This window comes from Vibrio sp. 1159 (genome assembly GCF_033340395.1).
Taxonomy (GTDB): domain Bacteria; phylum Pseudomonadota; class Gammaproteobacteria; order Enterobacterales; family Vibrionaceae; genus Vibrio; species Vibrio alginolyticus.
In genome coordinates this window covers 1-57,200 of record NZ_JAWOWL010000022.1, presented here as the reverse complement: position 1 = coordinate 57,200, position 57,200 = coordinate 1, and the positions used below count along the sequence as shown (strand labels likewise).

Here is a 57,200-nt window from a genome sequence, read left to right as displayed (position 1 = left end):
GGTGCGCTTGGCGTGCCCCATCGACGTCATTTTGTTTCCAACGCGCTTGGCTTAAACAAAACCAGAGTCCTGCCGAGTCAGGATGAAGGTCGGATTTTAATAAGTGCTCGCACACCTCAATCGCCCGGGTATATCGACCACTTTGTAAACATGCCACAGCAAGTGTTTGCATCGCCTCTTTGTGCTGCGGTTCTATTTCTAGAACCGCATCGAGAATAGAAATGGCATGCTCTGGCTTTTGGTATTGAACTTGTAGCGCAGCGTGAACAAGTAAGAGTTCAATGTCTTTGGATCTCAACATGTTGGTTAGACCTGAATAAGGAGATTGAGCGCCATAGTGAGGTAACGCTGATCAAGTTGTGTACTTTGTAGCGTTTCGGATGCTTTGATAAAAGAAACGGAGCCTGAGTCATGTGCAAGAACTTGCAGCTGAGCTAACGTTTCATCGAACTGTTGGCGGTACTTTTCTGGACGCAACAACTCTGAGTGCAGCAGCTTGGGCTTAGTTAACGCGATGAGATATTGGTCTGAAGGCCTGAGATCATAGAGCTTCTCTAAATGTGTAGCGACCGCCTGACCATCAGGAAGCAATTGAAATCGCTCTGGGAAATCGGCCTTAACTTCACTATGAGTAACATGCGTAAAGGCTTCGATGCCTACGTTTAAAGTGCTGACTCGAGTCATGAGCCTGCCACATCGTTATGTAGACGAGCCAAAAGCGTAAACGCTTGCTCTAAGGTCGGAAGTGTTACTTCTTCTCCTTTTAGCCTTGCTGAAAAAACCAGAGTTTGTTCATCTAACAAGCCGGTTTTAATTTCGAAAGGCCAGCCTTGATCGGCATGACACAAACACAGTGCACTTTGAATAATGTCACTGGTTTGATGCCAAGATAACGCTCGAGACAACATCAAGAATAACTGCTCACCCTGTCGCTCAATATGCAGCGTACCACTTTGCTCAAAATCCAGCTGCACCCGTCCAGCTGATGAGAAATCGACGGCATCGAGCCCCATTCCTCGGCAAAATTCATCGACGGATGCATCAATCCAACTCATCTTCCCACGCTTCCTCTTCTTCTATATCAATGGCTTCGTCTAGCGCCTTTTGTACCGCTTGGATTAAATTCTGTCGTTGTTCTTCATCGGCGAATACGTCAATTGGGATTGCGCGAACTAACTTATGGAACTCTCGAAAAAAATCGATTTTTTGTTCTACCGCCGTCAATTCCATTGCGTTGGCGACTTTCCATATCTCATCACTGCTTACCCATCGCTGCTCTACCAACGCAATCACATCAGCCATCAAATTAGAAACTTGATAAGCCATAATTCGTCCTTTCCGGTTTAAACATTTGGAACAGCTGACTCACACGATCTTGCAACGTATTTAGAGTTTTGAGTTTTTGCATATCGGACATCAACCACTTCAACTTAACCGAATCGATACTGCTACCTTGAACACTAAGATCTGCACTCATGCCTTGCAGCATAAAGTCAACAGCGGTCGATACCTCCTGCTCACCAAAGCGCGCCACAACATCTTGATAAGCCGCGCCGAGCCCTTGATAACTATGAACGGTATCGCGGTAGAAGCCGCGCAGCTGATGCAAAGAGCTAAACTCTTGCTCTTGGCTATATTCATCAGCAAAATTTGAGACACGGATTTCCGTATCAATTTGAGACCATGTATCTGGGTTTTGCTCGATTCTTAGAAGTGCTTGGTCAATCAGCGCTAGTAGGTGTTTACTTTCTGGACTCGCACTCAAAAACTTTTTAACGGCTTTTAGCGCGAGGTATTGATGGCTTTTCTCCTCGGAAAACCCATTCAAGTAGGCTTGTAATTGCGCGATGGTCGAGATATTTCCTCCCGCCATTTTTGTAGCCAAATCTTTGATCTTTTGATTCTTTTCAAGATCAGGGACTTTTCTTAAATAGTCCGAAACGAGTTCATGTGCTTCATTAACTCGAACACCACTGTCTTTCACTTTGCGCTTAGTCAGATCTTTCTCTGCTTTTTCGGAACCGAGTGAAGTGAGTTCTTCCATCGCATCAAAAAGTGATTGTGTGGCATTGTGAACACGGACGGTTTCACCGCGATAATTGCCTTTTTGTGAAACGTCGGGGCGAGACGATTCCAACCCGTTTTGGATAGACGCATCAAACTTTGGATTTGTTGCGATATGATTGTTGATAATACTCATTCACTTGCACTCCTTCCGCACAATACAGGCGAATTATAGGAAGTGCGCTTTTTTGAAGCTGTCAAAATCAGACGTGTTTTTTTAGTGCGCTTTCAGTTTTCTAAAAACTCCCGACTGATATTCACTATAAATTGATTCTTATACTTTCTATTCTCTCAGCATCAATCATTGCGCATATTTTTACCTTGAACGATTTCTCATACATCACTGATATCCAACAATCTGCGATTAAACACACGCGTTTGATCCAAATTCGCGGGCGCGTTACACAAGTCACCGGCACCATTATCAAAGCTGTCGTCCCTGGCGTTCGTGTAGGTGAACTGTGTGAGTTGCGTAATCCCGATCAAACTCTGTCTTTGTTAGCGGAAGTGGTTGGCTTCCAGCAGCATCACGCTTTGCTCACCCCGTTAGGAAATATGTTTGGGATTTCCTCAAATACAGAAGTAAGCCCAATGGGCAAAATGCACGAAGTGGGTGTTGGCGACCACCTGTTAGGTACAACGCTTGACGGGCTTGGACGTCCTTTCGATGGTACGCAAAGTCAGGAACCAAGTGCTTGGTATCCTGTTTATCGCGATGCGCCACCACCAATGCAACGTAAACTAATTGAAAAGCCAATCTCTCTTGGCGTTCGATCCATTGATGGGCTACTGACCTGTGGTGAAGGTCAGCGCATGGGTATTTTTGCAGCGGCTGGCGGGGGTAAAAGTACCCTACTGGCAAAACTGATTCGCTCCGCAGAAGTTGACGTGACCGTTCTCGCCTTAATTGGTGAACGCGGACGCGAAGTGCGCGAGTTTATTGAGCATGACCTAGGCGAAGAAGGAATGGCCAAATCGGTTTTAGTGGTCGCTACCTCTGATCGCCCAGCAATGGAGCGTGCCAAAGCCGCTTTTGTTGCCACTTCTATCGCAGAATATTTTCGTGATCAAGGTAAACGCGTGCTACTGCTGATGGATTCTGTAACGCGTTTCGCCCGCGCACAGAGGGAGATTGGACTAGCCGCAGGCGAGCCACCAACACGACGTGGCTATCCGCCTTCCGTTTTTGCCGCTTTGCCAAAGCTGATGGAACGAGCTGGACAATCAGACAAAGGATCAATTACAGCACTGTACACCGTGTTGGTGGAAGGTGACGACATGACGGAGCCTGTCGCGGATGAAACTCGCTCAATTTTAGACGGGCACATCATTCTCTCGCGCAAACTTGCGGCAATGAACCATTATCCCGCCATTGATGTACTTCGCTCAGCAAGCCGAGTGATGAATCAAATCGTTGAATCCGATCATCAGGCGTCTGCTGCTCATATTCGCGAAATGTTAGCTAAGTATGAAGAAGTTGAACTGCTAATCAAAATTGGCGAATACCAACATGGCGCAGATAGCCGAGCGGATATGGCCATTGCACAAAGTGATGATATACGCGCCTTTTTACGCCAAGGCACTCATGAACCAAGCGATCTTGATGGCGCTATCGCTCAACTTAAAGGGATGGCGAAACAATGATAGAACGCTTATTAGAAATCAAAAAAATTCGCGCTGACCGTGCGGATAAAGCCGTCAAGCGTCAAGAATACCGAGTGTCAAACGCCGCAGCACAGGTTCAAAAGGCCGAACGTTCTGTCGCGGACTATCACGTTTGGCGCCAGGAAGAAGAAGAGCGACGTTTTGCTAAAGCAAAACAACAAACGCTCGTCCTTAAAGAGCTGGAAACATTAAGACAAGAAATCGCGTTGTTAAGAGAGAGAGAAGCCGAACTTAAACAACGTGTGGCCGAGTCAAAAAAAGCGCTTGAAATCGAACGCTCGGCACTTAAAGAAAAGCAAAAAGAGGCGCGACAAGCCCATAAAACCAAAGAAAAATTCGTTCAGTTGCAGCAACAAGAAGTCGCGGAAAAATCGCGAGAAAGGCAATACCAAGAAGAACTCGAACAGGAAGAGTTTCGCACTGTCGACATTATCTAAAGGTTCACTATGCGCATTACCCCAACAACTGAAACATCGAATACGCTGCACAAATCAACGCCGGAACAAGCGCCTCTCGAGAAGGAGGCCGAGCTTCAATCACAATTCGAGCATGCAATGACGAAGAAGCCTAGCAAGGGAAAGGAGTCTATCGTTGGGAATCCCCAAAAAAATCATACTGGCGAAGAAGACATACCGCTAAGGCATAAGACATCTCAAGGTCTAGATAAGAAACTTAACCTATCGAACCAAGAAGCCAACGCTGACAAAAACATCTCCACTTTAAAAGGTCAAAGTGACGTCGTCAGTAAGAGAGATATAGAGAAATCGCAAGACGACGCAGCAAATAGCGAAGAAATAATTAGCAAAAACAATAAATTGCTTAAACATGATGGAAAAAGCGATGGCGACACAGTTCTAAGCTCCCCTTCTACCGAGCGTGTTGATCCTCACTTTCAAGCTCATTTGAAAGATGATAAACCGACGCCGATGGATAAACATACCTCGCCGGAGTATCTCTCTACGCTTGAATCTGGCTTGCTCCCCCAAAATGCGACAGCGACAGAGCTCGCTCAAGATGGGATTAACATTGTTGGCTTAACGAAAAGGCAAACTGAAAAAACGCACAATAAGCGTGCAACTCCGCCGCTACAGAATACAGGCAAACGATCAGACCAAACTGGTGGCCTGCCTGAAACCAAGCCTCTTGAAAAAATCGTGACGAAAAGCGCACTAGTCGCCGTTAAAACGGATGAAGAAAAAGTGCCTTCTCAACCCCTTGCAAGTGCGGTAACACAAGGCGATGTCATCCTAAAAAGTGTTGCTTCGCAGGCTCAACCAAGCCCAACGCGAGACGTAAACCAATTACTCCAGCAATTGGTGGATAAAATCTATGTTGCTCTGCCAACCGCATCGGACAACAAAGAGGTTCGGCTGTTTCTAAGTGAAGGACAATTAAAAGGTGGCGAAATCCACATCAAGTTGGACGCTCAAGGGTATAGCGTGACGATTCGACAAGAGCATGCCCTTTCCATTATTAGCCAGCAAGCTAGACAAGATCTTGCTGAACGGCTAAACCGATTCGGTGGTGAGCAGCCACTTCGCTTAGCGATCAGCGAACAAACTCAACAGCTCGATCAACAACAACATGAACAACAACACTCACGCCAACAACGCAGCGTGTATGAAGAATGGCAAGCGGAGAATGACCTATGACACCGTTAATAATACCCAAAGTGGATGCAGAAAGTATCGCGCTCAGCAATCAACTTTGTGCAAAACAGTGCCACTTCCAAGGGACTGATGGTCAGAGCGTATCGATTACTGTTGCTCAAATCCCTTCATTTGAAGGGTTCCGTTTAACCACGTTGATTGGAGGGCAAACCCTACAAGTAGACTTTTCTCGTGCGCAGCTCCAACATTGGCTGAAATCGACCTTAAATGCTACTGCGTTTGAGTCCCTGCCTAACTCCCTCCAGTTAGCACTTTTGAGCTCACAGATAGAACCGCATAGTGAGGCAATCAAAGCGCTATTTGGTCAGTTACCCATTCTTAGTCAACTACAGCCGTTAGAGGCGAGCCAGGCCCAAGAGCATACTTTAATGTTAACCCTCAATAAGCCTAACGGCTCTCTTTGTTTGTGGGTTAGCGAAGGATCAGACGTGTTGTTGGATGCGCTACCAAACAGCGCTGCTCTACAAGCTCGACACCTCGCTTTACCTGTGTGGTTAAGTCTTGGAAGGACCCATTTGACGTTAAGCGAATTTAATTCGCTCGAGCTGGGAGATGTCATCTTTTTTGACGATGGTTACATCGCCAAGCAACAAGCCATTTTTCAAGTATCTAACCAGAATCTCTGGCGCTGCCAACTGGATGACCAAACTCTTCACATTATGGAAAAAGAAACCAATATGAATGACGTAAACACTTCAGAAATGTTAACCGACCACCAGCAACTGCCTGTGGAACTCACGTTTGATATCGGCCATCAAACCATCACGCTAGAGCAGCTTAACCAGCTTCAGCCAGGGTACGTATTCGAGCTAAACCAGCCTGTATCTAAGCCGGTAACATTGCGTGCCAACGGCAAAATCATTGGTGAGTGTGAACTGGTTAATGTTAACGAACATTTAGGTGTGCGCGTACTGGAGCTGTTCGGTGGCACGCAGGAGCCAGCATGATCCAGTTACCCGACGAGCTCAATCTCATTGTCAGCTTAGCACTGCTGGCACTGATCCCATTTATCGCCATGATGGCGACGTCGTTTGTGAAACTGGCCGTTGTATTCTCACTGCTGCGTAACGCTCTCGGTGTACAGCAAATTCCGCCGAATATGGCGCTTTACGGATTGGCCATCATTCTGTCAATTTTCATCATGGCTCCCGTCGGGTTTGAAACCTACGACTACGTAAAGCAGCATGATATCTCCCTTGAAGATTCTGCAAGTGTAGAAGGCCTCATTGAAAGCGGTTTACAGCCTTATCGAGAATTTTTGAAAAAGCATATTCGGGAAACCGAAGCCATATTCTTCACTGATGCTGCACGCACATTGTGGCCACAGAAGTACGTAGACCGTTTAGAGTCGGACAGTTTATTGCTCTTACTGCCCGCATTTACCGTCAGCGAGCTTACTCGCGCTTTTGAAATTGGCTTTCTGTTGTACTTACCGTTCATCGCTATTGACCTAATTGTGTCGAATATCCTACTCGCAATGGGGATGATGATGGTATCGCCAATGACGATTTCCCTCCCCTTCAAATTGTTGCTTTTTGTCTTGCTTGACGGCTGGACAAAGCTCACCCACGGCTTAGTGTTGAGTTACGGTTAATCACGGAGAAAGTATGCATTCTGCTGAAATCATTCATTTCACGACTCAAGCATTAACCCTAGTGTTGTACTTGTCATTACCGCCGATTTTAGTCGCAGCATTGGTTGGTACATTGGTGTCGCTTATTCAGGCGTTAACTCAGGTCCAAGAACAAACGTTAGGCTTTGTGGTCAAGCTTATCGCGGTCATTATTACACTGTTCGTCACAACGCAATGGCTAGGGGCAGAGCTCCACGCCTTCGCCTCGCTTGCTATGGATAAAATTCCTCAAATACGATGAGTTATCACGACTTACACCAGGTTTTATTTTTGTACAGTCTGACGTTACCTCGGTTAATGGCATGCTTCATCTTTTTGCCTATTTTGAGCAAGCAAATGCTAGGCGGCACCATGGTGAGAAATGGTGTGCTTTGCTCACTCGCGCTGTTTATATTTCCGATGATTAATCAGCAAAGCTTGCCCGCAGAAACCGACGGCATTTGGCTGATAGTGATTTTGGGTAAGGAGGTATTAATTGGGCTATTGATAGGGTTTGTTGCTGCTATCCCCTTTTGGGCGATAGAAGCGGCCGGTTTTCTGGTCGACAACCAACGTGGTGCTGCCATGGCAAGTATGTTTAACCCAACGCTAGGCTCACAATCCACACCAACAGCCGTGTTGCTGACCCAAACGTTGATTACCCTGTTCTTCTCTGGCGGGGGCTTTGTCACTTTTATCTATGCGTTATTCAAAAGCTATACATCTTGGCCGATCGTGGACTTTTTCCCAACCGTTAGCGACGCATGGGTTAGCTTCTTCTACGCGCAATTTGAACAGCTTATGTGGCTTGGTGTGTTGATGTCCGCTCCACTAGTGTTGGCAATGTTTCTTGCTGAGTTTGGTCTGGCGCTTATCAGTCGTTTTGCACCGCAATTGAATGTTTTTTTCCTTGCCATGCCAATAAAAAGTGCCATCGCGAGTGTTTTACTGATCGTGTATCTCGGAATAATGATGGATCACTTTGAAGTACAGTTTTACGGCATTACCCGATTCGCAGAACAACTCAATACCATTTGGCAATAACGCTTAGGATTCTTTATGAGTGCAGAAAAAACTGAGCAACCCACCGCAAAAAAGTTACGCGATGCTCGACAGAAAGGTCAGGTTGCCAAAAGCCAAGAAATCGTATCGTCTGCATTAATTTTGGCGCTCATAATTGTACTGTTTGCGTTCGCCGATTATTACATGTCGCACATCTCAGCGCTTATTCTCCTACCAAGTAAGCTTGCTTATCAGGGTTTCCAAGATGCGCTAGTCGATGTCGCTATCGCCATCGCAAAAGAAATTGCCTATCTACTCGCTCCGATTATTCTGGTTGCTGCACTCGTCGCCATCTTTTCCAATATGGGGCAGTTCGGGTTCCTATTTAGTGGTGAATCCGTTAAACCCGACATCAAAAAGATCAATCCCGTCGAAGGGGCCAAACGCATTTTTTCCCTCAAGAGTGTGATTGAGTTTATCAAGTCGATCCTTAAAGTCTCTCTTCTTTCCTGCATTATCTGGGTGACATTACGCGGTAACATCAACGCTTTAATGCAAATTCCAACTTGTGGGCTAGAATGTGTCCCGACCATTACTGGCGTCATGATTAAACAATTAATGATTATCTCTTCGGTAGGCTTCATCGTCATCGCTGCCGCAGATTTTGCGTACCAGAAGTTTGATCACACGAAAAAGCTCAAAATGAGCAAGGACGAAGTGAAGCGCGAATACAAAGAGATGGAAGGCAGTCCAGAAATAAAAAGCAAACGTCGCCAGTTGCACCAAGAGCTACAAGCCTCCAATCAACGCGAAAACGTTAAACGTTCTAATGTATTAGTTACAAACCCAACACATATCGCGGTTGGCCTTTATTACAAGAAAGGCGAAACGCCCCTGCCCGTCATCACTTTGATGGAAACCGATGCGGTAGCCAAACGTATGGTCGCAATCGCTAGAGAGGAAGGCGTGCCTGTGATGCAAAAAGTCCCTCTTGCTCGTGCACTATACGCCGACGGCAACGTCGACCAGTACATCCCAAGCGATCTTATTGAAGCAACTGCGGAAGTGCTTCGTTGGTTGGCCTCGTTAGAGTCCGAGGCGGACTAACAAACCACATCCCATTCAAGATCGGGGCTTACAACTGCCCAGCTTTCAACCTCGATACTTTCAACGCTATAATGCGGTATTCTTTAACTGTATGTTGTTTTTATGAAATCTAACTTAAGCATTCGCTCCTACACGAAACGTATGAGCCGACATACTCATAGTGATTATCATCAACTGGTGCTTCCTCTCCAGGGCAACATACATATTGATATGGATAGTTATGTCGGAAAGGTGGCGGTTGGCGACTGCATAGTCATCCCCAAAAGTTGTGCCCACGGTTTTAATGCCGAAGAGTCATCACGCTTTATTGTTGCGGATATGACCACTTTGCCCACTCATTTGATGGATAATAGTGTGGCTGTGTTTTCGATTAGCCCGCCTCTACTGAGCTTTATCCAGTTTGTCGAAAAGCAACTTGAGTATCAGGTTAATGATGAAATTGAAAACTCAATGGTTGCAACCTTCTATCTGTTGCTGGAGCAGCAAAAGCGGTCTCGCTCCGTGGATTCGCGTATTCGAGATGTACAGGTTTTGATCGCCGAGCAGCTTGATCAGCCACTCACCATTGCCTCGTTAGCGAATGCCGCTTGCTTGAGTCCGACGCAATTTAAAAAGCTTTTTAAAGAGCAATTAAAAGTAAGCGTCCATAAGTACATTACACTACAACGTATGGAAAAAGCCAAAGCACTACTGACTCATACAGACCTTCCAGTTCAGTTGATAGCTGAACGAGTTGGCTATAGTGACCTTTCCGCGTTTAGTCGACGGTTTTCAATGCATTTTGGTATGTCTCCTAGAGAGTTTTCCCGGTAGTCACTAAAATAGTCCTCTGGAACAAGTATTCCGTCTTTTCAGCACAAAAATCTCTATCGCTTTCTTTTATTCTTTCTACCCTAAAACAGCCATTCACTAGGTAGAAATTACAGTGTTAAAAAAACATTTCACCGACTATCAATTAGGAACTTTATCCATACTTTTTGCTTCAACCCTGTGGGGAACGACGGGCACCGCTGCCAGCTTGGCACCGGATGTCAGTGCTCTCGCCATTGGCGCATTTTCTATGGGTATTGGTGGATTTATGCAAGCATGTCTGTCTGCGAAGTCACTGAAGAGAGATTTTCGAAAAGTCGTACATAAGAAGAAAACGTTACTGGTTAGTATTATCGCCTTAGCCACCTACCCACTGGCTTTTTATTCATCAATGCGATTCGCCGGTGTGGCTATTGGTACGGTTGTTTCTATCTCCACTGCACCTTTCTTTTCTGCTTTGTTAGAGTGTCTCTTTAGCCGAAATCAGACCATAACCAAGCGCTGGATGATGAGTTTCGCAATCGGGGTCATTGGCATTACCTTGTTGTTGGCTTCTGAGTCATCCGCAAATAGCTTATTTGATCATGATATGAAGCATTGGGGTGTATTACTTGGCCTATTGGCAGGTTTGACGTACGCCATTTACTCATGGGGAGTAAAGGCTATGATTGACCACGGCATTGAATCGCAAACGGCCATGGGAAGTGTTTTTGGTATTGGTGGAGTTTTGCTTCTACCAACACTTTTTATCACGGGTGATAATCTATTTGCATCGTCAACTAATACGACGGTCATGCTCTACATGGCCTTGATTCCAATGGGGTTAGGTTACGTCGCTTTTGGGTTTGGGCTACGGTTTGTTACAGCCAGTGGAGCTAGTATACTCACGCTATTTGAACCTGTTATCGCAGCAGCACTAGCAGTTGCGATTGTTGGGGAAGAAATTTCTCTCATTGGTTGGGTTGGTATAACGTTGACACTTGTGTGTTTGTTTCTTCAGTCGAAAAATTAAATTCAATGGCGATGAGCCAGCCCCAAAAAGTAACGCTGACGGTAGATAAAGTAAGGAGCAGCACCTACTCCCTACTTTACCATTTGAAATTACACCCAGCCTTCTGCCAAGTACATCAATCGCAATTGACTTGGTGAGCCTAGTTTTTCTAGCGCATCTAATTGGACGTCACTCAGGTTTGGGCATTTATCAAGATAAACCCGTCCGTTTGCTGCATCTAGGGGGAGCTTGTAGGTGAGCTTTTCGTTGATTTTACTTGCTTCCCCTTTATCAATCGCTCGAACAGCTGGCATGAGCCAATCCCAATCTTCTCCTAACAGTTTTTTAAATGCCCCGTTAGCAATAGACTCGGTTTTACTTGGTGCATCCTCTGGGCTTAGCTTCAAGATAGAGTCTACGTCAGGGACCAAGTGCTCACTTGGCTCTGAACCCAACATCTTTTTCAGTGTTAATCGAGCGGCTTCCATCTCTTGTGCCTCTTTAGGCGCTTGAGGAGAAGTCATTGCAGTATCCTCCTTAGGGCCAAGGTACGCCATTAATGCGCGGACAGAAGCCGGATCTTGCATACTGAAGGTAAAGTCTCCTTTTGCATTGGAAACTTCAAGTCTAGGTAAAACACCAGACATTTCGCCTTGCATAAGTTGCTCTTTTACTTCCGTATTTAACCCGTATGCCCCAGCTTGGTTCGCCACAAAGCCACCGCCGGTCATGATAGCAGTCGTTGCCGCAGAACCGATTGCCTCTTTTGCTATCGGTGTGACGCCCACCGTTGCTACAGAGCTAACACCGAACGTGCCCAGGCTCCCCGTCGCCATACCTAACGTAGCTCCAATGCCACCTTCAGCCGACAGTATCGCATGACCTTGAGCCAAGGTTTGCTGCATCGGCATAGAAAGACGTTGATCTCGCCCTGGCAGCTGTGAAATTTGTTCTAACTGATGATGGTAAGCCTCAGCATCACCATTTACGGCCGCTTTGTGCAGCTCTCGACCTGTAGAAATCAATAAGCCAACGCCAGGTAATGCCAAGTTAATAACGGCGTTCACACCAGAACCTTTTAGCTTTTCTTTGCCCATCTGTAACAGTTCAGCAGCGAAGCCATCCATTTTTCCTGGATACTGGGCTTCTAAACTCACCTGCATACGCGGATCTTTGCTGATCGCATCAAACGTATTTTTAAGCTGCTGGTACGTATCGCTGCTCACTTTTATTTCATCCAATAGGCTGACAACTTCTAAGACTTTACGCTCAGTAAGTGGCTCACCGCGATAGCCTGAAGGACTCACTAGGGAGTAAGCCAACAGCGCAACCTCAGGTTTTTCTTGCTTAAGTAGCGCCTGCTTTAAATCAAGGTGAGTTTTGATGTTTTCTTGGAAAAACTTAGTGTATTTGCTTCTCAATACGCCTTCGTGAATAGAAGCAAACTTATGACCTTTGTGGAATGTGGAAGGTTCTTTTACTTCACCTCTTTTACTGATCACTCGGTCATCTTTTTGCGCAGCAACTGCACGAAACTGTTCTAGATCAGGTACTGGGCTTTGGCTGATTTTTTGTGTTGTATTAACCATTTTTCTCTCCTACACACGAAGTGATTGAACATGAGCTTGTTCATGATTAGAGGTGGTTGGAATCGCTTGTTCCAACATTGCGAAACGCGCTTGCCACAGCTCGGCCTGTTCAATAACTTCGTGAAACCAAGCGGTAAGGTTCGTCGTATTTAGATGCTCAACGGGTTTACGTCCTGCTAAGACAAGCTGTCGACCGTTTGGAGCCAAAGCAAGTGCGAGGCTGCCACTACCAATTCCTTGATAGTTAGCATGAGCAAGAAGCTCTAAACCTTTTAGTCGTTGTTCACCGGATTTTTCTAACCCTCCGAACGTTACAGACAACATCAAATCATCCGTATCTGTCGCGATGAAATACAACATGTAGCGATCATCGACCAGTAGCTGACAACGTTCATTTTCTTCAAAATTCAGTTCGGGCAACTCATTGAGTTGGCAAAACTCCAAGAGCAGTTGTTGAATCGTGTTCATAACTTTTTCCTTTTGTTTCAATAACTCTATTGAACAACGATTGCAGATTGAACGATGTCGGTAATGGCTTTATTTTTGTCACTTTTTCGCCTTCATTGTGAGGTTTTCCGCAGAAACCTCGCTCTAAAAACGAGTTGCCAGAGTAATAAAAAAGAGCAGCTCAGAGCTGCTCTTTCAATAAAGGTTAGATGCTTAGCATGGTGTATTTGCTCACTTCTTTTGCAGAGTGACTAACCCAGTTTATGGCTATCAAAAATGACTTCTGTTGGCGGGAACATATTCGAAACAGGTGGTCGTTGTGCATCTCCAAACATTGGTGCACCGAATGCAGATGTCGCCCACGGGTCAACAATTTTCACATCCTTACTCCACGTTGATGGATCTTTTATGTCGCTCCCCTCTTGTCGACCAACCAGTACATAAAGGTGTGTACCTGAATGACCCTTTTTAAACGCAACCACTTCTACTTTGGGTTCACTTTCAGGTGTTCCTGACATGCCTTGAATCATCTCAGCGGCGGCAGCAAAGGCAAATGTAGTACAGCAGCCGGCTTTCGCGGTTTGTACTGCCTTAGCAATGTTCTGTAGAGTGCTTAATTGCGGTGCGGTTCCTCTTTGTGCTGCAGCTTGAACTCCGTTTGCGGACATCGTCGCTCTGTGATCTTGCATGATTCGCACTTGATCCGCGTGAAGCTCTTTTAGTCGTGGCTTTCCTTTTGTTTCATAAAACTGTGACCCCTTAACACCGAACGTATTTAAGTCCGTACAGGCAAAATCACCAAGCTTTTGAAGGTTGGCTTTATGTTCGTTGATAAGCGCGACACTCGATGAGGCTTTATTGGTTTTGGAAGAAGAGGCTGCAGTTTGTGCCGTTGGCCAATTTGAGCTAGGGCCAGACGACAATCTCTCAAGATTTTTCAGGCTCCCAAGCGTTAACTTGTTCTCACCGTTCAACACATTTTTCAGCATGAGCTTCGCAACATCTTTAGGAATACCCTGCTTAGTAAGCAGGTTCACTACAATATCTTTCGCTTTATTCTGGTGGCTAATACGCGCGCTGATACTTTTATTTTTTGGTGCACCCTCTTTAACAAAAATATCTTTGCCGTTGTGTGCTCGAACCTCTTTGTCGTCAGCCTGATTTTGTGTCGCCAAATGTGACGTTAACTGACTCAACGAGTGCATGTGCGATGTATTAATATTGACCATGTGTGATGCCTTAAACTTGAATAAATGCGTGTACGTCTGTTTGGCTAAAATCTACAACCGTGTTGTTTTGAAATAACTGTCCCCAAGTATCAACTAATTCGTTCAACTGAATGATTAAGTTAGCAATGTTGGTGAGTTCACTTCCAGCCGCGATAGCAACTTGAAGAACAACGTCTTTGCGTGTTGGATTCACACAAAACTGCACACCACCTGTTTCTCGATACAAGAAGTTGTATTCAAGTAAAACTTGAAGTTTATCTAGCGTAATATCATCTTGTTCTATAAGCAGGTTTTTGGAAATCAATAACTCGCCTTTTTCCTCTACGAGCAGAACATCGACACTGTTGTTTTCAGCAAAATGCAGTGACCACATTTGATCGTCATACGCTGTCACGCGCTCAAGGTTCAGCACTTCTCCTAGCTCAGAGAGAAGCATATTAATCTTTCCTGTATCCATGTTGTGTCCTGTCTAATTTATTATAACTAAGTGACATCGATATATTTATTTCAGCGAAGCCACTTGGGTATAACGGCTCATTTAAATAAGCGAATAAGGATAAAAGAGATTTTATGGCGAGATAGAAACCGACACTTTATTTCAACGTCTCATTTTTATTGCTATTAGCCGTTTTATTGAGAAGAAAAATTAAGGTTAAGCTGGAAAATAAAAGAGCGGCAATCGCCGCTCCAAAAATTAAATAGAAGTAGAAAATCACTTAATACCGTGAAGGCTATTTTCTGCATCCATAGCTAAAGGATTGAACGAGTCGTTACGAAGTTCTGCTATCGCGTATAGCATGCGCCCCATGCGACCATTTCCATCGGTAAAGCCATGGTACCCGATAACTCCGGCGAACAAATGTTTACCTAAGTCTTTATCTTCTACAGGGTTCTCTTTCAAAAAGCCTTCAATGTGCTGCTTTAACATGCCCTCACCGCCAATACTTGACGGCAAAGTGCCACCCGAAATATTTGGCCCTCGGTAATCACGCTCAACATTAGGCACCAATCGAGCGTGTAGCTCTTTTAGGTTTTCCATATTCAATAAATCTTTACCATTAGACGCGTATTCTTTCAGTAAAGACGTAATATTTTCGGCATCGTTTCCTTTAGAGTTAGAAGCATTAATGATCCACGCCGCAGCTCTTTCAACATTATTGGTTACGCCACTTTTGTTAAACGCACCCTCCGCCAGTCCTTCAGCGTATACACCTTGGCTTAGATCGGTGCTTGCTAGACCTTCGATATGACGTTGCGCCGATTTAAGATGCATCACCTCCATATCAAACACCGCTTGCATTTGATTAATGCTACCTGCCGGGTTTTTCTGCGCTGCAGATACACCACCGCCGTAGTCTTTTACTACACGTCCAGCAAGCGACTTCGCTGCACTTTCGCCAATCAGTGATGTGAGGTTTTTACCAGAATCGGTTTCTAACATTGCCTCTGTCATCGCTCGCTCTGCTAACTGGTTTAGCTCAGCAGAGTTCGACTGAACTGATTTACTGTCTAACTTCGCAAAGGCATTTAAGACATCTGATGCGGTTTTTATGCTTCCATCTTTGAAGAACATTTGTCCATGCTCAACAGAAGAAGCAGCTTGTAAACGCTGAGCTTGTCCTTGCTCATTATCAAATACGGCTTTTGTAAGGGCTTTCGCTACCGATTGTGGGCTACCTTCGCGAAACAGTTTTCCTGTCGCTTCAAAAAATCGCGCTACTGCACCATTCGTAGGATTGGCGCGAGTAAATTCTTGGGTCGCTGCGTTGATTTGGTATTCTTTGCCACCAATACTCAGCTTACCTTGGTTAAGTATCTCGTTACGAGCTTGCGGCATGGCAGCCTGCAACGCGCTAACACTTCCAAAACTGATCATGTTTTAAACCCTTAATGTGGAAAAATGAGTGGTATTCGTTTCCGGTACTTCGGTTGTTTTATTGGTTACTTCTTGTGTATTCGCACTTTTTAACCACTCGATGAAATTCGCAAATGACTCATCGAAAAAAGATGCAGTTAGCAGTTGCTGAGGCAGGTGTATGAAACCGATATATCCGGTCTCTTCCTCCCAGCATACCGCTGGAGAGCCTTGCGTTAAGGCATCTTTCATATGTTGATGCAAAATATCAGCACTCGGTTTATCACCTGAAATTAGCCCGATAAGCGTCACACGATCTTCTTGTGCACGAATTGTGATTGCTGTGTTTTGCTCAACGAGTAGATGGCAACAATCATCCTCATCAAAAACCAACGGCTCCAATTGGCAGCGGCTGGCAAAATCTGTCAGTAAAGAAGTTATAAATCCATTAGCCATTCGACTAAATAATCCTATTTTTGTTGTTTTAGATGCGCTGCTTAGTTGCAAGACTTATCAACTAAGCAGCTTTCTTAGGTGTATTCTTAAGGATTTATGGCAGTGAATATTTTAGAAATGGTCGGATTTTTTTTGTTTAAAGGCATTAAAATGAAAAAACTCAGCAAGTGCTGAGTTTTTGAGGTTCATTCATGAATCGTAATTTTACGCTCGCTGAGCTGCTTCACCATGGCTTGCTTTAATGCATGCAGCTGTCCATCAATACTAGCGTCGATGATCCCAACTTCTGTTTCCAAAATGCAGCCTCCATTTTTCAAGCGCGCATCTGCTACCACGTCAACGTAACCGACTTCAGGGAAATCACTTAATACACCAGCCACCTTTTCTCTCACCTCAACAACCTGCTCTGGGTGGACATGTAAAATGACCTGCTTTTGGTTACTCACCAGTTGCAACGCTTCTCGAACTACACTCACCGTGGTATCGACATCATCGAAGGTATCGATGATCTTACGTACTGCTTCTAACACCACACCTGTCATTTTTTCTTCGACTTGCTGATAGTAGTCATTACAACGTGCTAAGGTTTCAACCATCGTTTGCGCATTTTCAATCTTGGCTTGTGCAAGGCCATCTTGATAACCACGTTGTTTTTCGGTTTCGTAGGCTTGTTGGGCATTAGCAATGATGCTTTCAGCTTTGGAGTTCGCGGCTTCAACTAAGTGTTGCGAATCCAGATAACTGGCATAATCTTTCGCTTTCAGCACCTTTAAGCCAGGTGCCAGCTGCAAATTGTCTGTTTTTATTTCAACAAATGAAACCATTGAGGAATAACCTGTTTTGCGATTTTTTTTGTGAGTCGATACGCCAGATCTCGTTGATCCGCTTCCAACCAGTTAGCTGTTTCTGCGTTTTCGCTAAGTTGCTTTTCCAATTTGAATTGCCAACGAAGAACAACATCTTCCGGTGAGTTAATCAAAATAAACCTCATCCAAAAATATCCCAGCGCCCTCATGCTTGCTTCAACAGACCTTTCATCCAGTAGTTCTGGTAACGAACGCTGCCAGCCTTGCGGCCAGCAGGATAACAGCATCGGCCCGTTTTGAATTAAGAACCGAGCGCCTTCCAAACCAAAAACGTTGTTCAGAACCTGTTTAGGATGTTTTAAGACAACGCTTCGCATCGCAACACAATGCAAAGCTCCACCCACCATCAATACGAGTTGATTCAACGCGTCTGTCGGGAGCAATGCCAAACTATGACAAGGTCTGTTAAAAGCCGTCTCAGGAACGGGAGATAACGCCCACTCATTGATACACCATTGGTTGAACATGGGGTTATCTCTCCAGCCTTCGATATTTAGTAACCAAGGCTGCTTTTGCTCTATCCAACTTCTATGGATGTACTGGCAAGGCGCATAGTTAAACTGGTGTTGTACCTGCGCGAGTGGTGTTTCTGGTTTAACCACGCTTCGTGTTCCTACGACACCATGTAAAAGTAGCGATATTCGAGCCGATGAGTGCCGCTACCAAGAACACCAAAATGGCGATAAGATTATTCGCCGTCTCTTTGGTGACCTGAACCGACAAAATGCTTTTAAATTGATTGTTTTGAGTAGCAACTCGAACCTCTGATGAGGGTACCATCACTACGCTGATTCGATCGTAGTTCAGCCCCTCAATGCTATTGTTCACTAATAATTTGATCTGCGGAACATATGAATCAAGCGCAATATCTGCTGCGTGTTTAATAAATACGGAGGCAGAAGCTGGAGTTGGGCGCTCTCCTGGACGCAGATCTTGATCTTCCAAAACAACATGAACACGTGCCACCAGCACGCCATCAATCTGAGATAAGGTTGACGAGAGCTCTTGAGATTTCGCGTATACCAAACGTGCTCGTTCTGCTAATGGTGACGAGATCAAATCGTCTTTGGGAAACACCTCTTTCAGTGTGGAAAACTGCTCTCTTGGATAACCTTTTCGCTTTAGCGCATCTACCGCGAAGGCGATTTGAGAACTGTCTACCATTAACTTGACGGTGTTGTCTTTGTCAGGTTCTTTTGTTGCAACGACACCTTCGGATAGTAAGATCGACAACATCTCATTACCCTCTTTCTGAGTAACGTTGGTGTATAGCTCGGTCTGACAACCTACCAGAAACAACGTGAGCATGATGAAAACTGCTCTCATTTTATTCATCATCACTATTGTGCCTTCAATAACGTTTCTACGTTTTGTGTGGTTTTACCCACGGTTTTCGCGATCAGCTCTTCTTGAAAAGTAATGCGTGTCAATGCCCACTGCATTTGCAGCAATTGCGCCGGATCATCACCCACCATCTTCATGTTGTCTTGCAGGTTACTTTTCGCGTTATCGATAGTGTTTTTCAACTCGCTGATGTTTTCTAGCAAACCGCCCTCCAGGCCATTATTTGCCTCGGGAACCGACATAGCTTGCTCAAAACGTTCGCTTAAACCGTCTTCGACTTGCGCATCCTGTAACTTATCAATGTTGGTTTGCATCACCTCGGTGTACTGCGTGTTTATCATATGTACTCCTAAGATAAATCTAACTTGTGACTGTGAGTCATGATGTTTTTCACCATCGCATTTTTTTGGATCATGAAGCTAAGTTCATCACGAACCATGTCCAGTGTTGATGCCATATCAGGTAACGACTTCAACTCTGCCCAGCAATGCCATAAGGCTTGTTCTTTCTGGGCACCCAGTGGAAAATGCTGCGCTAGCATTGCTTTTAGTGCTGTTTTATCAGCAGGTGGTTCGGCAATAAGCTGTCCCGAAAAATTCCCTAGTAACTCCTGCTTCAACACCTTTAACAAATCAGATTGTGGCTGCTCGTTGCCTTTTGCACTCTTCGCCTCATGAAAGGCGTACCACATTGCCTCTCGTTTAACTTGAGGGTCGGAAAACGCTTCATTTAACGATGATAAGACACTTTGTTTACTGACAACCTCTGCGTCTTTTAATGATTCGTACCACGCTTTAATCTCCGCCAGTTTCGCTTCTGTTTTCTCTAGCGTCTCTTTTGGAGAAACATGTGAAACTTGCTCTTGCTTGTCACTTCGCTCCATGAGTGCTTTCATCTTGTCTTCATCGCTCCGCTCATAATGGCGCGACTCCGACTGACGCAAAGATTGGTGTTGAAGACTTAGGTTGCTTGAATCAATGATCATCCAAGATTCCTAATGTCCTGAGAAAAGCTCGCAGCAAATGCTTGGCTTTCTTCGCTTCCTTGTGACGCAAGTTCTACCCAGTTTTCCGCTTTGCTCAGTAAACCGGCTTTGGCAGAAGCAAGAGCCGCTAAGCTGATCAGATCTGGATAGGCGTTACAAAGTGGTTCGAGTAATTGATGAGCCTCTTCATACAAGCCTTTATTCATGAGGCTCATTGCACGAATCATCGCAACGGTCTCTTCAGAACCTGAGCTTGCTTCAAGGCCATCTGCAATCGTGTTGGCTTCTTGATGACGATGCATACCTGTTGCCATCAGCGCGATTTCAGCCAGCAGTTGGCGCGTTTCTCGTTCCATGCTTTACACCTTCTGGAGAATCGACTGCATCACATCTTTAATCGCACGAGTCGTGGTCGCATTGATATTGTAAACAACAGACCATTTGTTGATCGCGTGCTGAAGCTCGGCAAGCTTTGATGGATCATCGGCATTGGTTTCTAGGTTCTTGATGGCTGCCGTCACTTCTGTGTTGGCATCTTTCGCTTGTTGTTCTAACTTAGCTTTAACATCATCAAGGTTTACACTGTTACTAGCATCGTAAAATGACATAAGACTTCCTCGTATTTTTTAGTTAGCTTCGTATGATTCAACGACCGCATGGGCGGCTGAGTAAGCTTCATACTGTTTGAGTAGCAATTGGTACTGCTGTGGTGAGCACCCTAAATCCAACTGACGTTTCACCACCGCTTGTGCTTCTAAGAGCTTGCTCTTAATCTTGTGCACTTCCGCACCGTTTGTGTCGTTATTTAAAATTTGTTCAAGATTTGTCATTGTTCGTCTCGCCTTCATATCCAAGTTCTATTGTTATCACCCGCCCGCCTTTAACCAACTCAATACCAGCAGGTGTAACACTGGATATTCGGTAGCCCTGAGGCGTTCTTGCACCGACCATATAGCGAACGTTATCGGTCAGAATCACATATGGAACCTGGCCAAAGTTAACGCTACGAAACGGGAAATCGATGTTAGTGCCTTTACTCACCTTAGGTATGGATTTCAAAACTAAGTACGGTTTCTCACCATATTGTTCCCGGAAGTCTCGGGTCACACCGTAAAATCGAGTCGTTTCGATATCATCAAGCTCACCACGAACTTCGATGCGATCACCGCTGGTGACCAACTGGACTTTCTTCAGTAGCTCCGCATCCGTTAATAACGCTTTTAGCGTATCCATGTAGGCACCCGCTCGCTGCAGTTCAACCTTCCACGCAACAAGACCAGGCACGTCTCGCTCCAAGATTTGTTCAACTTGGTTCCAGCGGCTGGCATCATCGATATAGCCCGTCAGCAGCAGTGTGCCGGTCTCATCGCCATTTTCGACTTTCACTTGGTGATAGCCGAGGTTGCGCAAAATAAATCGAACCCCGCGACGGATTTCTTCCATCGTTCTTAAGTCACTTTTGTAATTTATGCCCAATACATCAATTCGACCAAGCAGATCGAGTTTCTGTGTTCGGTCTTCAACATAGCCCTCTAAGACTGCTTGGCGTGCGGCGGCATTCCATTCCACGCGAACGTCGCTAAGTTTGAGCTCGCCTAAGATGTTACGTACCAAAACAATGGGTTCTGCTTCTGTAACAATTTCATTGTTGTTTCCGTTAGCTTGGCTGTACCACATACCGGCAAAAATGACACTCGGGACAAAACTACAAAGCAAAGCGATGAGCGTTGTTTTTTTCCAGCTAGAGCGTTGCACAGCAACCACAGGTGTATTCTGTTGGCTAGATTCGTCGCTGACGTTACTCACAATTAACGCATCTTCCGCGTATCCCAGAGCGAACTTCACAACGCCGACCGAGACAACAGCATGGCGTGACAACTCGATACCATCACCTGCAACAGCGATGTCTTCACTGTTAATATTTGCCTCTTCGCAGCCTCGTAAAATGACCGAGTCTTGCTGGCAAACGAGGGTGAAATGGTTCGCTTCGACCCCAGCATCAGACAGTACAAGATCAGCAATAAAGTCGTCACTGCCAAGCACGAGAGCACCTTCAGGTAAGGTGACTTCTACTCCGGTATGCACGCCTGATAAAATACGAATTTTCCATTGCTGCATCGCGGTTAAGACTCCTCTGAAGGGCGCACACACTCACTTTGTGAGTCATCACATTCCAATACTTTCACCCGCCAACCCTTTTGCCCTGTTGGTAATCGGCACTGCGTTAATTGAGACGACTTTTGCTGTGACAATAAGTCTTGTTGATAGCGCTCGGCTTGAACCCTCGATGTGCAGCTATATACTTCCACTACCGATTTAAATTCAGCGCTATTGTTGGAGATGTTGTTAAGCTTGCCGATACTTGGTCGCAAGTCATATTCGTTGCCAATCAACACACTATCGCCAATACCATCCACAACAATTCGAGGTTCTAAAATAAACATTCGTACTGTGCGGCGCTTAGTATTGGTATTACTTCTAAACAGCGCGCCTAAATATGGGATGTCTCCTAGCAATGGCACTTTACGTAACTGATGGCTCACTTCATCTCGGTACACACCACCGATAAGTAAGCTTTGCCCTTGTTTAACCGTCGCTAAGGTGCTGATTTCAGTTTTACGAACGGAAGGAAGATCATCGACGCCACCATCAGCGATCTTTGCACCGTCTTCGAGATGAAGGCTCAGGTTAATTTCAGGTCGTGCAGCAAATCTATCACCAACGATACGTGGGACAATTCTCAGTAACGTGCCATACGTGACCTCTTCCAGCGCTGCGGTTTCTTTACCAACCAGCTTGACGTAAAACGTGCTGCTGTTGTTCAGTACCGCTTCGACATTTTCCTGAGTTAACAATGTTGGTCTTGAAACCACTTGAGCACTGCCTTTGGATTCCAATAAACGAATTTGAGCCAGCAAGTAATTTAGGTTGGTTGAATCAAGCAAGGACTTAAAGTTCTGTCCACTGCCGAGCGTCACATCCCCCGAATTCACATCACCTGTTGTTTTGATATCGACAATGCGGTTGTTTCCGACAGACACTCCTGCTCGCCAATCCACGCCTAACTGACTTAAATCGTTGGCACTGATATCGACAATCGATAGCGCGACTTCAATTCTTGATTGCGGCTGGTCTAATTGCGCGACCAGTTTACGATAGAGCGGTAATCGTGCTTGAGTATCACGAACGATAATCGCATTAAGGCCCGGCTCTGCTTCAACTGTTGCGCCACCATGAACTGAGGCGGTTTTATTACTTTTTACAGGCTTATCTGAACTGGTAACTTCTTTGCTAGACGCACTCGTCACTTGAGTTTGAACACCAGACACGACCCGTTTTAACACCGATGCGATGCCAGGGACCGTAATTGTCTGATCTCGATATGCAATTTCTCTATCCGTTGCAGAAGCGTACTTCAAAGGAATTATCTCAACGAATAACTCGTCGGTTGAATTCGATTTCTGCAGCAAGCGCGTTTCCAATGCCTCCGCCGTTTGTACCACTAAGTCGACATAACGTGGAGGACCCGCAAGATAGACTAACCCTTTGCTCTCAGCAGCTCTCCAACCATAACGAGAATCCCAAACGCCGGTGGAAATTAACGTACTGCGTAGCTCTCTAGCCGTAAGTAATTCCAATTGAAGTAAACGTGAGCGAGTTTCTGTCGCCTTATAGACATGTAAGACGGCACCATCGAAATACCACATCAAGTTGTACACTTGCGATAAGTAATCGAGGAATTCCGCCGGATCTTCAGGGGTAAAACGCCCATTCACTCGATCGTTGACTTTGTCACTAACAGAAACCGAGACACGATAATTTGCACCGAAGTTATTCAACAACTCTTTTAATGAGTCGTTATCTGCATAGTAGCGGAACGGTTGTTCGGGCCAGTGTAAGTCTGTTGCTTGCGCGTATCCCAAAGGAACAACACTCACTGCGCATAACAATGCCTTTGTTGCAGCACGCCTAATGTTGGGAAAGATTTTTAGCATCATGGTAACCACACTGTATGGTTGATTGTGTGGTTCACGCGTGCTTGTTCCAGTAATGCAATGTAACGTTCGCATAGATTGACGTGCTTAGAAAGCAAAGCAGAGAACCGTTCCACCGAACAGTCCTCAACCCTTACTTTACTTTGCAAAATCAATTGCTGATCATCATTGGTTGTCAGTACGCCGCCATCCTCACGAATGGTTTTTAATGAGAGCTGCATGCAACGTTGTAACGCTTGTTCTTGTTGATAATCTAGATGCTCTTTAAACTGGAAGGGTAACGTCGCTTCCCATAAAATCCATGACGCATGTTGCTTGATGGTCAGTGATAACTGGTCAACCTCGATGTTGTAAGAACCATTTTCTGAGGCAATAAAATCCCCTACCTTTAGCGCTTCCGCTAAAGATTTCATCATCTTATCTAACATTTAACGCCCTATTTAGATCTGGCTGAGGTGATTGCAAGCCTGGCCGCACTGACCACTTTGAGTATCAAAATAGTAGTGATCGATATCACCAACAGTTTGCATGTTCTTGAACCATTGCCATACTTTCGCAACCGCATTTTGGTCGTTGTAAACCACATCGCATGCATCCCAAACTTCGTTCAGCTCGGGGGCCTCAAGTCGCACTTCCGAACACCAATTTTTCCACTCAGAAATAAATTGTTCGGTTGTAGAGGTGTACTCCGCGAACCCTTTCAGCTCGTCTAAAGACGGTTGCCACTTCTCAATTAACAAACGATGACATTCAATCACTTGCAACTGTTGTTCGCTTAACGTCCCAAGTTGCTTTTTAAGTTGATGCTGCTGGCTCTTAATAAGATCGAGTTGCTGTTGAACAAAGACGGCACTGGTGTCTTCCCCTGATAGCTTCGACCAATATTCCTTCTGAATATCGAGTTGATTGATAAGTTGTTCAACTTTAATCGAAGCATGAAGAGCACTTTGATCGACTTGTCGGTTAATCCACTCGTTGAGTGATAAATGGAAACAAAGCATCAACGTTTTTGGGACAGCCAAATTAAAGCGAAAGCCCAGACGAGAGTTGATGTAGTCCAGCCTTTGTTCGAACGTTGTGATTGTGCTGCTATCACTGAGCTGCGATCCAATCTCCAAAAATAAACGCATGGCAAACCGGTCTATCGAAGCACCAAGTTTTTGATACGTTTTAACTAACTGGCTAGCGCATAGGCTATCGACGACATTTCTATCCAACAAGCGTTGAAGTAAAGATAACTGCTCATAATTTATGACGCCTTCACTCAACAATTGTCGGTGATTGACGTGCACAACATTGAGATCCTGCGTAGGTTTCGAGGCGCTTTCATAACGAGCTCCTCTTTGTAAAACAGTCACTTTCCGCTGTGTCAATATGCTGTCTGGAAAAAGCGAACGGCGTCGCCAATGCTGCTTTTTCATTTATGTTCGTCTCCGCACCCCTTTCGAACAATCCAGAAAGAAAGAGATGTAATAATTTTTAATCGTTCGTTGTTACACGATACATAATAGAATTTACACTGGTGAGTGACTTTCAAAATTAGTCAGAAAATTTTAGTCCCAAGTCATTTCATTTCGCGATAGCCACTTGATCGTCTCCCGAACGTACGCGGCTTGGGGTCGTTCCAAAACGACGACGGTAACTCTGCGTAAAGTAAGACTGACTGGAAAACCCTGCCTCCATCGCCACATCTACGATGCTCATCTTGCTCGTCAACAGCAGTTTATGAGCATGCAGTAGTCGACGCTCACTGATCCAAGCTCTTGGAGAAATGCCATAGTGCTCATTAAAAAGCTCTTTAAAAGTGGTTAAGCTGGCACCAAACTCCTGCGCGTAGTCTGTCAACTTCCATTCTTTTAAGTAATGCTGTTCCATAAATCGACGTAACCGTTCCGACGTACGGTTTGTTTGTTGTGACAGCAACGCATACAGTGATTCTCCTCCTTTGCTGTGTAGCAAGAGAATGAGTAGTTCTTCGTATTTTAGGCACATAATGGCATCAGGGTACGCTTGTTGCTCAAGCGTCTGCATGCTAGAAAGCACTTGTTCAACGAGTATGTTCAAACCAAAAGTAAACAAACCAGAACAAACTTTGTCTACCTTAGGCAGCATCATCAAGAGATCACTGTGTTTTTGCAGCAACTGACTAACGAGTTCATTGTCGTAAGCAATAATCGACGCTTTGTATGCCCCATCTAGCGGAGAGTACTCTAACAAGTAATCCCCTTGAGATAGAAATACCCCATTTTCTGCAGCAACATCGATTGTGCAATCACCTGTTTGAACTCGAAGCTGACCATTGTGAACGACAACAATGTGAGACTGGTCTGAGTGAAATACTTCGTCAGATTTTTCATAGCAGGAAAAACTACGAATTTTTCGTGAACTCGAGTCGACCCTTTCTGAGTTTAGTTGGCCTGACACATCCATTTTCTACCCTTCATTATTTTGAGTTTCTCAGTGCAAATGTTGAGAAACTTTCAAAGCACTACTTTGATCGTTGTTATTTCTAAGTACTGCTGTATGAATTAAAGAAGCAAAGAAAAGAGCATAGAAGTTCTATCACTTACCATACCCCCCGAATAATTAGCAAATAACCCAAGCATTACCTTTACCTGAAGGTAAAGGTTTGACTTAGTAAATTTCTGCTGTCCGTCTTTATTATTTTTATCAGATAGCGTTTATCATTAGCCAAAACTTAAATATCATTTCGTTATTTAAGTTTGGTTGTTTTGTTATACATTAGAATACAATTAAATAGATTTCGGCACCGTTTCGAGAACAAAATTAAATTTCCAAAATCATAAAAATGTATATTTTATAGCCTAAAACGCCAAGCCAACGTGTTCAAGGAGCGAGATATAATCATAAAAAATACTGTTTTTGCAACAAGTATGAGTCTAAAAAACAACTGACCCGATGACTTCAAAGTCATGTAATTAATGTTTATAAAAGACAACAAATCTTTCACAACAGGAAAGATATAGTCTTTATTTTTATAAATTAGAAAATTCTAATAAAAATGTAGTGCTTAAAATTTTATCTGTTTATTTTTGGAACAAGAATCAAGTTTTCTTGTTTATTTCCCTCTAAAAATAAATAGTTCTTTTCTTTTTCCGCAACGAGCTCACCGTTTGAATAAAGCTTTCCAATAATCTTCATTTTTCCTTCACCAGCTTGAATTGGTGCAATTAAAAACGAATACTGCACAGGCAACTGAACGCCTTGGTAGCTCTGAGATACCGATTTAAGACATTGATTATCAATAACTTTACATATTTCCACTTCAAGAGAAGTAATCGAAGGTGGAAAGTAGCCGTCGACAGAAACCCAACCATAGACTGATGCCTGACTCTGTGTATCAAAGCCATCCCCCCCATTAACGGACACAGTCTGACTGCACCCACTCAGTATGAATAACCCAATAAAACCAGCCCATATAGAATTGTTCATTATGACCCCATAAACTTATTTTATATAATCTAGCTCATTTGAAATTCACACAATTCTTTATGTAAAAATATAAAAGATCAACTTATATTTATACTACAAGCGGACAATAAATCGCATTTTTTAACAACACGTAGTTAACATGGACTGTAATTTCAAAAGCAGTTTCTGCTCACTTTCATTCCTTCCTTAATTGAAGTTTATTAGAGAAAAATGATATTCATATATCTCATTGCCATTGAGATATGCATCTGAACACATTTACTTTTGCCTTTCTATTTCTCTCAACACATTTAAAAGCCAAAATATAATAACAACCGACTAATATTGATAAACATGAAGAGATACATCTAATATTTTCCTTGATAAAATTTCAAAAGGGACTATTCCTATGTCAGCACGCCAAACTATCGATGAGATTTTGCTAAAGTTTGCTCATCAAATAGGCTTGCCTGCACTGCATCTAACGGAAAATGAAGTAAGCTTAGCCTTTGATGATAATCTAAGGGTGCATATCATCTTTCATCCTGAATCGACAACTCTGCAGCTCGAAGCTGAGATTGTTGGCCTTCAAATTGTAAATTCCGATCTTTATCGTTCTTTTTTGGCCTTTAATTATCACTGGCCTGAGCACCAGTTATTTTTTAGTTTAGATAACCACCGACATGTCCTATGTTTAAACCGACTCATTAACATTAGGCGACTGGATTACGAATATTTTGAAACAGCTTTAGCAGAATTGCTGACGCACAGCGAGTCGTGGGAAGCGTTATTGTCTTCTCATGTAACCATTGATGAGGCACCACCGATGCCACAAACTTTAGACTTGAGAGTTTAGGTGTCTTTATGTCCAATGACATCCAATCCACATACACCAATTCATCGGTTCATGACGCTCAACAAGCGCAGCAAAGTGATGCAGTGCCGCAAGGAACGTTTCATGGCCGTAAAGTCACCCTACTCTCCTCATCAGAAAGCAGTCTGATGCGAACAAGCTCTAAAAGAGAGCTTGGTGAATGTTTAAATCAATTTGCCAGTCTCGAATCTTGCAATCGCGTTTTGGACTTTGATCCGCAACTCAACATTGACAAGCAAAACGCCGCCGTAGAAAAGCTTATGGAACGAAAAGTGGCGATAATTCAACGTTCCTGATATCACAATATAAGCAGGTTAAACATCTAAGTTAACCTTCAGCCGACAAGCTCACGCTAATAAAAAACCCCGAAGATTCGGGGTTTTGATTCATACTGCTTTTTCTTTATTAATTACTTAGTTTCACTAGAAGAAGCCTAACGGGTCGATGCTGTAGCTAATCAGCAAGTTCTTCGTGTTCTGGTAGTGATCCAGCATCATCTTGTGCGTTTCGCGCCCGATACCCGATTTTTTGTAACCACCGAACGCTGCGTGTGCAGGGTAAGCGTGGTAACAGTTAATCCAGATCCGGCCAGCTTCAATATTACGGCCCATACGATATGCAACGTTCGCATCACGTGTCCAAACACCTGCGCCTAAGCCATATTCAGTGTCGTTTGCGATTTCCAACGCTTCAGCCTCATCTTTGAATTTGGTGATAGCGATCACTGGGCCAAAGATTTCTTCTTGGAAGATTCGCATCTTGTTGTGGCCTTCCAACATGGTTGGCTGAATGTAGTACCCCTGGTTGATAGACTCTGGCTGTTCTGACACTCCCCCACCAAAGACCACTTTTGCGCCTTCTTCACGGCCGATTTCCAGGTAACTTAAAATCTTATCAAACTGTTCTTGAGAAGCCTGAGCACCAACTTGAGTATCGGTATCGAGCGGATTACCTTGTTTAATCAGCTGTGCACGTTCCGTCAGTTTCTCTACAAACTTGTCATAAATCGCTTCATGAACCAGTACGCGAGATGGACAAGTACAAACTTCACCTTGGTTGAAGAAACCAAGTAACGTACCTTCGATACACTTATCAAGATACTCATCTTCGTAATCGAAGATATCTGAGAAGTAGATGTTTGGAGATTTACCACCTAACTCAACTGTCGATGGGATCAAGTTGTCTGCTGCACATTTCAGAATGTGGTTGCCAACTTGCGTAGACCCGGTAAAAGCGAGTTTCGCAATGCGGTTGCTGGTTGCTAATGCTTGACCCGCTTCAGAACCATATCCGTTTACAACGTTGATGACACCAGGAGGAAGAAGGTCACCGATTTTTTCCATCAGAACCAGAATGGATGTTGGGGTTTGCTCTGCTGGCTTCAATACCACACAGCAGCCCGCCGCTAGTGCCGGTGCTAGTTTCCAAGCCGCCATCAACATTGGGAAGTTCCACGGAATAATTTGACCAACCACACCAATCGGTTCTGGGAAGTGGTAGCTTGCGGTGTGCTCATCCAGTTCTGCCGCACTGCCTTCTTGTGCGCGAATACAGCCAGCGAAGTAACGGAAGTGATCCACTACTAAAGGTAAATCTGCCGCCAAGGTTTCGCGAACTGGTTTGCCGTTTTCCCAAGTTTCTGCAACAGCAAGCTCTTCTAGATGCTGCTCAATACGGTCAGCAATTTTCAGCAAGATGTTCGAACGTTCTGTCACGCTGGTTTTGGCCCATTTTGCTCTGATGTTGTGCGCGGCATCCAGTGCTAAATTAATATCTTCCTCGCCAGAGCGAGCAACTTTACAATACGCTTGTCCGTTGATTGGTGAGATATTGTCAAAGTACTCACCACCCGTTGGTTTTACCCATTCCCCACCGATAAAGTTATCGTAATGCGATTTAAAGTTAACAATGGCATTTTCACTACCTGGCTGTGCATAGATCATAACTCTTCCTTTTGTTTCTCGTTCAATGTGTTATTGCAGTGTCGTATCGCACTGTTCACAAAGAGCATTACGCAAGTCACACGCCAACTACGCCACGCTTGTTGTTAATTAAATGTAAAACTATGATTACCAAGCGATAACAAACCAAGTGAGCGATGTTTGAGCGGATGTATGGTGTGAACACCAATGTTCAAGTGTTCCAAAATGGCACACCCTCACTGTGACAAAATGGTACAGTCATGGAACTTCAACATATTAGCGATAACAATTGGCTTTCAACTTCATGGGTCAGAAGTGAACAAGCGGGTTTAAAACAGCGTCGACGCCCTGAAGATATTCGAGTAACGCCAGCGACGCTCCAAGATAGGCGTCACCAACTCAATTTTTTGCTGGAGGCAGTCACTCAATTTGCGCTCCCTTTGTTTAATCAGCTATTTGCTCATAGCGACAGTCGCTTAATTTTGACGGATTCAGATGGTGTCATCATCGGCAGTTGGGGACAGCCTAGATTTCGTGAAAAGTTAACGGAAATCTCGCTAAGCTCTGGAGCATGCTGGCAAGAAAAGGTCAAAGGCACCAACGCGATTGGTACAGCTTTGGTTGAAGCAAAGCCCGTTTCTGTTATTGGTGATCAGCACTTTATCCAACACCATCGTTTTATTAGCTGTTCGGCTAATCCTATTTTCGATCATCTTGGTAACCTCATTGGCGTATTAGATATTACAAGCGAGCAAAAGAGACATGACTTCTCAACGCAAGTACTAGTACAAAACATGGTCCAGCAAGTGGAGAATCAACTACTTAACTTGATTCCACAAGGGCATATTCGTGTGGATTTAGCGTGCGAAAAAGGTTTACTGAATAGTGGTTGGCAAGGAATTATCATTGCAAATGAAGACGGACAAGTTTTGGCTCACAATCAAGTAGCCTCTCAACTTTTTGCGCAAAAAAGTATCATTGGGCAATCCTTAGACGACATTCTATCCACTCGGGGAAATGAGCACCCTTTCGTTTTCAAAACAAAACCGCTTACCGATAAAGATAGCAAGGTCAAGTCTCGTGCTGTAGCGGCGTCCAATGATCTTCATTATGGCGACTCCGCAGTTGAGCACTGTTGGCAGCAAGCCAATCGCGTCATCGATAAAGACATCAGTTTGTTGATTCTCGGAGAGACTGGTGTTGGCAAAAACGAGTTTGTGAAAGCGCTTCATAAAAACAGCCAGAGAAAAACGGGACCGTTGGTTTCCGTTAACTGCGGAGCGCTACCAAAAGATCTGGTTGAATCTGAATTATTTGGCTACGTAGCCGGTGCCTTTACTGGCGCAAACAGCAAAGGCTATCAGGGGAAAATTCGCCAAGCACACAAAGGGATTTTGTTTCTGGATGAAATCGCAGATTTACCCTTGGAAGCTCAAAGCCGCTTGCTCCATGTATTGCAAGATAAAACCGTGCTTCCCGTGGGTTCAAACCAAAGTATTCAAGTCGATACGCAAATCATTGCAGCCACGCATAAAGATCTGGAACATTTGGTCAGCGAAGGATTGTTCCGCCAAGATTTGTATTATCGCCTTAATGGCTTGATCATTGAGCTACCTCGCTTTGAGGAACGTGATGACAAACGACAACTGATTGAGAACATTCATCGGCGTCACGCCGAATCTGAACAACAGCTTTGCCCTCACCTACTTTCTCTGATGCTGTCTTACTCATGGCCAGGAAATTTGCGTGAACTCGATAGTTTAATCAAAGTATCCGCCTTAATGGCGCAAGGTGAAGAAATATTGGAACTCACACACGTCCCAGCCCACCTAAGTAAGAAACTCAGCCAAGCTCAAGAAGGAGCAGCATCCGCTGAACCAACTTCAGAACTGCGTGCAACCGTCGAAGATAAGTTGCTCAAAACATATCAAGCCAACCAGGGGAACATTAGCAAAACGTCTCGTATGCTTGGTGTGAGCCGAAATACCATTTACAGAAAGTTGAAAAGCCTTGGCATATTAAGTTAATTCTACGACCTCAGATACAAAAAGAGCACCGTTGCGGTGCTCTTTCTCTTTGAAACCTAGCTTACAGGCCGCCTTGTTGTTGTGCCTGTTTTACTAATGCCTGACGTTGAGTTTCCTTCTCAGAGATCACTTGATTGTCCTTGTGCATTTCCTGTTCCAATTCTGCTGGAATGAAAACAAAGTACTTGTTAAGAGTCATCTTAGAACCTCAATTTGCTGTGTTAATTACCTTCTTGGTCAACGTAAACAAAACCAGAAAAACATGTTTTACTGGATCCTTGTTGCTGGTTTCAAAAAATAAAGGATGTTCATATAGTAAACATCCTCCATGTGGGCGCTAATTATAGGCGTAGTTTAAAGGCTTACCTAGCACTCTTTTTCACCTTTTATGCAATCTGAGTTTCGATCGAAAAACAGATTTAATTGCCCGTAGTTACTAAGGTATTGTTAAAAAGAGAAAAAAACTTTTACTGTAACTGACGACAGGGATGAGCTTACGAGTGTAGGTTCACTTGCAATTGTGTATCGTAGAGTTCGAATACGATAATAATAACGCTACATGCCCTTAATCTGCGTAGTTAAAAACTTTGAAGTGATAGACAACCGAAGTCATATCTGTGCAACTCAGTTTAACGATTTGTCTACCAGTTCAATATTTCACCTTTTTTGAGAAATCTTTAGCCACTTTTTTGTGTGAAACGCCCCAAAAGAGCAGATAATTAAAAGTGTGGCATATGACCACAATTGTCTATCCCCACTTAGCATCGGGAGGCGTTTATGAAAAGTAACAAACTTGGCCATGTGATGTCTTTCAGCAGGATGTTTTCCTTCATTGCATTCTTGACGGCCACATTCGCATGGATTCTCAGCATGTACGCCCTATTTACTGTTTCTTTAGTGGCTCTTGTGGTCAGTGCAATTCTCTACCTAAAAGACAGGTTTTATCAAAACAAGAAAACGACCACTGAAAAGAGCGCCTAGGCGCTCTTTTCTATTGGATGTCATTTCCGTGTGACTTGATATAGTTATCAATCCGTTCGAGTTCGTGAAAATAACCATACATACCAATACGATTAATTTCTGGTTCTATACAGTATTTTTCTTCTTTTACCATAGCTTCTACAAACATTCCGCTTGATGCAATTGTGAAAGGTGGACACGCTGAGTAACCATTACTTTCTGCAATATATTTCAATCGCCCAAATTCAAAAATTTGACCTGGAATAGCAACGATAAGGGACAAGACAATTGTTATAGTTATCACTTTAATCGGCACTTTGACTAACTGAGTCATTCGATCAAATAAAATATAGACCAATAATGTAGGGCATAAGAGTAAGCTTGCGATACTTAAAACATATGACGCATCAATGTAGAGCACTTGAAAACCACTACTGAGCTGAAGCGGTAGAGATTCGAAAACGAAATGATGATAAAGGCGATAGATAGAGTAAGTAATCAGTAATATGAACATAAGCAACACGAAAGCTGTGTGAAATGGATGCTTCTGTTGTGTCATTTCTATTACCTTATAGTTGAGGAGAAGACAGAGAGCTGCTTAGCTTCACTCTTCGAAGAGAAATATTAAACTGCTAGCAAATGCATGCTCTCCCATTTCTGAGAAGTGCGTGACGAATCAACGTTTAATGTAACTTTTAAATCTACCAATATCTTACAGACACAAAAAAGGATGCCACTTGGGCATCCCTTTATATCTTTATATTTAGTCGGTTTACTTAAAACGATTACACGTCGTAAGTTGTAGACGCTGTGTCGCCGCCTGTACCAGTCCAGTTAGTGTGGAAGAATTCACCACGTGGACGGTCAATACGCTCATAAGTGTGAGCACCGAAGTAGTCACGTTGAGCTTGAAGCAGGTTCGCTGGTAGACGAGCTGTTGTGTAACCGTCTAGGAAAGATAGCGCAGAAATCGTACATGGCATTGGGATACCAGACTCTAGAGATTTCGCTGCTACTTTACGCCATGCTGCTAGGCTGCCTTGTAGGATGTTTTTGAAGTACTCATCAGAACCAAGGAAAGCGATGTCTGGGTTCGCTTCGTACGCATCACGGATGTTGCCTAGAAACGCAGAGCGGATGATACAACCACCACGCCACATTAGTGCTACGTTACCGTAGTTTAGGTCCCAACCGTTCTCGTTAGACGCTTCGCGCATTAGCATGAAGCCTTGAGCGTAAGAGATGATCTTAGAAGCTAGTAGCGCTTGACGTAGTGCATCAACCCACTCTTGCTTGTCGCCTTCAACTGGAGTGATTGTCTTACCGAATAGAGACTCGGCTTCAACACGTTGGTCTTTCAGTGCAGATAGACAACGAGAGAATACAGACTCAGAGATAAGCGTTAGTGGAATACCTAGGTCTAGTGCGTTGATACCAGTCCATTTACCAGTACCTTTTTGGCCTGCTGTGTCTAGGATCTTTTCAACGAGAGGCTCACCGTCTTCATCTTTGTAGCCAAGAATGTCAGCCGTGATTTCAACAAGGTAGCTGTCTAGCTCAGTCTTGTTCCAATCAGCGAATACTGCTTGCATCTCGTCTGCAGACATACCAAGACCGTCTTTCATGAACTGGTAAGCTTCTGTGATAAGCTGCATGTCACCGTATTCGATACCGTTGTGTACCATCTTAACGAAGTGACCAGCACCGTCGTTACCAACCCAGTCACAACATGGCTCACCAGCGTCAGTTTTCGCAGCGATACCTTGGAAGATAGGCTTAACCGCTTCCCATGCTTCAGCAGCACCGCCAGGCATGATAGATGGACCGAAGCGCGCACCTTCTTCACCACCAGATACACCAGTACCGATGAAGTGGATACCTTTTTCACGTAGTGCAGCAACACGACGGTTTGTATCTGGGTAGTTAGTGTTACCACCGTCAATAATGATGTCGCCTTTGTCTAGCAGAGGTACTAGCGCTTCGATGAACTTGTCTACAACGTCACCAGCGCGAACCATCAACATTACTTTACGCGGCGTTTCTAGCTTCTCTACTAGTTCTTCTAGAGAGTATGCACCGATGATGTTCGTGCCTTTTGCTGGACCTTCCAGGAACTCGTCTACTTTAGCAGCAGTACGGTTGTGAGCAACCACTTTAAAGCCGTGATCGTTCATGTTTAGGATAAGGTTTTGACCCATTACTGCTAGGCCAATTACACCGATATCACCTTTCATTGTTTCTCTCCAATTTTATTTCATCGACGAGCAGCGTCTTAAGCAATTTTTGCTGCCGCGTCTAAATCTAAATACCATTCCGTTAGGCCCGATTTCGCTTGAATCTTAGCCGCTGGGTATGGCAGTGCGTGTGCTGGTGAACTGTTAATTTCTTCAACAATGTCCGCTTTTCCTGCACCAAGCACTAAGTAACTAATGCGTTTCGCTGCTTCTAATACGCGTGCGGTTTTCGACACACGAAGTTGGCCCGATTCAGGATGCGACGCCACAAGAGATAGGTTCGCATCATCATAATTCGTTTGGCCAGGGAACAGAGAAGCTGTATGACCATCTGCACCAACGCCTAATAAGATCCAGTCAAACACAGGTGTGCCGTTTTCACTCGGGATCACCTCTGCCATCTCTTTTGCAAAGCGCTCGGCTTCTGCTTTAGGCTCATTTTCGCCACGGATGCGGTGAATGTTTTCCGCAGGAATATTTACTTGGCTAAACAACAACGTGTTCGCTTCACCGTAGTTGCTTTCTGCATCGTCAGGGGCAACACAACGTTCGTCACCCCACCAAAAGTGGAGGTTTTCCCATTGAATGGAGGTTGCGTAAGCCTCTGAAGCCAGTAGTTTAAACAGCATTTTAGGAGTGCTGCCGCCAGAAAGAGAGATGTGAACAGGTCTGCCCATTTCGCTAAACGCTTTCATATCGTTAGCTAGGCTTTCAACTACCTGTTCTGCTGTTTGGTAGATCTTATGGTTGATCATAGTTCACAGTAATCCGTATCTGTTAAGTTTTTACATGGGAAACGCCAAGCGCGGCCATCACGCTGTAACAAGTCATCTGACTCTTTAGGTCCCCAAGTGCCGCATGCGTACCCGAAGAGGGATTGTGGATCTTGCTTAAAATCTAAGATTGGCTGTACGTATTGCCAGCACGCTTCCACCGCATCACTACGTGCAAATAGCGTAGCATCACCATTCAAAGCATCAAGTAGAAGGCGCTCGTATGCCGTCAGCATTTGCGTTTCTTGCAAGTCAGCGTAATGGAAGTTCATTTTCACTTCCTTCGCTTCAAAGCCTGCGCCTGGCTCTTTCAAGCCAAAGCTCATTTGAATGCCTTCGTCTGGTTGAATACGAATGATCAGCTTGTTTTCTGGTGCGTTTTGACCAAACACAGGATGCGGTGTTTGTTTAAAGTGGATAACCACCTCAGTAACGCGTGTTGGAAGACGCTTACCAGTACGCACGTAAAATGGCACGCCATTCCAACGCCAGTTGTTGATGTACGCTTTCAAACCGATGTAAGTCTCTGTACGAGAATCGTCTGCAACTCCCGGCTCTTCACGGTAGCCGCGTAGGCTTTGCCCACGAACTTCAGACGCCGTGTATTGGCCTAATACTAGGTCGTTGCGCAGAGCGTTTTCGTCTAATGGCTTTAAGCATTGAAGCACTTTTACCACTTCATCACGCATCGAGTCTGCATTGATTTGCGCTGGTGGTTCCATACCTACCATTGCTAATACTTGTAGCAAGTGGTTTTGGAACATGTCGCGCACAGCGCCAGAGTTGTCGTAGTAACCACCACGCTCCTCTACGCCAAGGAATTCTGCGCCTGTGATTTCAACGTAATCAATGAAGTTACGGTTCCAAAGCGGCTCAAACATCGCATTAGAGAAACGAAGCACAAGTAGGTTTTGTACCGTTTCTTTACCTAAGTAATGGTCAATTCGGTAGATTTGATGCTCTTGGAAGTGCTCGTGAATTTCTTTGTCCAGAATACGCGCCGATTCAAGATCATAGCCGAATGGTTTCTCAATGATCAGGCGTTTCCAGCCATCCTCTTCACTGTTAAGACCATGTGCTGCAAGACTTGCAGGGATCACACTGTATAAACTTGGTGGGGTTGCTAAGTAAAAAAGCGTATTGCGTTGCTCGAATTGATATTCGTCCGCAAGTTGGTCTAAGCGAGAAGATAGCTTACCGTAATCTTGTGTGTCAGAAGTATTAATTGCTTGGTAGTGCAGATGGTTAATAAATGCATCAAGCGTTTCTGGCTCAGTCTTTTCCATTTCCTGAAGCGATTTTTTCAGCTTCGCGCGGTAAGACTCATCACTGTATTCAGTGCGACTTACACCCAGAATGGCAAAATTCTCTGGAAGCTGCTTGTTCGCGTAGAGGTGGTATAAAGCAGGAATGAGCTTACGGTACGTAAGGTCACCTGAAGCACCAAAAATAACGATGCTGCTGTTTTCTGGTATTACCATCATCTTTCCCTTAAAAACGAGGTACTTATTGTGTGCCCGGATACGGCTAGAGAATGAGCCAACCCTATCAATGGCACCTCAAAATAGAAAATTGGTCTTACCTATTACGTTGATAGGTAAAGTCTATGGGCCCAAAGAACCTCAAGAAGTTGCATTTCCGATTCTTGGAAACACGACGTATTGAGGTCATTTAAGTCACTTATGTCTCAAAAGTACACACTGTACTCGCTGGAGGAGAGTCCGACACGGGGCAATATTGTCTACGACTATTTGATTTACATCAACACTTGCCAGTGCAAACGTTTAAATAAGTTGCACAAAACGTCATAAGCGATTGTATTTTATTGATAAAAAAAGTTTCATCTGAACGCTCCAAAATTTAAGCAAAAACTCTAATATGGGCAATAATTACTCATCCTTGCAATCCATTACAGTTTTATCGTGATCTGTGTTACTTACTTTTTATTTCATCACCCTATTGATAATGATACTCAATTAAAGATAATGAAATCACTATTAATGTGAAAGTAGAACGCCATGAAATCAAGCGCCATTAACCCACATCCCATAAACCGAATACAATCGGTGCTTGACTACATTCACACCAACTTAGACAGCACTCTGAGCGTAGATGAAATATCGAAAGCAAGTTGTTGGTCGCGCTGGCAACTGCAACGCGTATTTCAACAACACACTGGCGTATCCGTCGCTCACTACATCAGAGAGCTTAAACTTAGCCTTGCGGCTGAGCGCTTAATCCATACTTCTGACCGCTCGTTAGATATAGCGATAGAAATGGGATTTACATCTGAACACGCATTTAGCCGTGCGTTCAGGAATATGTTTTCAAAAAGCCCCCGCGAATATCGAAAAACGCAACAACTCTCCGGGTTGAGGCAACCTTTGACGCTGCGTAAGACACCAGAAGAAGAGAAAAAACATCAGCGCTTTATTGAAGTTCGAATAGAAACAAAACCGGCTTTTGAACTTGCTGGTTATCATGAACCTATTCACGGATTGTTTTCCGCTACGCCCGATTTCCAATCCAAAGTACCGTCACTTTGGTCACGTCTTTATTCATCTGAAAACCTTAATAATTCGGAAAGTAGTTACTTTGGCGTGATTGATGTGACGCAAGCGTATTCAAACAACCAACAACTTGAGTATTGGGCAGGTTATGAGTGCAGTCCAACAGCAAACGCACCAAGATCAACGAACTCTTCCAACTCGGGGTTAGACCTCTTGGCTGTTCCTGAGCAAACCTACGCCGTCATTACACACATAGGCAAAGCATCAGAGCTCGCCTCAACGCTGGAATGGTTTATTTTACATTGGCTACCCTACTCTAATTATCATGCTATCGATGGTTATGAGTTAGAGCTTTATCCAGAAGGTTATGATGTTGATAGCGAACAAGCACAAATGCAGTATTGGATTCCTGTAGAGCCAAACGACGCGCTATCTTTAAAACCTAAGAACAGAAGAATAAGTTCCAAAGATTAGTGTTTTGCACCAAATTGTTAACTTTTCCTATTTCTTTGAATATAGAATACAAATAACAATCATTATCAATAAATAGAAAAAGTAGTGGAATTTATAAATATGGAAAGTCCGATTCGATTTCATCGTTCAGCGGTTGCTATTGTTGTATCCGCATTGCTCGCTGGCCACGCCAATGCAACTGAGAGCACATCCCAACACGAAACGATTACGGTGCTAGGAGAAACATACCGAAACACCGCAACTAAAACCGTTTTAGAACCGGAGGAAACACCGCAAGCGATCACGGTAATCACTAAAGATGACATGGACCTGCGCGGCGTAAACTCGGTGAGCGAAGCATTGCGTTATGCACCTGGCGTAAATACAGAATTGCGTGGCGGTGCCGTTTCCCGACTTGACCTATTCAATATTCGTGGTTTTATTAACTACACCAACTTTTATGATGGTCTTCCTTTGCTGTACAACGGTTGGAACCTTCAACCGCAGGTCGATTCCGTTGCTCTTGAGCAAATCGAGGTTTTTAAAGGGCCAACGTCTGTTCTTTACGGCAATATTCCACCAGGAGGTATGGTCAACATTATCGCCAAGGCGCCTCAGTCAACACCCTCGCACTCTGTCTCGATTAGTACAGGGACTAACAGCCTAAAAGAACTGACGTTCGACACCACAGGACAAGTTGGTGATTCTAATGTTGATTACCGTATCGTCGGCCTGGCAAAACAGCGAGATGGTCAAGCCGATACGTCTGAAGACGAACGTTACGTACTCGCCCCATCTTTCAATTGGCAAGCGACAGAAAGCACATTAGTGAACGTGAATGTTTACTATCAAAATGATCCATCAGCAGGTATCTACACGACTGTGCCTGCGTCTGGCTCAGTGATTAAAAACCCACTTGGCTCGATGTCACCAAGCGCTTATTTAGGGGATGAGGACTGGAACACTTACGAACGCGAAGTTCTGATGATGGGTTACAAAGTCCAACACGACTTTAACAACAATTGGCAATTTCTACAGAATGCCCGCTACATGACCGCCGATGCCTATCAGGAAAACACATATAACGGTGCACTTGAAGCGGATAACCGTACCGTTGGTCGAAATGCCTATTTAACCGATGAAAAATCCAAATCCTTTGTGATTGACAACCAACTATCTGGCTACGTTAAAACAGGAAATTTTGAACATAACTTATTGTTCGGGCTTGATTATCAGTATCTAGATTCAGATGTAAAATACAAAGACACGCTTGGGTATTCGCTAACTCAGGACATTTTTAATCCTGACCACAACAGCATTGATCGTAATGCACTGAATTTCCAATACAAACAAAACTTAGATATCAAAACGAAGCAGATTGGCGTTTATTTCCAAGATCAAGTTCGTTACGACCAACTTGTAATGATTGCAGGTCTTCGTTGGGATAAATACGATTCAAATACAGACGCCGTTAGCGATTATCTAGGAGCAGTATCCAACAGCAAGGAAGAGTTAGACGATACCAACGTATCTTTCCGAGTCGGTGGTTTGTATGAGCTAGACTTTGGTCTCTCGCCATATCTTACTTACTCGGAAAGTTTTGAGCCAATTGCGGGTGCCGACTCTTCTGGTAAAGCATTTGAGCCATCAACCGGTCATCAATGGGAGTTAGGCTTTAAATACGCCCCATTATCTGGTGATATCTCAGGTAACTTAGCACTCTTCCATATTACGAAGAAAAACGCGATCTTGACCGATCCGAATAATCCATATGCACCGAACTATCAAGCGGGCGAAGTGGTATCACAAGGTATTGAACTTGAGGCAAAATGGCAAGCCACAGCACAAGCTGATTTCACTCTAGGCTATACATATACCGATATGGAGATTACCGAGGACAGTTATTACAACCAAGAAGGTAAAACGCCGGTTTGGGTACCTGAGCAAACGGCCTCTCTATGGGCCAATTACTTCTTTGAAGGAAATCTTTCAGGCCTTCGTACCAGTGCTGGCGTTCGCTATGTCGGAGAAGCACAAATTGATGCACAGAATAGTCAAAACGTACCGGACTACACCTTGTTTGATTTAGCAGCAAGTTACGATTTCTCAACGGTATCTGAATCAATGAAAGGGGCTAGCGTCACGCTTTCTGCAAGCAATCTATTCGATAAAGAATACTATTCTTGTTACGACAAAAATAACTGTTGGTTTGGCGCTGAGCGCTCTATCGAAGCGAAGTTAGAATACAACTTCTAACCTCTTAGAGCGGAACAGCAGTAATTTGTAAAGCGATGGTTTCTAAAACAAGCCATCGCTTTTTATTTTGCATAGAGCATCAATGTAAACGCTACCGTGTCACTTTTTTATAGCACCTTTCTGGCCTACCTACCGACCCATAGTTTAAATCAGCCTCTAGTTCACCAGTACTAATAAGAAACTCAAGATAACGTCTAGCGGTTGTTCGACTCACTCCGATTTTTTCACCTGCCTCATCAGCGGTCAGCGCACTTCCATTTGGGAACAACTCTCTGATCTTGTCTAGGGTTACACCATCAATCCCTTTTGGTAATCGGTTCGGCAAGTTGTCTTGATTGGCGTGAGACTGCAGCATTTTATCAACGAGGTTCTGATCCAAACTCTCTACGATGTCTAGTTGTTGGCGTTGGGACACATACTTTTTCAGTGCGGCATCTAAACGTGGAAACATCACTGGTTTTAACAGGTAATCGACAACGCCACCCCTCATCGCCTGTTGTAACGTATCGACATCCCTTGCGGCTGTAATCAAAATGACATCACACGTTTGGTTACTTGCACGCAGTGTATTTAGTATCTCAAGCCCTGTGCCATCGGGAAGATAGACATCCATCAATAGTAAATCTGGCTTAAGAATGTCGAGTTGCATTTCTGCTTCCATTCTCGTGGTCGCAATTCCAACCACTTCCAAACCTGTCAGTTGGCTTAAGTATTTGTGGTGCAGCTCAGCAATAGCCAGATCATCTTCAATGATCATTACGCGAGTCGCCATACTCATAATTGTTCTTCCTTGGGTAAGTACACCGTTATTCTTGTCCCATAATTTGTATTGGGTATCATCTCAACATGGCCGTGATATCGAGTAGCAAGCTGATTGACAAGGTGTAACCCAACACCTCGATTTTGACGAGATTTCGTCGAAACGCCTTTTGTAAATAATGTTTGTGGATCCATTGTTTTTGGGAGGCCACAGCCATGATCTATCACCTCAAGTATCACTTCATTTCCGTAATCGCTAACGGACACATCAATGTTTCTGCGTTCTGACGCAACATTTGATTCATCGCGAATTGAAGTTAACGTGGCATCGAAAGCGTTATCAATCAAATTACCCAAAATTGTGACAAGGTCTTCCGAATTTAGCCACTCAGGTAGGGGCTCCAGACGACTGCCTTCCTCAACCACCAGTTGTAAGCCTAACTCGCGAGCACGTTCAGTTTTTCCAAGCAACATACCTGCAATTAGCGGGTCCTTAACGGTATCTCTTAAAAACTCAATCATTGCCTGATAGTGTGCGGTTTCTTGTCCAATTAACTTTTGCACCGCATCAAGTTCACCCATTTGTACTAGCCCACTAATAGTGTTGAGCTTATTTCGATGCTCATGGGTTTGCGAACGTAACAAATCTGCATATTCCTTGGTTTGTGATAGCTGCTCGGTTAGATCATTGATTTCATCCCTTAAACGGAAACTCGATACCGCCCCCACGATTTTTCCATCAACATAAATTGGAGAGCGATTTGCAATCAGGCGCTTATGATTAAGGAATATTTCAATATCATGATCTTCCTGCCCGCTTTCTAACACTGTATATAGATCGCTATCACGCAGCGTATCAGTCAAAGGTTTATTGAGCGCTGATTCTCTATCAATACCGAGAATCTGGCAGGCACTACGATTTATCGAGCGAAGTATCCCTTGGGCATCAATGCTTAACACGCCCTCTTTGATAGTGCTCATCGTCACTTCTAATTCGCCGTACAACCGCCCTATCTCTTCAGGCTCAAAGCCTAAAATGGCGCGCTGAAACTTTCTCGACGCATAATTGGATACAATGGCATTAGCGACGACAACTACGATGACCATTAAAATCAAAAAGGCCAAAAATGGTTCGATGCGGTCTTGCAGTCGGTCGAGCAAATAGCCAACCGAAACCACACCAATGATGTTCCCTTGCTCGTCAAAAATCGCAGCTTTACCACGAACTGAATAACCTAACGAGCCCTGTGCCGTCGAAACATAAGACAACCCCTGTTCTAGCGCTCGACGATTGTCGCCACCTCTCATTGGCTTGCCCAACCGCTCATCAACAGGGTGGATTAAGCGTACTCCCTTATGGTCGCCAATAACGATGAATGCAGCACCTATGGCTTCGGTTAATTCTCTAAAGCGAAGTTGGTATGGCTGGGGGTTTTGGGTTTCGATCATTTCACGAACAACCGCTGAGTCCGCTAAAAAACGGGCAACACCCAGTGCTTTTTCTCCCATTTCTTGCTCTTGATTGATTTTGAGATAAGTGAACCCCGCGGCGACAAGCAATAACAGCTCTATCAACCCCGATAGCGTCATGATAATGAGCATCCGCTTACGAAAGCTGATGGTTTTCCAACTCATTGATACATCCTTGTGATTCACTCTTGAGCGTAACGTTAACACTCAGTTAACAGCATGACGTTGTCGCGGTGATAAATCTGTGAGGAAGGCAAACAAACCGCAGAGTTTACGGTTAATTAATCGACGAGCTGAAACATAAAATTACAACCATTCACCAAATTTAGCATTCCTCTCTGATACTCAATTCCATACATAAATTGCCCTTAAAATCATGATCGCGATCACATCGATTTTAGCGGTTTTTGAGGCGTTTTTAGACTTTACAACGTATAATTTTTAATCAACGAAACCAATGAGAGTTTCGGTTTGAAAGCAGTGAAGCTGGAAGTCTATTAAAAGCTCAACATTGATGTCAGTGGTTTGGACAAAAATAAAACAAAACACAAATACTGACTATATGACAAACACTTAGACACCATCTGAAAACTGGAAAACTATAAACAGAGGTGCATTTATAGTTAGAAGGAACACCAAACATGGAACGCGATACCTTTGGAATATGCCTGAATAAGGCGATGCTGTCAGAGAATATGTATTCAACATTTACACACGTCAGGGCTTATGAAAAAAACGGAGGCGGTACTTCGGATCTCAAAGTCCTGTTATCATTCCCTCAAATGAGCGGAAAAGATCTATTGAATACGATGCGAGGTTCTCGTCAGCTCGAGTGGAGAGCGGAGTTTCACTGTCCATATACGAAATAAATTTGTAACATCTCCCGCGCCCAGCACAAATATAACTGGGCGCATACTACTGCCCAATTTTCCCTCCTACTTAACACGCAGTTACGAATCCTTTATATTAGAGCTAATACTCTACGACAAAGCAGCCATTATGAAAAAAACAGGAAAGTTTTGGATACTGGGCTTACTTAGCAGCTCGATTTCCCTTGCCTGTCATGCGGCACCGATCACTTTTGATACCGCATGGCAGCTATTGCTAGAAAACAACTATTCTCTTAAAGCTCAACGCTCAAACGTCGAGAACTACCAATACCAAGAGAGTGCCACCAGCAATCTCAACTTACCTCAAGTTACCATTGGCGCGAATTACACGCGTTTAGATACCGATATCACGCTTTCGGGAAAACAGATTCTAGACAGCACAGGAGCACACATTAACGTACCTCCTGCTTTTCAGCCTATTTTTGGTGCCTTAGCTAATACCACGTCGACCATAACCGAGCGCGATATTTTCTCTTCGTCTATTCGTGCCATTTGGCCAATTTTTACTGGTGGTAGAATTTCTGCGGCTCAATCAGCAGCAGAAGGCAAAACGGATGAGGCGAAAAGTCAGCTTTTAATGGAACAACAAGCGCGTTTTGAAGATTTATCGAAGTACTACTTTTCTGTCGTACTGGCAAAGGAAGTACTCGCAACGCGGCAAGCGGTTGAAGCAGGGCTAAAAAAGCATCGAGATTTTGCCATTAAGCTTGAAGAGCAAGGACAAATCGCGCACGTTGAGCGCCTGCAAGCCGAGGCTTCTTTAGATAAAGCATCCGTAGAAACACGTAAAGCTGCCAGCGATTTGAGTATCGCTCAGGCTGCATTAGGTAAATTACTCGCACAAGATGACGCCGTAGAGCCCGCTGAATCTTTGTTTATCAACGACAGTCTTCCCCCTCTTACCGCTTTTGTCGATCAAACGTTGCTTACCTATCCGGGGTTAGAACTTCTGAGCGCTAAACACAAACAAGCCTCTAGCTTAATCAAAGCAGAAAAAGGGAAATACTACCCTGAAGTTTATCTTTACGGCGACTACAGCTTGTATGAAGACGATTCTCTCGCAAGCCAAATGAAGCCAGACTGGTTAGTTGGTGTTGGTGTCAGCATTCCACTGATTGAATCATCAGGGCGAAGCGAAAAAGTCAAAGCCGCTCAAAGCGTCGTCTCGCAGGTCGACTCATTAAAGTCCCAAGCCAAACAAGACTTATCGCTGTTAGTCCAAAAGACATACTTGGAGGCTCAGCAAGCCATTGATGAAGTACAAGGGCTCGCATCTAGCATTGAACTCGCTAACGAAAACCTGCGCTTGCGTGAAAAAGCATTTACTCAGGGTCTGTCGTCTTCTCTGGATGTTGTGGATGCACAACTTTATGTCGCGAGTATAGAAACACAACGTTCAGCGGCGCGTTTCCGCTATTTAATATCTTTAACCAAGCTACTCGCATTGAGCAGTGAAATGAACAGCTTCGAACAATATCAAAATACCGCTTATATCCCTGCTTCAACATCCAAAGAGGTGAAATAAATCATGGCAGCTAAATCACTAAAACCCGTTTTACTCTCACTTTGTGCTTTGGGTGTTGCCTCTTGGGTTGGGTATCAATTTTACCAAGCCTATCAACCGGAACCGATCCGCTTACAGGGATTAATTGAAGCCCAGCAATACAGTATTTCCTCAAAAGTTCCAGGGCGTATTGATGAGGTCATGGTACGTAAAGGCGACGATGTAGAGAAAGGTCAGCTTATTTTTACCCTTCATAGTCCTGAAATTGAAGCGAAGTTAGAACAAGCAAAAGCAGGTGAAAAAGCGGCGGACGCCTTAGCTCAAGAAGCTGAGAAAGGCGCACGTGAGCAACAAATCCAAGCAGCAAAAGATCAGTGGATGAAAGCCAAATCCGCTGCGAATTTAATGGAAAAAACCTACAATCGTGTGAATAACCTTTATAACGATGGCGTGGTTGCAGAACAAAAACGCGATGAAGCTTTAACTCAATGGCAAGCAGCGAAATACACAGAAAGTGCTGCGTTTCAAATGTATGAAATGGCAAAAGAAGGCGCTAGAAGTGAAACCAAAGTGGCTGCGGCGGAAAAAGCGCGCATGGCATCAGGTGCCGTAGCCGAAGTAGAAGCGTATGCGAAAGATACTCAGATCTACAGCTGGTTTGACGGCGAAGTCTCTCAAGTTCTACTTCAAAGTGGTGAATTAGCACCTCAGGGCTTCCCGGTTGTTACCGTGATAGATACAGAAGATGCCTGGGCGACACTTAATGTGCGTGAAGATTACCTTCAACACTTTAAAAAAGGAGCAACCTTTGATGCCTATTTGCCTGCCTTAAAGAAAAATGTTGAGTTCAAAGTAACGCATGTTGCCGTTATGGGTGACTTTGCAACGTGGAGAGCAACCGATGCTTCTCAAGGTTTTGATCTTCGTACCTTTGAAGTAGAAGCTCGTCCAGCTCAACCCGAACCTGAACTGCGTATGGGAATGAGTGTTGTCGTTGAACTTTAATCACAACCACTAGGTTAATGCTATGACGATTAAGATTTCACAGCGGCATATCTTACGACGAGACAAGTGGTTGCTTTCGTGCCTTACTTGGATACCGATTTTGCTCGCGATGATGATTTGGGGAGTGTTCTCTGCGGGCATTGCCCGGGATCTGCCAATCGGTGTGGTTGATCTACAACATTCCCAACTTTCTCGAAAGCTCATTCAATCTTTGGATGCGTCGTCGAGTCTGGCTGTTAACTATCATTACGCCAGTGCAAGCGAAGCAAAAAATGCGATGATTGAAGGCGATATCTACGCTTACGCGGTCATCCCATCTAAGTTCGACCAAGATATTCTCCAGCACCGCCAACCTCAACTTTCTGTCTTTTACAACAGTCAGTACATTTTGGTAGCGAAACTGATCAACTCTGCCATTGCGCAAGCACAAGGCTATTTCGACGCTCAGGTTGAAGTAATGGGCAACTTGGCTAAGGGTAACACCACAACGTTAGCAGCGGCTGGACAGGCTGTACCCGTGTCGACACAAATAACCGCATTATTTAACCGTAACAATAACTACGCACAATTTTTGGTAACGGCTATCGTGCCAGCCATTTGGCAAATATGTATTGTAGTAAGCACTATTTTGATTCTTGCCGCGCACTTTCGCATTTATGGTGGAAAGAATAGCTTTGCATTTTTGGGCGAAAAGCCATACGCCAGGCTCACTACCCTATTAAGTCAGTACATTCCGGTCTTTATGGCGCAAGGTGCGTTGTTCTTGTACTGGTTTTATTCCGTGCTTGATTGGCCAATGGAAGGCAGTTTTGTGGTTATGCTATTAGCACAATTGGCGACGGTTATCGCCTGTATCATTATGGGAGCGTTGTTCTTCTTCTTGTCGATGGATCCTGCACGTGCGATGAGTTTTGCTGGCGCATTTACGGCTCCAAGCTTCGCGTTCATGGGAATTACATTCCCAGTTTCTGACATGAACACGCTCGCTTATGCATGGCGTTCATTATTGCCGATTACCCATTACATTGAAGTACAAGTGAGTCAAGCAAGCTATGGAGCATCGGCCGCACAATCTTTAAGCTCGCTATGGCCTATGATTGGTTACGTTGTGCCCCTGCTCATTACCGCAGCCTTGATGGGTAAACATCGAACAGCTTCATCAACACGCCAAGCGAAGGAGGCGGTATGACATTGTGGCAACTGATTAAAGCGGAACTTAAGGCCGTTCTAACCAATCCAGTCGTTACGTTGACCGTGTTTGGTGGTGTCGTATTTTACTCGTTTTTATACCCTTTGCCTTATGCACAACAAACGCCTCGTGAACAACCAATCGCGATTGTTAATCTAGATGGTAGTCAGACGAGTTTAAAGCTGGAACGTATGGTTGATGCCACCCCACAAGTCAACGTAGTCACTCGACTTCATACGATTGCCGATGCAAAGCAAGCATTTTTACAACGAGAGATCACCGGTTTTTTAGTCATACCGGAACACTTTTACAAAGACCTAATGCTAGGTAAAAGCCCGACTCTAGCCTACGCTGCGGACGCCTCGTATTTTCTCGTGTACGGAACCGTGGTAGAAGGATTGGCCCAAGCGGGAGGCACATTAGGGGCCCAAGTGAAAGTCAGTAAAATGGTGATAGATGGTGTGCCCATGAGTATGGCTAGCCATAATTACTCTGCTATTAAGCTTAATATGAAACCGACGTTCAACCCAACCATGGGTTACATCGAATACGTAGTGCCGGCAGTATTTGTTCTGATTTTACAACAAACGTTGATCATGGCGGTTGGATTGCAAACGGGAACACAGCGTCATGGTCGTGGCTATTGGTCACAAGTATCAACGGGATCGCTGCTGCTTGTGAGAACGTTAGTATTTGTGGCAATTTATTATTTACTCGGCGCCTATTATTTTGGTTTTAGCTTCGAACGCTTAAACGTAAACCATATCGCCAACGCGGGCGAATTGCTGGCTATGTTGTTACCGTTCTTTTTAGGTTGTTGCGGACTAGGCTTCTGGCTAGGTTACTTATTACCTCGGCGTGAACTTGTCACCTTAGTCGTCCTAGTGAGCTCTATGCCGCTCATTTTCTTGGCTGGTTTTATTTGGCCGATTGAAGCCATACCTACTCCCTTATTATGGATTGCTGATTTAAGCCCAAGCACTTGGGCGATAAAAGCTTTCTTAGCGCTAAACCAAATGGGGGCAACCTGGCAACAAGTCGCTCCACATTGGACGGCGCTTTGGGCACTCACCGTGCTTTGGGGTAGCGTTGCGTACTGGATTGCTAAGCGAAGTAACAAGCCAGTTGTAACAGAGAGCTTGGGGTGACAGCTGACATTTTCTATTACTATAAAAAAAGCCGGGTAACTAAACCCGGCTGAAAATCTGCGTCCTTGCAGCGGACATATGGTAAAAACACTTTTTGCTCTGGGCTTACCCATTGAGCGAGATTAGATTAAGCCAAAAAGTATGGATTCCATACTCTCATATAGAGGGTCATATCCTTCCAATAGACATTAGTCTTCGCTAGAAAGATAACGTTTTTCAGACACAAAAAAACAAGACTCACATTGAGTCTTGTTGTTGATAGGGATGAGCAAGATACATGTCGCCGCTAAGTCATATCGCGGATTATTTTCTCTCGGTATTCTGTAACGACCTTCATGATTGAATTTTTTACATCACCGACTTGCTTAGAGGGTTGGCACCATAGGCCAAAACCAAACTTAAAACCTTCCAATAATTCAGAAGCTTCCACTGGCTCTATATGATTATTAGAAAACTCCGAATGGGCAAACGTTCTGGGGAGAATCGCCCATCCTAAACCTGCTTCAACCATTTTCACTACAAGGGCCAATTGATCGACCTCTTCATGGTTCGAACTTACGATGACTTTTTCGCCCATTCCCTCTTCAATAAGAGACCGCAGTACAAATTGTTTACTATTCCTCAAGGCTGTCAATACTCGATCTGGTGCCACAGAAGCGAGTTCACCACCTTTCTGGACGAAAGGAACAAATTCAAAATGACCTAAAAACGTCGCATCCAAACTATGTATTGCTCGACTATCATGTACATTGACAATACCGAATTGATACTCACCATTCTGTAAACCCTCTTTAATTTCGTTGCGATTACGAACAAGAAAGTTAACTCGCATCATCGGAAAATCTGCTGCTAATTGAATACGAAGCAATACAAGAAAACGGTGTGGTATAGCGCTTGAATAGGCGATACTAACATTCTCTAACCCACCGTAAGCTAGACTTAATGCGACTTTATCGAAAGTACGTGCTTGTTCGATGGTTTGCTTAGCATAGTGGTAAAGAAGATGACCATCTTCTGTCGGTTCTACCGAGCGCCCCACTCGCTCAAACAGGTTGACCGCCAGTTGGTCTTCAAGATTGGTAATCACCTGCCCTATTGTGGTTCGGTGCTTATTGAGTTTGACCGCCGCCTTACTAAACGAAAGCTGTTCATAAACGGTTACGAACGCGAGAAGTTGTTCAAAACTAAAATTCATAGGTTGTGCTTACTTTTTAGAGTTATCTAATTAAATTACCACAAGATCGTAGAATTGCTACTTGGTAACGGAAACAATCTGCGTTTGAATTCCTTCTCGACGACACAAAAAAACCTACTAGCTTCAGTAGGTTTTCTCTAACTTAGTTGTACTCAACGACGCGAGCCAAATAGTTAAATTCACCCGAGTCACCATGATAATCGCGGTAAACATCCACACTAAAATACTTAGGTTGATCAGCTTGAATGTGGTCAACGATCTTCTGTTCTAATGACGCTAGCGTTTCACCCGTTTGCGAATACACAAACTGCTTGTTCACTTTTTCCAATTTGCGTTGCTTCGCTTCTTTGTGCGAAACATAGTTGTTGATCTCTTCCCACTTACCCACGTACTCGACTGCCACGTAACTCGAGTTCTCATCAATCATGATAAAGGCTGCACCTTCTTCTTTAATGGCAGACAGTTGCTGCATGTCACTGTCGACTTTTTGCTGATCAAGGTGAGCACCACTTTGGGCGAATGCAGTCGCGGAAGCGGTAAGTATCATGAGTGTAAGAACGGCTTTTTTCATTGTATCGTTTTCCTGTATTAAGGGAGTTCAGTTACCCAAAGTTGCCCTTGGGTGGCTTTTTTGAATCCATATTCGTAAATCGTCAGCAAGTAGCGGTGATCGAACATATCTTTCGTTACTTTGGCGTACCTGAAATCTTGATCAATGTAGGTAAACTGCATCTCGATATCGTTGATTTCACTGATGTATTTCATTCGATAGAGATCACCTCGAGTTTGCGCTAGCGTAAGGCTTGAGACACTTTACGATACCAAGTCCAAACCTTTGTCTTTTAGTGGACGATACGGCGCTTTTAACGCACCATTGCGAATCACATCCAACTGAGGCGCTTTTTCTAACCCCAAAGCATCTGAGATTTGTTGATAGTTGAAGTTAGACGGATTAAAGAACACCTGCGCTGCGAGACCGCCATCTACGTGTAACTCCTCAAGTGTTTCTCCATCATGTTCAACATCGATAAATTGTGGAGGGAAAACACCAGGGATCGATGCGCTCGCAGCAAGCACCTTGTAAATAAGTTCAGATTTGTCCGCTAAATCACTGTTCGCAATCGCACCAATATTCCAAATCACCAGTTCGCCTGAATCAAAATGGGTACTGCCAATAAAGAGGCGTTTACCATTGCGGTGTTGCTGCGCCATCGCCTCGATCATGGGCTCAGGGTAAGCGTCTGCGATGAAATCATAGAGGTTCTCACCATCGGTAAACGCGTCCTTAAACAGGGTATTTAAGAAGTTCTTCTTACCCAAAATATTCTTATCATTGATGTTGAGCATGACTTCTTTCATCTTTGGCATCGCATCACCGCCAATGAAAACAAAAGGAGCGATTAGGGCACCCGCACTGACTCCAGTAATGATGGCATAATCTTTTAGCTCCCCCTTTTCCTGCAGCCCCATCAAAACGCCGGCACCGTATGCGCCGTTTACGCCACCACCCGATAAGGCCAAAATATTGAGCTGTTCACCCTCTACTTTGATCGGTGTGGTTTGATTGTGCGCTGAGTAGAGAAAATCCGGCGCTTCATTGGCCCACATTCGAAGTGGCTCATTTTGTGTCGAACTCGCGATCTCGACATCTTTATAGTTGCTTTGAGAAACACGAACATCCAGCGTATGAGGTGAACTACAAGCTACTATCAGCAGCGAAAGTGCAACCGTCACACCAGAGGAAATTAAACGATTCATAATCAGTCTCATTTAATGTTCTCTGGCGTATGACCAGAGACTCAGTTTGAAGTTAATTGGGTCAAAATGAAGTCCGTTTCGTTGTGTGGAGTTACTATAGCTAGGCACGGCTAAACTCCATAATCCCGATTGTAGGGTGCTATCCATCAAAGCAATTATGCCAAGTTTCTATATGCTAACTTTACGCTTCTCCGTTAATTAGATACTGCGCTAAGCAATTTTCACGACGTTGAACTCATGCGTCGGTTCGACAAATTCGTATTGGGCATTGATCGTCTGTAGCTCCCATGTGCCATAGCCTTTGGTGATCTCCAATACACCGTAAACGGCGTTATGTGTATGACGAAAGGCTGCGACAGGAGACATCTTCTTCACCAAACAAGAAGTAAAAATCGCAGAAATCAAATCACCGACACCGACTGGCTGCATAGCAAATTCAACACTAGGGCGTTGGGCCAAATAGCTTGCTTTCGGCGTCGCTAAAATCATACTGAAGGCGTCATCAGTTAGTGCATGCAGGTGTTTCACCAATACCATTTTCGGTCCCAGCTCTAGGGCTTTTTTACATGCAGTGACCGCATCATAAAGAGAGTCAATTTTCACACCTGTTAACTCGCTCAGTTCAAACTGGTTAGGAACAATCACATCAGCGATGGGCAACAAGCTATGGCTTATCGCTTCTTTGACACCGTCTGCCACAATGCAACCTTTGTCTGGATCACCCATAACTGGGTCACACACATAAAGTGCACTATGGTTATGCGATTTGACTAAACTTACCGCTTCGGCCACCGCTCGACATTGCTCTGCGCTGCCTTGATAACCGGACAGTATCGCGCCACATTCTCCTAACTTCTCAATGTTATCTAAGCCTCTCATTAGAGAATGAATTTCATCTGCCCCAAACTTCTGTCCAGTCCAACCTTGCTGGTACTGAGTGTGATTTGAAAACTGAACCGTGTGAATTGGCCAGACTTCGAGGCCCATTCTCTGCATCGGGAAGACGGCAGAACTGTTTCCTGCGTGGCCATAAACCACATGAGATTGAATAGAAATAATGCTTTTCATAAGTCACTCTTAATTGAGAAGTTTGTTAGCTTGGCGACTAAATAAACACAATATCGCGCACTGTGCTTATTTGGTCGGAATAGCCTCGACAACGCCGAGGCTTATTCTTAATCAGGTTGGATTCATTAGCCTTTGAACTCAGCAAAGTACTCATCCAACACTTTGCGTGTTGCACGACCGATAAGCTCGTATTCGTGATGAGTAAGGTTTGCTAACGAAACTCGAACTGATGCGTGTACTACATCGAAGCCTTGGCCTGGAAGTAGGATAACGCCGGTTTCATGTGCAAGACGGAACAGGAAGTCTTTGCCCTTCTCGCTCGCCTTGAACCATTCAACGAAGGCTGGTCCGTACAATTTGCCGCCCAAAGTGTCGAGCTCAAGCAGTGTGTAGTAGTCCACACGATCTTTGTTTTCTTCAATTTCTACACCCATGTTTTTGTACAGAGTTTTGTAACGCTCGCGGATGATGCGTTTACATGCTTCTTTGTAGTTTTGTTCCGAGTCCATCAAGCAGTTCAAAGAGAACAGCGCCATTTGAACTTGTTGAGGAAGAGACAAACCTGCTGTGTGGTTAAGCGCTACGCTGCGGCTATCTGCTACGATACGGTCAATAAACTTGATCTCACGAGGTTCCGGAGTCAGCGTTTTGTAACGATCGTCCAACTCAAGTTGACGCGCTTCAGGAAGGCTGCGCATTGCATCGTCAAACACGTTGTTGTGTTGAATTGCAATCGAGCCTAAACGCCAGCCTGTTGCACCGAAGTACTTAGAGAACGAGTACACACAAAGCGTGTTGTATGGCAGTTTCGCAAACAGTGAGACAAAGTCGTCCGCAAATGTGCCGTATACATCGTCAGTCACAATGAACAAGTCGCTACGTTCGTTGTTCACGAAGTTTGATAGGTTATCCAGAGTTTCATCCGAGAACTTCACAGACGCTGGGTTTGCTGGGTTCACGACACAAAGCAGTTTGATGTCTGTATCTGCAAGCTTTTCGATTTCAGACATCGGCAGTTGCCATGTTGTCTCATCCAGACGTAGTTCAACGATTTCCAGTTCGTATTCACTCAGTTCTGGAATCTCTAGGTAAGGCGTAAAGATTGGAGTGATTAGTGCAACCTTGTCACCTTTCTTCAATAGACCGTTGTTGAACATAGTTTGGAACGTTTTTACAAGACATAAATTTTGCACATTTCGCTGATACATTTTGGTTAAAAAATCAAATTCAATATATGCAAAAAAATTATTGCACATAAGAAGCTATTACTGTGCACTTTCATCTAATTTATACAAATGATTCATAGCAGAAAGGTTGCCACGATATAATTTCATAAACAGGAAATTGTTGGGCCCAATGACACAACCAAGGTAAGCATTTGATTTAAAAAGCAATAGTTAAATATACGACAGTGGTAGTTAATAGCTGAGGAAATTGGATGGCAGATGGTGTGAAGAGTAATAAAGATTCATACTGGGTAATAGGGTATCATACTAAAATGGCCGCGATCGCAATCGATACTCTGTCATTCCTAAAACATTTTTGCCCCATTGTGATTTAGTTCTGAAAATTGTTTATATCTATTCAATACGAGTTTGCCCTACCCAAAGTTATCCGAAATTAGGTGTGACAACTCAAAAGGTTTACAACCTAGTAACAAATTTGGTTGGGGTGGACCAATTATTCATGCAGATTCAAAAGGAAAACATGGACGTTTAAAAAGTAGCGATTTTTATCAGTGGTGGCAAAGGTATGCCTAACAACTTCCAAATATGCATTCATCCAAACAACTCGGCTGCAATACTTTCTTTCTCCGCCGCAGTACGACCTAAATGTTTTTCTAAGAATGCTGCGGCTTCCTCCATCTGACCATTTTCAACCAATGTCAATAGCGTTAAGTGCTCTTCGCATTCTTTCCTCGGGATCGCTCTTTTCGTATTGACGTTGTATTCAATCAAACGGCGTAACCGGTTTATTCGTTTTAATGAATCAAGCAGAAAAATATTGCCAGACATTGAGACTAAAGTTTCATGGAATAAGACTCCTGCATTAAACATGTCGCCAGCGGAAACCAGTTTGTTATTGTTATTGAGGATTTCAATTTGGGACATACGTAACATTTGTATTTTAGTCGAATTGACAACGAAATCAGTCTCTCTTAGTGCCTGTGTTTCGATTAATTGACGGAATCGGTAGCTCTGTGCATACGCTTTTGGGGAGGAGATAAACTCGTTAAACTCCCATCCATAGCCAAGACTGCGACTCATCCAGCCTTCTTTTTCCATGGTAATTAGGGCTTCTTGAATGATCTTCCGACTTTTTTCATAACGGGCCATCAGTTCATTTTCAGTAAAACTTTTTGTCAACTTTCCACTTAGATAATCCTGACCTATCAGGTAACAAAGTGGGCTGAGAGTTGATGCCTCTGGGCTCAAAATCTCTAATTCTGACAATGACTTGGAATCAGCAGATTCTGCGAGAAAATATCCTTGATTAGGCCTCTTTACTAGAAAACCCTCTTTTTCTAAATGCGCAAATGCATTCCTGATTGGTGTTCTTGAAACTTTAAGTCTATTTGAAAATTCGACTTCTTTGACATGTGCGCCAATAGCTAAGCCTTCTTTTGCTATTTCGCTAAGCACTTTGCTGGCCAACAAAAGTGTTGAATCCTGCTTTTTATCTTTTGTTGATGTGGTCATCCAGATCACTCTTTTTATACAAGTCATGATCATTATCCTTCATAAATTGTATTTTGTGAATACTAATGATGGCTTGATATGAAGCATGGGCTAAATTGTGATGTATTTAACAACCACAAAAAACAATTTTACAATGTTTTTGTTTGAATGCATTGATTGCCCACATAGCAATTAAGCTTAAATCATTGATAAATAACTATTAGTTTTTATTGTTGGCTATATATCATGTTAATTTAGGGTTTATTTTTGTGTTTAACATCTTGTTGACAAATTTAGCGCTTAAAATAAAAATGTTTTTAATGAACACAAAATACAATCATGATTTATGAAAACAATTACCCTAATTCACGCTGTAGATATCGCAATTGAGCCGATAAAGAAAGCCTTCGAAGAGCTATGGTCTGAAGCTCAGCTGGTACATTTGTGGGATCAGTCGTTAAGTATTGAACGTGCTAAATCTGAACACATTACACCCGCGCTATATCGTCGGATCGCTGATCTTACCGAGATGGCTGAGCAAACAGGTACTGATGCGATCATGTTCACGTGCTCTGCATTTGGTGACGCAATAGAACAAGTCGCATTGAAGACCTCAATCCCTGTTCTGAAGCCAAACGAAGCGATGTTTAAGCAAGCCCTAAGCTTGAATTCCCCCATATCTATGATCGGCTCTTTTGCTCCAGCGATGGAAGGTATGGAAAGAGAGTACTACCTAGAGGCCCACTCCCAAGGTATTGCTGCTGAATTAACCTGTGTCTGCGTGCCAGAATCACGCATAGCACTAAGTCATGGAGATGTTGATAAGCACAACCAATTGGTGGTTGAAGCGGCTAAAGCACTGCCGAATGAGTCTGCCTACATGCTGGCGCACTTCTCGTCTTCGTATGCCAAAACTGAATTGGAAAAAGCGACAGGAAAGCCAGTCTTATCTAGCCCGCACTGTGCGGTGCTTCATTTGAAATCTTTACTGGAAGGCTAATGCTCCATTTTTTAATAACAACCAACGCTCGAATAGAGGAACACTATGAAACTTATCGTTTTACCAGGGGATGGTATCGGCCCAGAAATCGTCAACGCATCTATCAATGTGCTTAACGCAGCCGACCAAAAGTTTGGGTTAGATCTGACTTTAGATTATGAAGATGTTGGCTTTGAAAGTCTGAATAAATATGGAACAACGTTGCGACAAGAAGTACTAGAAAAAGCCAAATCGTATAACGGCATTATTTTAGGTACACAGTCACATGCAGATTACCCTAAACCAGAACAGGGGGGGCGCAACGTATCTGCTGGTTTTAGAATCGGTTTGGGGCTTTGTTGCGTAATTCGATGGAACTAAATCAAGAAACTACGATCTGAGCGGCTACGCCCATCAATCGTCGTAGCC

General features: G+C 44.0%; 60 protein-coding genes and 2 pseudogenes (1 of these 62 running past the window's edge). 23 read left to right on the top strand and 39 right to left on the bottom strand.

Features of this window, described 5'->3' with window-relative positions; translation table 11 throughout:
- The 5 genes in view from vscY to sctW are tightly spaced (at most 5 nt apart) and all read right to left on the bottom strand, a layout consistent with a single transcriptional unit that may run on beyond the window.
- Positions 1–301 carry the 5' portion of a type III secretion system chaperone VscY gene (gene vscY / locus R7127_RS16900; protein WP_005377248.1) on the bottom strand. 41 nt of this gene lie to the left of the window's left edge, so the window shows 301 of its 342 coding nt (coding positions 1–301); its start codon is at positions 299–301; its stop codon lies beyond the left edge, outside the window.
- Between the two features lie 5 nt (positions 302–306).
- Positions 307–684: a type III secretion system protein VscX gene (vscX, locus tag R7127_RS16895; protein WP_167415228.1), complete on the bottom strand. Its 378-nt coding sequence runs from the start codon at positions 682–684 to the stop codon at positions 307–309.
- Positions 681–1,055 (bottom strand): type III secretion chaperone SycN, encoded by a 375-nt coding sequence (sycN, locus tag R7127_RS16890; protein ID WP_005377240.1) that lies wholly within the window; start codon positions 1,053–1,055, stop codon positions 681–683. Before sycN ends, vscX begins: the two co-directional genes overlap by 4 nt.
- Positions 1,042–1,326 carry a TyeA family type III secretion system gatekeeper subunit gene (locus R7127_RS16885; RefSeq protein WP_005377239.1) on the bottom strand — a complete coding sequence of 95 codons (285 nt, stop codon included), beginning with the start codon at positions 1,324–1,326 and terminating at the stop codon, positions 1,042–1,044. Before R7127_RS16885 ends, sycN begins: the two co-directional genes overlap by 14 nt.
- Positions 1,307–2,200, bottom strand: a complete 894-nt coding sequence (gene sctW / locus R7127_RS16880; protein WP_064376729.1) for a type III secretion system gatekeeper subunit SctW — start codon at positions 2,198–2,200, stop codon at positions 1,307–1,309. The genes R7127_RS16885 and sctW overlap by 20 nt, the downstream gene beginning before the upstream one ends.
- Before the next feature lie 185 nt (positions 2,201–2,385).
- On the opposite strand from sctW, the gene vscN reads away from it, so the two are divergent.
- The 10 genes from vscN (at position 2,386) to R7127_RS16830 (ending at position 10,942) form a co-directional block, all read left to right on the top strand.
- Positions 2,386–3,708, top strand: a complete 1,323-nt coding sequence (gene vscN, locus R7127_RS16875) for a SctN family type III secretion system ATPase VscN (protein WP_054575030.1) — start codon at positions 2,386–2,388, stop codon at positions 3,706–3,708.
- A complete protein-coding gene (locus R7127_RS16870; protein WP_005377236.1) occupies positions 3,705–4,166 on the top strand; it encodes a type III secretion protein in 462 nt (153 codons plus the stop codon). The genes vscN and R7127_RS16870 overlap by 4 nt, the downstream gene beginning before the upstream one ends.
- 9 nt (positions 4,167–4,175) lie before the next feature.
- Positions 4,176–5,381 carry a type III secretion system needle length determinant gene (locus tag R7127_RS16865; RefSeq protein ID WP_033906162.1) on the top strand — a complete coding sequence of 402 codons (1,206 nt, stop codon included), beginning with the start codon at positions 4,176–4,178 and terminating at the stop codon, positions 5,379–5,381.
- Positions 5,378–6,346: a SctQ family type III secretion system cytoplasmic ring protein VscQ gene (gene vscQ / locus R7127_RS16860; protein ID WP_017634547.1), complete on the top strand. Its 969-nt coding sequence runs from the start codon at positions 5,378–5,380 to the stop codon at positions 6,344–6,346. Before R7127_RS16865 ends, vscQ begins: the two co-directional genes overlap by 4 nt.
- Positions 6,343–6,993, top strand: coding sequence for a SctR family type III secretion system export apparatus subunit VscR (gene vscR / locus R7127_RS16855; protein ID WP_005377232.1), 651 nt, complete (start codon positions 6,343–6,345; stop codon positions 6,991–6,993). Before vscQ ends, vscR begins: the two co-directional genes overlap by 4 nt.
- A 13-nt stretch (positions 6,994–7,006) precedes the next feature.
- Positions 7,007–7,273 (top strand): SctS family type III secretion system export apparatus subunit VscS, encoded by a 267-nt coding sequence (vscS, locus tag R7127_RS16850; RefSeq protein ID WP_005377227.1) that lies wholly within the window; start codon positions 7,007–7,009, stop codon positions 7,271–7,273.
- On the top strand, positions 7,270–8,055 hold the full coding sequence (sctT, locus tag R7127_RS16845; RefSeq protein WP_017634548.1) for a type III secretion system export apparatus subunit SctT: 786 nt from the start codon (positions 7,270–7,272) through the stop codon (positions 8,053–8,055). Before vscS ends, sctT begins: the two co-directional genes overlap by 4 nt.
- Positions 8,056–8,070: 15 nt before the next feature.
- Positions 8,071–9,120, top strand: a complete 1,050-nt coding sequence (gene vscU, locus R7127_RS16840) for a SctU family type III secretion system export apparatus subunit VscU (RefSeq protein ID WP_053350339.1) — start codon at positions 8,071–8,073, stop codon at positions 9,118–9,120.
- Between the two features lie 102 nt (positions 9,121–9,222).
- Positions 9,223–9,933: a helix-turn-helix domain-containing protein gene (locus R7127_RS16835; RefSeq protein ID WP_064376727.1), complete on the top strand. Its 711-nt coding sequence runs from the start codon at positions 9,223–9,225 to the stop codon at positions 9,931–9,933.
- Positions 9,934–10,039: 106 nt separating this feature from the next.
- The gene (locus R7127_RS16830) at positions 10,040–10,942 is read left to right on the top strand and encodes a DMT family transporter (RefSeq protein ID WP_373924692.1); all 903 of its coding nucleotides are present in this window, start codon (positions 10,040–10,042) and stop codon (positions 10,940–10,942) included.
- Positions 10,943–11,031: 89 nt separating this feature from the next.
- On the opposite strand, the gene R7127_RS16825 is transcribed toward R7127_RS16830, so the two are convergent.
- From R7127_RS16825 to R7127_RS16730, 20 genes are all read right to left on the bottom strand, one after another.
- A complete protein-coding gene (locus R7127_RS16825) occupies positions 11,032–12,510 on the bottom strand; it encodes a CesT family type III secretion system chaperone (RefSeq protein WP_172563232.1) in 1,479 nt (492 codons plus the stop codon).
- Positions 12,511–12,519: 9 nt separating this feature from the next.
- Positions 12,520–12,978 carry a CesT family type III secretion system chaperone gene (locus tag R7127_RS16820; protein ID WP_172563231.1) on the bottom strand — a complete coding sequence of 153 codons (459 nt, stop codon included), beginning with the start codon at positions 12,976–12,978 and terminating at the stop codon, positions 12,520–12,522.
- A gap of 230 nt (positions 12,979–13,208) precedes the next feature.
- Positions 13,209–14,186: a type III secretion system effector VopR gene (gene vopR / locus R7127_RS16815; protein WP_172563230.1), complete on the bottom strand. Its 978-nt coding sequence runs from the start codon at positions 14,184–14,186 to the stop codon at positions 13,209–13,211.
- Positions 14,187–14,196: 10 nt separating this feature from the next.
- The gene (locus R7127_RS16810; RefSeq protein ID WP_033906168.1) at positions 14,197–14,643 is read right to left on the bottom strand and encodes a type III secretion system chaperone; all 447 of its coding nucleotides are present in this window, start codon (positions 14,641–14,643) and stop codon (positions 14,197–14,199) included.
- Positions 14,644–14,898: 255 nt separating this feature from the next.
- The gene (locus tag R7127_RS16805; protein ID WP_005377207.1) at positions 14,899–16,062 is read right to left on the bottom strand and encodes a VopS family T3SS effector adenosine monophosphate-protein transferase; all 1,164 of its coding nucleotides are present in this window, start codon (positions 16,060–16,062) and stop codon (positions 14,899–14,901) included.
- Positions 16,063–16,065: 3 nt separating this feature from the next.
- On the bottom strand, positions 16,066–16,548 hold the full coding sequence (locus R7127_RS16800; RefSeq protein ID WP_250156830.1) for a type III secretion system chaperone: 483 nt from the start codon (positions 16,546–16,548) through the stop codon (positions 16,066–16,068).
- A 134-nt stretch (positions 16,549–16,682) separates the two neighbouring features.
- The gene (locus R7127_RS16795; protein WP_005387146.1) at positions 16,683–17,321 is read right to left on the bottom strand and encodes an HrpE/YscL family type III secretion apparatus protein; all 639 of its coding nucleotides are present in this window, start codon (positions 17,319–17,321) and stop codon (positions 16,683–16,685) included.
- On the bottom strand, positions 17,300–17,965 hold the full coding sequence (gene vscK, locus R7127_RS16790; RefSeq protein WP_005377204.1) for a SctK family type III secretion system sorting platform protein VscK: 666 nt from the start codon (positions 17,963–17,965) through the stop codon (positions 17,300–17,302). Before vscK ends, R7127_RS16795 begins: the two co-directional genes overlap by 22 nt.
- Entirely contained in the window at positions 17,958–18,704 is a 747-nt protein-coding gene (gene sctJ, locus R7127_RS16785) for a type III secretion system inner membrane ring lipoprotein SctJ (protein ID WP_086012989.1), read from the bottom strand. The genes vscK and sctJ overlap by 8 nt, the downstream gene beginning before the upstream one ends.
- Complete coding sequence (vscI, locus tag R7127_RS16780) at positions 18,704–19,048, bottom strand: SctI family type III secretion system inner rod subunit VscI (RefSeq protein WP_005377202.1); 345 nt, start codon at positions 19,046–19,048, stop codon at positions 18,704–18,706. Before vscI ends, sctJ begins: the two co-directional genes overlap by 1 nt.
- 8 nt (positions 19,049–19,056) lie before the next feature.
- Positions 19,057–19,692, bottom strand: coding sequence for a YopR family T3SS polymerization control protein (locus R7127_RS16775; RefSeq protein ID WP_025768115.1), 636 nt, complete (start codon positions 19,690–19,692; stop codon positions 19,057–19,059).
- Positions 19,689–20,048, bottom strand: coding sequence for a YscG family type III secretion system chaperone (locus tag R7127_RS16770; protein ID WP_033906171.1), 360 nt, complete (start codon positions 20,046–20,048; stop codon positions 19,689–19,691). Before R7127_RS16770 ends, R7127_RS16775 begins: the two co-directional genes overlap by 4 nt.
- A 3-nt stretch (positions 20,049–20,051) precedes the next feature.
- Positions 20,052–20,300, bottom strand: a complete 249-nt coding sequence (gene sctF, locus R7127_RS16765) for a type III secretion system needle filament subunit SctF (RefSeq protein ID WP_005377199.1) — start codon at positions 20,298–20,300, stop codon at positions 20,052–20,054.
- 18 nt (positions 20,301–20,318) lie between these two features.
- A complete protein-coding gene (locus R7127_RS16760) occupies positions 20,319–20,522 on the bottom strand; it encodes an EscE/YscE/SsaE family type III secretion system needle protein co-chaperone (protein WP_149192513.1) in 204 nt (67 codons plus the stop codon).
- On the bottom strand, positions 20,509–21,810 hold the full coding sequence (gene sctD, locus R7127_RS16755; RefSeq protein WP_017821344.1) for a type III secretion system inner membrane ring subunit SctD: 1,302 nt from the start codon (positions 21,808–21,810) through the stop codon (positions 20,509–20,511). Before sctD ends, R7127_RS16760 begins: the two co-directional genes overlap by 14 nt.
- Positions 21,811–21,815: 5 nt before the next feature.
- Positions 21,816–23,690, bottom strand: coding sequence for a type III secretion system outer membrane ring subunit SctC (gene sctC / locus R7127_RS16750; protein ID WP_065274579.1), 1,875 nt, complete (start codon positions 23,688–23,690; stop codon positions 21,816–21,818).
- Entirely contained in the window at positions 23,687–24,115 is a 429-nt protein-coding gene (locus R7127_RS16745) for a YscB family type III secretion system chaperone (protein WP_017821346.1), read from the bottom strand. The genes sctC and R7127_RS16745 overlap by 4 nt, the downstream gene beginning before the upstream one ends.
- Positions 24,116–24,127: 12 nt before the next feature.
- On the bottom strand, positions 24,128–25,108 hold the full coding sequence (locus R7127_RS16740; RefSeq protein WP_318148466.1) for a T3SS regulon anti-activator ExsD domain-containing protein: 981 nt from the start codon (positions 25,106–25,108) through the stop codon (positions 24,128–24,130).
- A 148-nt stretch (positions 25,109–25,256) separates the two neighbouring features.
- The gene (locus R7127_RS16735) at positions 25,257–26,117 is read right to left on the bottom strand and encodes an AraC family transcriptional regulator (protein ID WP_005377191.1); all 861 of its coding nucleotides are present in this window, start codon (positions 26,115–26,117) and stop codon (positions 25,257–25,259) included.
- A gap of 609 nt (positions 26,118–26,726) precedes the next feature.
- A complete protein-coding gene (locus R7127_RS16730; RefSeq protein WP_064376721.1) occupies positions 26,727–27,140 on the bottom strand; it encodes a YscW family type III secretion system pilotin in 414 nt (137 codons plus the stop codon).
- A gap of 388 nt (positions 27,141–27,528) precedes the next feature.
- On the opposite strand from R7127_RS16730, the gene exsC reads away from it, so the two are divergent.
- Both exsC and exsE2 read left to right on the top strand, forming a co-directional pair.
- Positions 27,529–27,975 (top strand): type III secretion system regulatory chaperone ExsC, encoded by a 447-nt coding sequence (gene exsC / locus R7127_RS16725; RefSeq protein WP_005377174.1) that lies wholly within the window; start codon positions 27,529–27,531, stop codon positions 27,973–27,975.
- Between the two features lie 8 nt (positions 27,976–27,983).
- Entirely contained in the window at positions 27,984–28,289 is a 306-nt protein-coding gene (gene exsE2, locus R7127_RS16720; RefSeq protein WP_005387156.1) for a T3SS regulon translocated regulator ExsE2, read from the top strand.
- A gap of 126 nt (positions 28,290–28,415) precedes the next feature.
- Here exsE2 and R7127_RS16715 read toward each other — a convergent pair whose 3' ends face one another.
- Positions 28,416–29,936 carry an aldehyde dehydrogenase family protein gene (locus tag R7127_RS16715; protein WP_005377169.1) on the bottom strand — a complete coding sequence of 507 codons (1,521 nt, stop codon included), beginning with the start codon at positions 29,934–29,936 and terminating at the stop codon, positions 28,416–28,418.
- 239 nt (positions 29,937–30,175) lie between these two features.
- Between R7127_RS16715 and R7127_RS16710 the strand changes: the two genes are divergently transcribed.
- Positions 30,176–31,942: a sigma-54-dependent Fis family transcriptional regulator gene (locus R7127_RS16710; protein ID WP_005377167.1), complete on the top strand. Its 1,767-nt coding sequence runs from the start codon at positions 30,176–30,178 to the stop codon at positions 31,940–31,942.
- A gap of 61 nt (positions 31,943–32,003) precedes the next feature.
- Here the strand turns inward: R7127_RS16710 and R7127_RS16705 are convergent, their stop codons facing one another.
- Positions 32,004–32,141 carry a hypothetical protein gene (locus R7127_RS16705; protein WP_005377165.1) on the bottom strand — a complete coding sequence of 46 codons (138 nt, stop codon included), beginning with the start codon at positions 32,139–32,141 and terminating at the stop codon, positions 32,004–32,006.
- A 578-nt stretch (positions 32,142–32,719) separates the two neighbouring features.
- Between R7127_RS16705 and R7127_RS16700 the strand changes: the two genes are divergently transcribed.
- Positions 32,720–32,923, top strand: coding sequence for a hypothetical protein (locus R7127_RS16700; RefSeq protein ID WP_005377162.1), 204 nt, complete (start codon positions 32,720–32,722; stop codon positions 32,921–32,923).
- Positions 32,924–32,933: 10 nt separating this feature from the next.
- On the opposite strand, the gene R7127_RS16695 is transcribed toward R7127_RS16700, so the two are convergent.
- The 4 genes from R7127_RS16695 to zwf all read right to left on the bottom strand — a co-directional run bounded on the left by R7127_RS16695 (position 32,934) and on the right by zwf (position 37,390).
- Positions 32,934–33,461: a hypothetical protein gene (locus tag R7127_RS16695; RefSeq protein ID WP_033906174.1), complete on the bottom strand. Its 528-nt coding sequence runs from the start codon at positions 33,459–33,461 to the stop codon at positions 32,934–32,936.
- 226 nt (positions 33,462–33,687) lie between these two features.
- A complete protein-coding gene (gene gnd, locus R7127_RS16690; protein WP_005377160.1) occupies positions 33,688–35,136 on the bottom strand; it encodes a decarboxylating NADP(+)-dependent phosphogluconate dehydrogenase in 1,449 nt (482 codons plus the stop codon).
- Positions 35,137–35,174: 38 nt separating this feature from the next.
- Entirely contained in the window at positions 35,175–35,891 is a 717-nt protein-coding gene (gene pgl / locus R7127_RS16685) for a 6-phosphogluconolactonase (RefSeq protein ID WP_033906175.1), read from the bottom strand.
- Complete coding sequence (gene zwf / locus R7127_RS16680; protein WP_017634563.1) at positions 35,888–37,390, bottom strand: glucose-6-phosphate dehydrogenase; 1,503 nt, start codon at positions 37,388–37,390, stop codon at positions 35,888–35,890. The genes pgl and zwf overlap by 4 nt, the downstream gene beginning before the upstream one ends.
- Before the next feature lie 537 nt (positions 37,391–37,927).
- Between zwf and R7127_RS16675 the strand changes: the two genes are divergently transcribed.
- Entirely contained in the window at positions 37,928–38,893 is a 966-nt protein-coding gene (locus R7127_RS16675) for a helix-turn-helix domain-containing protein (RefSeq protein ID WP_033906176.1), read from the top strand.
- A 99-nt stretch (positions 38,894–38,992) separates the two neighbouring features.
- Positions 38,993–41,128 (top strand): TonB-dependent siderophore receptor, encoded by a 2,136-nt coding sequence (locus R7127_RS16670; RefSeq protein ID WP_172563228.1) that lies wholly within the window; start codon positions 38,993–38,995, stop codon positions 41,126–41,128.
- Positions 41,129–41,219: 91 nt separating this feature from the next.
- Here the strand turns inward: R7127_RS16670 and R7127_RS16665 are convergent, their stop codons facing one another.
- Together R7127_RS16665 and R7127_RS16660 are read right to left on the bottom strand one after the other, a co-directional pair.
- Positions 41,220–41,906 (bottom strand): response regulator, encoded by a 687-nt coding sequence (locus R7127_RS16665; RefSeq protein WP_017821355.1) that lies wholly within the window; start codon positions 41,904–41,906, stop codon positions 41,220–41,222.
- Entirely contained in the window at positions 41,903–43,522 is a 1,620-nt protein-coding gene (locus R7127_RS16660; RefSeq protein WP_053306993.1) for a sensor histidine kinase, read from the bottom strand. Before R7127_RS16660 ends, R7127_RS16665 begins: the two co-directional genes overlap by 4 nt.
- A gap of 476 nt (positions 43,523–43,998) precedes the next feature.
- Here R7127_RS16660 and R7127_RS16655 point away from each other — a divergent pair, with 476 nt between their 5' ends.
- The 5 genes from R7127_RS16655 to R7127_RS16635 all read left to right on the top strand — a co-directional run bounded on the left by R7127_RS16655 (position 43,999) and on the right by R7127_RS16635 (position 49,093).
- Positions 43,999–44,226, top strand: coding sequence for a hypothetical protein (locus tag R7127_RS16655; RefSeq protein WP_005377125.1), 228 nt, complete (start codon positions 43,999–44,001; stop codon positions 44,224–44,226).
- 130 nt (positions 44,227–44,356) lie between these two features.
- On the top strand, positions 44,357–45,772 hold the full coding sequence (locus R7127_RS16650; protein WP_005387166.1) for a TolC family protein: 1,416 nt from the start codon (positions 44,357–44,359) through the stop codon (positions 45,770–45,772).
- A 3-nt stretch (positions 45,773–45,775) separates the two neighbouring features.
- A complete protein-coding gene (locus R7127_RS16645; protein WP_085569990.1) occupies positions 45,776–46,756 on the top strand; it encodes an HlyD family secretion protein in 981 nt (326 codons plus the stop codon).
- 22 nt (positions 46,757–46,778) lie between these two features.
- On the top strand, positions 46,779–47,945 hold the full coding sequence (locus R7127_RS16640; RefSeq protein ID WP_047009843.1) for an ABC transporter permease: 1,167 nt from the start codon (positions 46,779–46,781) through the stop codon (positions 47,943–47,945).
- Positions 47,942–49,093, top strand: coding sequence for an ABC transporter permease (locus R7127_RS16635; protein ID WP_047009844.1), 1,152 nt, complete (start codon positions 47,942–47,944; stop codon positions 49,091–49,093). Before R7127_RS16640 ends, R7127_RS16635 begins: the two co-directional genes overlap by 4 nt.
- A gap of 286 nt (positions 49,094–49,379) precedes the next feature.
- Here the strand turns inward: R7127_RS16635 and R7127_RS16630 are convergent, their stop codons facing one another.
- The 6 genes and pseudogenes from R7127_RS16630 to R7127_RS16605 all read right to left on the bottom strand — a co-directional run bounded on the left by R7127_RS16630 (position 49,380) and on the right by R7127_RS16605 (position 55,813).
- Positions 49,380–50,288, bottom strand: a complete 909-nt coding sequence (locus R7127_RS16630) for a LysR family transcriptional regulator (RefSeq protein ID WP_017821360.1) — start codon at positions 50,286–50,288, stop codon at positions 49,380–49,382.
- 142 nt (positions 50,289–50,430) lie between these two features.
- Complete coding sequence (locus tag R7127_RS16625; protein ID WP_172563227.1) at positions 50,431–50,859, bottom strand: hypothetical protein; 429 nt, start codon at positions 50,857–50,859, stop codon at positions 50,431–50,433.
- A gap of 17 nt (positions 50,860–50,876) precedes the next feature.
- Positions 50,877–52,046 (bottom strand): annotated as a pseudogene (locus tag R7127_RS16620) (patatin-like phospholipase family protein).
- A 210-nt stretch (positions 52,047–52,256) separates the two neighbouring features.
- A complete protein-coding gene (gene pdxY / locus R7127_RS16615; RefSeq protein WP_172563225.1) occupies positions 52,257–53,114 on the bottom strand; it encodes a pyridoxal kinase PdxY in 858 nt (285 codons plus the stop codon).
- 125 nt (positions 53,115–53,239) lie between these two features.
- Positions 53,240–54,283, bottom strand: a pseudogene (locus R7127_RS16610) (bifunctional aspartate transaminase/aspartate 4-decarboxylase); the annotation flags it as partial.
- Between the two features lie 609 nt (positions 54,284–54,892).
- The gene (locus R7127_RS16605; protein ID WP_161781344.1) at positions 54,893–55,813 is read right to left on the bottom strand and encodes a GntR family transcriptional regulator; all 921 of its coding nucleotides are present in this window, start codon (positions 55,811–55,813) and stop codon (positions 54,893–54,895) included.
- Between the two features lie 325 nt (positions 55,814–56,138).
- Between R7127_RS16605 and R7127_RS16600 the strand changes: the two genes are divergently transcribed.
- Positions 56,139–56,792, top strand: a complete 654-nt coding sequence (locus tag R7127_RS16600) for an aspartate/glutamate racemase family protein (RefSeq protein WP_033906188.1) — start codon at positions 56,139–56,141, stop codon at positions 56,790–56,792.
- Positions 56,793–56,837: 45 nt separating this feature from the next.
- Positions 56,838–57,152, top strand: a complete 315-nt coding sequence (locus tag R7127_RS16595) for an isocitrate/isopropylmalate family dehydrogenase (protein WP_318148465.1) — start codon at positions 56,838–56,840, stop codon at positions 57,150–57,152.
- Positions 57,153–57,200: the final 48 nt, after the last annotated feature.

Coding starts and splice junctions, on each gene's coding strand:
- vscX (WP_167415228.1), bottom strand. CDS start 684: ATGACTCGAGTCAGCACTTTAAACGTAGGCATCGAAGCCTTTACGCAT.
- sycN (WP_005377240.1), bottom strand. CDS start 1,055: ATGAGTTGGATTGATGCATCCGTCGATGAATTTTGCCGAGGAATGGGG.
- R7127_RS16885 (WP_005377239.1), bottom strand. CDS start 1,326: ATGGCTTATCAAGTTTCTAATTTGATGGCTGATGTGATTGCGTTGGTA.
- sctW (WP_064376729.1), bottom strand. CDS start 2,200: ATGAGTATTATCAACAATCATATCGCAACAAATCCAAAGTTTGATGCG.
- R7127_RS16870 (WP_005377236.1), top strand. CDS start 3,705: ATGATAGAACGCTTATTAGAAATCAAAAAAATTCGCGCTGACCGTGCG.
- R7127_RS16865 (WP_033906162.1), top strand. CDS start 4,176: ATGCGCATTACCCCAACAACTGAAACATCGAATACGCTGCACAAATCA.
- vscQ (WP_017634547.1), top strand. CDS start 5,378: ATGACACCGTTAATAATACCCAAAGTGGATGCAGAAAGTATCGCGCTC.
- vscR (WP_005377232.1), top strand. CDS start 6,343: ATGATCCAGTTACCCGACGAGCTCAATCTCATTGTCAGCTTAGCACTG.
- vscS (WP_005377227.1), top strand. CDS start 7,007: ATGCATTCTGCTGAAATCATTCATTTCACGACTCAAGCATTAACCCTA.
- sctT (WP_017634548.1), top strand. CDS start 7,270: ATGAGTTATCACGACTTACACCAGGTTTTATTTTTGTACAGTCTGACG.
- vscU (WP_053350339.1), top strand. CDS start 8,071: ATGAGTGCAGAAAAAACTGAGCAACCCACCGCAAAAAAGTTACGCGAT.
- R7127_RS16835 (WP_064376727.1), top strand. CDS start 9,223: ATGAAATCTAACTTAAGCATTCGCTCCTACACGAAACGTATGAGCCGA.
- R7127_RS16825 (WP_172563232.1), bottom strand. CDS start 12,510: ATGGTTAATACAACACAAAAAATCAGCCAAAGCCCAGTACCTGATCTA.
- R7127_RS16820 (WP_172563231.1), bottom strand. CDS start 12,978: ATGAACACGATTCAACAACTGCTCTTGGAGTTTTGCCAACTCAATGAG.
- vopR (WP_172563230.1), bottom strand. CDS start 14,186: ATGGTCAATATTAATACATCGCACATGCACTCGTTGAGTCAGTTAACG.
- R7127_RS16810 (WP_033906168.1), bottom strand. CDS start 14,643: ATGGATACAGGAAAGATTAATATGCTTCTCTCTGAGCTAGGAGAAGTG.
- R7127_RS16805 (WP_005377207.1), bottom strand. CDS start 16,062: ATGATCAGTTTTGGAAGTGTTAGCGCGTTGCAGGCTGCCATGCCGCAA.
- R7127_RS16795 (WP_005387146.1), bottom strand. CDS start 17,321: ATGGTTTCATTTGTTGAAATAAAAACAGACAATTTGCAGCTGGCACCT.
- vscI (WP_005377202.1), bottom strand. CDS start 19,048: ATGATAAACACGCAGTACACCGAGGTGATGCAAACCAACATTGATAAG.
- R7127_RS16775 (WP_025768115.1), bottom strand. CDS start 19,692: ATGATCATTGATTCAAGCAACCTAAGTCTTCAACACCAATCTTTGCGT.
- R7127_RS16770 (WP_033906171.1), bottom strand. CDS start 20,048: ATGGAACGAGAAACGCGCCAACTGCTGGCTGAAATCGCGCTGATGGCA.
- sctF (WP_005377199.1), bottom strand. CDS start 20,300: ATGTCATTTTACGATGCTAGTAACAGTGTAAACCTTGATGATGTTAAA.
- R7127_RS16760 (WP_149192513.1), bottom strand. CDS start 20,522: ATGACAAATCTTGAACAAATTTTAAATAACGACACAAACGGTGCGGAA.
- sctD (WP_017821344.1), bottom strand. CDS start 21,810: ATGCAGCAATGGAAAATTCGTATTTTATCAGGCGTGCATACCGGAGTA.
- sctC (WP_065274579.1), bottom strand. CDS start 23,690: ATGATGCTAAAAATCTTTCCCAACATTAGGCGTGCTGCAACAAAGGCA.
- R7127_RS16745 (WP_017821346.1), bottom strand. CDS start 24,115: ATGTTAGATAAGATGATGAAATCTTTAGCGGAAGCGCTAAAGGTAGGG.
- R7127_RS16740 (WP_318148466.1), bottom strand. CDS start 25,108: ATGAAAAAGCAGCATTGGCGACGCCGTTCGCTTTTTCCAGACAGCATA.
- R7127_RS16735 (WP_005377191.1), bottom strand. CDS start 26,117: ATGGATGTGTCAGGCCAACTAAACTCAGAAAGGGTCGACTCGAGTTCA.
- R7127_RS16730 (WP_064376721.1), bottom strand. CDS start 27,140: ATGAACAATTCTATATGGGCTGGTTTTATTGGGTTATTCATACTGAGT.
- exsC (WP_005377174.1), top strand. CDS start 27,529: ATGTCAGCACGCCAAACTATCGATGAGATTTTGCTAAAGTTTGCTCAT.
- exsE2 (WP_005387156.1), top strand. CDS start 27,984: ATGTCCAATGACATCCAATCCACATACACCAATTCATCGGTTCATGAC.
- R7127_RS16715 (WP_005377169.1), bottom strand. CDS start 29,936: ATGATCTATGCACAGCCAGGTAGTGAAAATGCCATTGTTAACTTTAAA.
- R7127_RS16710 (WP_005377167.1), top strand. CDS start 30,176: ATGGAACTTCAACATATTAGCGATAACAATTGGCTTTCAACTTCATGG.
- R7127_RS16705 (WP_005377165.1), bottom strand. CDS start 32,141: ATGACTCTTAACAAGTACTTTGTTTTCATTCCAGCAGAATTGGAACAG.
- R7127_RS16700 (WP_005377162.1), top strand. CDS start 32,720: ATGAAAAGTAACAAACTTGGCCATGTGATGTCTTTCAGCAGGATGTTT.
- R7127_RS16695 (WP_033906174.1), bottom strand. CDS start 33,461: ATGACACAACAGAAGCATCCATTTCACACAGCTTTCGTGTTGCTTATG.
- gnd (WP_005377160.1), bottom strand. CDS start 35,136: ATGAAAGGTGATATCGGTGTAATTGGCCTAGCAGTAATGGGTCAAAAC.
- pgl (WP_033906175.1), bottom strand. CDS start 35,891: ATGATCAACCATAAGATCTACCAAACAGCAGAACAGGTAGTTGAAAGC.
- zwf (WP_017634563.1), bottom strand. CDS start 37,390: ATGGTAATACCAGAAAACAGCAGCATCGTTATTTTTGGTGCTTCAGGT.
- R7127_RS16675 (WP_033906176.1), top strand. CDS start 37,928: ATGAAATCAAGCGCCATTAACCCACATCCCATAAACCGAATACAATCG.
- R7127_RS16670 (WP_172563228.1), top strand. CDS start 38,993: ATGGAAAGTCCGATTCGATTTCATCGTTCAGCGGTTGCTATTGTTGTA.
- R7127_RS16665 (WP_017821355.1), bottom strand. CDS start 41,906: ATGAGTATGGCGACTCGCGTAATGATCATTGAAGATGATCTGGCTATT.
- R7127_RS16660 (WP_053306993.1), bottom strand. CDS start 43,522: ATGAGTTGGAAAACCATCAGCTTTCGTAAGCGGATGCTCATTATCATG.
- R7127_RS16655 (WP_005377125.1), top strand. CDS start 43,999: ATGGAACGCGATACCTTTGGAATATGCCTGAATAAGGCGATGCTGTCA.
- R7127_RS16650 (WP_005387166.1), top strand. CDS start 44,357: ATGAAAAAAACAGGAAAGTTTTGGATACTGGGCTTACTTAGCAGCTCG.
- R7127_RS16645 (WP_085569990.1), top strand. CDS start 45,776: ATGGCAGCTAAATCACTAAAACCCGTTTTACTCTCACTTTGTGCTTTG.
- R7127_RS16640 (WP_047009843.1), top strand. CDS start 46,779: ATGACGATTAAGATTTCACAGCGGCATATCTTACGACGAGACAAGTGG.
- R7127_RS16635 (WP_047009844.1), top strand. CDS start 47,942: ATGACATTGTGGCAACTGATTAAAGCGGAACTTAAGGCCGTTCTAACC.
- R7127_RS16630 (WP_017821360.1), bottom strand. CDS start 50,288: ATGAATTTTAGTTTTGAACAACTTCTCGCGTTCGTAACCGTTTATGAA.
- R7127_RS16625 (WP_172563227.1), bottom strand. CDS start 50,859: ATGAAAAAAGCCGTTCTTACACTCATGATACTTACCGCTTCCGCGACT.
- pdxY (WP_172563225.1), bottom strand. CDS start 53,114: ATGAAAAGCATTATTTCTATTCAATCTCATGTGGTTTATGGCCACGCA.
- R7127_RS16605 (WP_161781344.1), bottom strand. CDS start 55,813: ATGACCACATCAACAAAAGATAAAAAGCAGGATTCAACACTTTTGTTG.
- R7127_RS16600 (WP_033906188.1), top strand. CDS start 56,139: ATGAAAACAATTACCCTAATTCACGCTGTAGATATCGCAATTGAGCCG.
- R7127_RS16595 (WP_318148465.1), top strand. CDS start 56,838: ATGAAACTTATCGTTTTACCAGGGGATGGTATCGGCCCAGAAATCGTC.